Origin of the sequence: Aliivibrio fischeri, assembly GCA_038993745.2 — a bacterium.
GTDB lineage: Bacteria > Pseudomonadota > Gammaproteobacteria > Enterobacterales > Vibrionaceae > Aliivibrio > Aliivibrio fischeri_B.
The window spans coordinates 173,015-228,208 of the sequence record CP160629.1; the positions used below are offsets into that span (position 1 = coordinate 173,015).

Genomic DNA, 55,194 nt, shown 5'->3' on the forward strand with positions numbered 1-55,194 from the left:
ATCTTTGAATAAGAGTATTTCGAAATATAATAAGCCATCTATAGCTGTTTCTAATAGTATTAATATCGATGATTTTCCCACAATAAAAGTACCGAATGAAAACAAAAAGGGTATCTTTTTTATTGGTACACCAAATCAACCATGGCATGGCGTGGACTTTATAGATGAATTAGCATCGAATTTAACACAGTATGACTTTCATATAGTTGGTATTGAGGGTGAATCAAGACACAATTTATATTATCATGGATATTTAGGAAGAAAAGAATATCAAATTATCATGAAGGAATGTTGTATTTGTATCGGTTCTTTAGCTATGTATCGAAATGATATGTATGAGTCAAATTCTCTTAAGGTCAGGGAATATATTGCAGGTGGTTTTCCTGTTATATTGGGTTGTAAAGACTCTGCGTATATTGATGAAGAACAACCCCATTGGATGAAGGTTGTCGATACTCGGCATGGTCTTGATATTGAAAATATAGAGAGATTTATAGATAATTATAAAAAATTTATTATTCCTGATGAACAGAAATTGTTGATATCTTCACGATATAATGAAAGTAAAAGATTGCAATTTATAGAAAATGTAATTCATCATGATTAGTAATGATTACTATTTCTTAGTTTATTATTCAGTATTAAGCCTCTTTCTGTTTATTTCATTATTAGCGATTAATTTCTATGCTCAAGACTCTAGTAATAAATGGGGCGGGGGACTTGCGGTTATAATACTATATTGCCTTTTCTTTTCTTTTCGTACAGCGGATGTTGGAAGTGATGCTGGGAATTATATTTTATTAATTGATAACCCTGCTGGATTATCGCAAGATATGTCACCTATGATTAAAATAATCGCATCTGTTGTGGGTTTTTTAGGGGGAGGGGAAACGCTTTTCTTTTTGGCTATTTCGATGTTAGTGTGCATTACTCTTCTATACGCTTTTTATAAATTTGAAAGGAAAGACTTCTTAGTTGTATTTGCAATCTTTAGTGTAAGTTTCTTGTTTGTAAATATTAATGTTAATCTATTTAGGCAGGGTATTGCCATTGCATTTGGGACTTTAGCCCTGAGCTATCTTATAGAAAGGTGTTATATAAAGTATCTGTTGTTTGTCATTCTAGCTACGTTTACTCACAGCAGTGCAGTTATTCTTTTATTATCTTTTATGTTGGTGTTTTTTATACGTAGCAGATGTTATATATTAATATATATAGTATGTTGCATCGCTTTCTATACATTTGATTTGAGTTTGGAACAGATTGTATTTCATTTTAAGGAAAGCCATTGGTCGTTTGCTCGCTTATATTGGTATTTAACTTGGAATAAGAGTGATTTATTTACTTTGAAGCATATTTATTATTTATATTTGTTTATTATTATCATTTTCTTATTCGTTTTTGAACGATTGAATGATAAGCAAGTTCGATTATTTTTGGTATTTTTGACTATTCCTAGCATAATGACAATATTTAGAGTTGATGATTTTTTGGTCGATCGTTTTACGTTTTATTTTATTCCTGTATCTGCTTTGTTAACCTTCCAATTATTTAAAATTTTTAACCTAAGAACTAATGTTTATGTACAAGCTCTTTTTGTTATTTCTTTATGTTTTTGGTTGGGTAAGAGTATATTACAATTTAATGCCTGGTGGGTGGAGAAAGTATGACAGTAGAAGTGTTACTATCAACATATAATGGTGAAGCCTATCTTAAAGAGCTGCTCGAATCTTTAGTTTCACAAAGCTGTAATGATTTTTTTGTTACCATTCGTGATGATGGTTCTAGTGATACAACTATATCGATTATTGAAGAATATATTTTCCGATATCCGGATCTATTTTTTTTGTCTACAGTGGATAAAGGTAATCTGAAAGCTGCAGGTAGTTTTATGGCTTTGATTAGATCTAGTACGGCAGAATACGTTATGCTGTGTGATCAAGATGATATTTGGGACCCTGAAAAGATAGAGGTTTCTCTAAGGAAAATAAAGCAATTAGAGCAAGAAGATGATTCAATACCAATCTTAGTCTTTTCTGATCTTAGGTTGATGGATAACTCTGGAAATATATTTTGTGAATCTTTTTGGGAGTTTCAAAGTTTGGATAGCCAAGTTGCAAAGGACTGGCGTAAGTTGTTAGCTCTTAATGTTGTAACTGGCTGCACTGTTATTATAAATAGAATGGCTATTAGTGTATCTTTACCATTTGCTATATCGGATATGCTACATGACCATTGGATTGCTGTAAATGTTTCGAGGTATGGTAAGATAGGCTATATCCCTTCAGCAACTATATCGTATCGACAGCATTCTTCAAATGTTGAAGGGGCCCACAAGTTTTCAATACGTTATGTTTTACGGAAGTCTCAAGATTCATGGCGAATATTGAATTTATTGTATAAAAAAAGCTGTTATTTTAATCAAGTCAGCTTTTTAAGACTTTGTTTTTATAAAGTAATTCTTAATTTTAAAAGGTTTTTTTAACCACTATGAACGAAAAACTTACCTGTCTAATATGCGACTCTTCTGATTGGCATATGTACTGTGAAATTGATAATGGCAATCATGATGTATTGATATGCAAGCAATGTTCTTTTTGCCAACTTTCTCCAATTCCGACAAAGAAAGAGTTGGATTTATTCTATGCTAGTAAATATAGAGATCAATATTCAAATCAAAATACAGTAGATAAAAATGTTATTAGTTATGAACAACAAAGGGCCGATAGAATACTCAAGGTTCTACGTCCTTACTTTAGTAAAGACTCTAGGAATATATTAGATATTGGATGCAGCAGCGGAACGTTATTAAAGAACGTCGCTACTCTTTGTGATGATGCTCCGATTATCCATGGTATAGAAATGAATGATAATTACAGGAAGTATATTATAAAAGAAGGTATTGCTTCGGAAGATAACATTTCTAACCAAGATATAGGTACATATTACCTTGGAAAAGAAGGAAAGTTTGATTTTATTTCTATAGTCCATGTATTAGAGCATCTGCAAAGTCCTGGTGATGCACTTTACTCTATTCGTAATTTATTGTCAGATAAAGGGAAATTATATATTGAAGTTCCTAATATGAAAACACCTTATGCTAAATTGGTAGGTGAGTATTTTATTTTATACCATCTTTACTATTTTACAGGTTATACATTAGAGAAACTGTTGAATAAATATGGTTTCAATATTATCAAGTCACAAAAAATTGCGAATACTAGTGTTTGTTTTATTTGCGAAAAAGGCGCAATCACAGAGATAGATAAGTCAGAATCAAAACAAGAATTTCAAAAAGTATTATCACGTTTAATGTATTATAAAATTACTTTCCCAATCCGGAAATTGCGCCCACGTGTTGTACGAACTTTGAATTTTCTAGGTGTTAAAGAGTTAGCAAAATCTCTTTTAAAACGAGATCAATAAGCTAACAAGGGAAATTAGAAATGAAAATATTAGTTACGGGCGGAGCAGGCTTTATCGGTTCTGCAGTTGTTCGTCACATTATCAGTAATACACAAGACAGTGTCATTAACTTAGATAAACTGACTTATGCGGGTAATTTAGAATCACTGTCTGATGTTGATTCTAATGAGCGCTATGTATTTGAACAAGTTGATATTTGTGACCGAGCTGAGTTAGAACGAGTATTTTTAGATCACAAACCAGATGCAGTAATGCATTTGGCGGCAGAGTCTCATGTTGACCGCTCTATTGATGGTCCTGCTGCTTTTATTGAAACGAATATTGTGGGTACGTATACCTTACTTGAAGCGACGCGCTCTTATTGGAATACCTTATCTGATGATAAAAAACAGGCATTTCGTTTTCACCACATCTCAACCGATGAAGTATATGGTGATTTAGAAGGTACTGATGATTTATTCACTGAAACAACATCGTATGAGCCATCTTCACCATATTCAGCATCAAAAGCCTCTTCTGACCACCTAGTTCGAGCGTGGTTACGTACTTACGGCTTACCGACAATAGTAACGAACTGCTCAAATAATTATGGTCCGTATCACTTTCCTGAAAAACTCATTCCACTAATGATTTTGAATACACTCGATGGTAAACCATTACCGGTTTACGGTGATGGTATGCAAATTCGTGATTGGTTATTTGTGGAAGACCACGCACGTGCTTTGTATAAAGTTGTTACTGAAGGTGTTGTAGGTGAAACCTACAACATTGGTGGGCACAATGAAAAAGCGAACATTGACGTTGTAAAGACTATTTGCTCGTTACTTGAAGAGTTAGTACCGAATAAACCGGAAGGCGTTGCTCAATACCTTGACTTAATTACTTATGTTACAGACCGCCCAGGTCACGATGTTCGTTACGCAATTGATGCGTCGAAGATTGAGCGTGAATTAGGTTGGAAACCAGAAGAAACATTCGAATCTGGTATTCGTAAGACGGTTGAATGGTATTTAGATAACAAACAATGGTGGTCACGCGTGCTAGATGGCTCTTATGCTGGTGAGCGTTTAGGTGTGTCTTCAGAGTCTGCAGTAGTTGAAAAGGTGGCTAAATAATGAAAGGTATTGTACTTGCTGGTGGCTCTGGTACGCGTTTATATCCACTGACTCGTGGTGTATCAAAACAGCTTTTGCCTATTTACGATAAGCCAATGGTGTTCTACCCAATCTCGACCTTAATGCTTGCGGGTATTAAAGACATTTTAATTATTACAACGCCTGAAGATAATGCTGGCTTTAAGCGTTTGTTAGGTGATGGATCTGATTTTGGTATTAACCTTGAATATGCCATTCAACCAAGTCCAGATGGTTTAGCACAAGCGTTTATTATTGGTGAAGAATTCATTGGTGATGACAGTGTATGTTTAGTGCTTGGTGATAATATTTTCTATGGTCAGTCTTTTGGTCAACAGTTAACTCGAGCTAGAGAGCTAACCGCTCAAGGTTTAGCGACGGTATTTGGTTATCAAGTAAAAGACCCAGAGCGTTTTGGTGTGGTTGAGTTTGATGCTGAAATGAAAGCTGTCTCGATTGAAGAAAAGCCAGAATCGCCAAAATCAAACTATGCTGTAACGGGTTTGTATTTCTATGATAACCGAGTAGTAGAAATGGCAAAACAAGTTAAGCCTTCACATCGTGGTGAGCTTGAAATTACCACGTTAAATGAAATGTATCTTGACGATGGCTCATTGAATGTGGAGTTATTAGGTCGTGGTTTTGCGTGGTTAGATACAGGTACTCATGAAAGCCTTCATGAAGCTTCGTCATTTGTACAAACCATTGAAAATGTCCAGGGTTTAAAAGTAGCGTGTTTAGAAGAGATTGCTTGGCGTAACGGCTGGTTAAGTGATGAGCAAGTGTTAACACTTGCAAAACCAATGATGAAAAATGAATACGGTCACTATTTGACTCGCTTAGTTAATGAAAACCAGAAGAAGGTGGCAAGCTAATGCGAGTATTGATTACAGGGTGTTATGGTCAAGTTGGTCATTGTTTGACTGAGCAATTAGCCGATGAAGAAAGCACCATTGTGCTTTCTTTGGACCGAGATCAACTGGATATCACCAATCAAGATGCAGTAAATGCGATTGTCGATGATTTCCAACCAACCATCATCATAAATGCAGCGGCACATACTGCGGTTGATAAAGCGGAAGAGGAAGTTGACCTCTCTTATGCAATTAATCGTGATGGCCCTAGTTATTTAGCGCAAGCAGCGCAATGTGTTGGTGCGGCAATGCTGCATATTTCAACAGATTACGTTTTTGAAGGCAATAAAGTGGGTGAGTATCAAGAAACCGATACGACAAATCCACAGGGTGTTTATGGTGAGAGTAAATTAGCAGGTGAAATTGCAGTTGCTAATGCGTGTGATAAACACATCATTCTTCGTACTGCTTGGGTGTTTGGTGAAAATGGCAATAACTTTGTCAAAACCATGTTGTGTTTAGGGGCGACACGTAATGAACTTAGTATCGTAGGAGACCAGTTTGGTGGCCCGACATATGCGGGTGATATAGCTCATGCATTAATCCAAATAGCGAAGCGAATTACACAAGGTGATGAGGTTGAGTATGGTGTTTATCATTACTCAGGCTTACCTCATGTGAGTTGGTTTGAATTTGCAGACGCTATTTTTGATACTGCGGTTGAGCAAAAGGTTATCTCAAATAAACCAAGTTTAACAAGCATTACAACTGACCAATACCCAACCCCAGCAAAACGTCCAAGTAATTCTCGATTAAGTACCGATAAAATCACAAATAACTTTGGGATTAAAGCGAGTGATTGGACGGCAGCATTAAACAATATCCAAGCATATAAAGGTTAAGATAATGAAAGTAATCGATACCCGAATCCCTGATGTAAAAATTATAGAGCCAAGTGTGTTTGGTGATGAGCGAGGTTTCTTTATGGAAACCTGGAATCAAAAGCAGTTTGAAGAGTTGGTAACAGGTAAGCCCACCCAGTTTGTGCAAGATAACCATTCCAAATCTAAGAAAGGAATTTTACGTGGATTGCATTACCAAACAGAAAACACCCAAGGAAAATTAGTTCGAGTGGTGTCAGGTGAAGTGTTTGATGTTGCAGTGGATATTCGAAAAGGCTCACCGACGTTTGGTCAATGGGTAGGTGAATATTTATCGGCCGAAAACAAGCGTCAACTTTGGGTGCCGGAAGGTTTTGCGCATGGTTTTTATGTTACGAGTGAAGAGGCGGAATTTGTTTATAAGTGTACCGATTATTATAATCCAGAAGCTGAAATATCAATCGCTTGGAATGATGATGATCTTGGTATTGAGTGGCCGATGAGTGTCCATCATGATGTGCCATCGTTATCTCATAAGGACATGGTAGCATCTTCATTAAATGGAGTTATGAATCTGCTATGAAACGAGTGATAGTTATTGGTACAGTTGGGATTCCTGCCTGTTATGGTGGTTTTGAATCTCTTGTTGAAAACTTGACCACAAATAGATGTGGCGAAATTCAGTATTCAGTTTTTTGTTCATCAAAGAATTATACGGATAAATTAAATGAGTACAATCAGGCCAAATTATATTATTTGCCGTTAAAGGCTAATGGAGCTCAAAGTATACCCTATGATATTGTATCTTTGATAAAAACGTGGAAACTAAAACCTGATGTAGTTTTAATTTTAGGTGTGTCTGGTTGTATTTTTCTTCCTATTTTTAGATTTTTCTCAAAAGCAAAAGTTGTTACTAATATTGATGGTTTAGAGTGGAAACGAGAAAAATGGGGGAAGTGTGCAAAACGATTTCTTAAGTTATCAGAATTGATGGCTGTAAAATATTCAGATGTTGTAGTTACAGATAATCAAGCTATTACTGATTATGTAAAAGAAGAATATGGGGTGGAGTCAAAAACAATTGCTTATGGTGGTGATCATGCCGTGATAGGGTTTCAGGATTTATCATTAGAAGATCAAGAAGCCTATGCTTTAGGATTGTGCCGTATAGAACCCGAAAATAATATTCACATGATTCTTGAATCTTACTCAAAAACGGAATATAAAATTAAATTTGTGGGTAATTGGAGTGCAAGTGAATTTGGCTGTAGGATGAAAAGTATATACTCTAAATTTTCAAATATCGAGTTGTTAGATCCCATCTACGATCTTGAAACGCTCTATAAGCTTCGTCGTGGTTGTTCTGTGTATATCCATGGTCACTCAGCTGGTGGTACAAACCCTTCATTAGTGGAGATGATGCATTTTGGTATTCCCATTATTGCATTTGACTGCAGTTTTAATCGTTATAGTACTGAAGATAAAGCAATATATTTTAAAGATTGTAATGATTTAGTGGAAATTTTAAATAAAAATAGTGATGTGGTTGAATTAAAGAATAAGGGAAAAGTTATGCAAGATATAGCTCAAAAACGTTATACGTGGGCAAAAATTTCACAACAATATGAGAACTCATATTTATAATAGTACACTCTAGTAAGTAGTATTTTAAGCTTACTTTTTTAAGAAATTGAAGCATAAATTTCAGGTTTGTTCTTTTATATAAAAGAAGTTTATTATATTTTATTTAGGTGAAATTATATAGTTTAAGTATCTATATTAGATTGTTGGTGACACTAAATAGAATTTATTTTTTCTAGGACTTTCATGCCTCATTCATTAATCGAACTCGGCTTTACTTTCTTTATCTCACTTTCTATTCTTTTTATGATGAGAAAGGTTGCCCAAAGAATTAATCTTGTTGATAAACCGAACGAACGTAAACATCATACAGGTGCTATTCCTCTTGTGGGAGGGATTTCTATTTGCATTGTGTTTATGCATTTTTTACTTTCACATACTGATTTATTACCTAATTATAAGTTGTATTTAGTCTCTATTTTTACCCTGACGTTAGTGGGCGCTATTGATGATAAGATTGATCTCAGTTTTAAAATTCGATTATTCATTCAAGCTGGTTTGTCTGTAGGTATGATGCTTATTGCGGATATTCAATTAAAGCAATTAGGTAATATGTTTGGGTTTGGTCAAATGAACTTATCTGGTATTGGGTTAGGGTATGTTATTACCGTGTTGGCAGTAATTGGTGCGATTAATGCGTTTAATATGGTGGATGGTATTGATGGCTTGCTAGGGGGCTTATCTATTGTTACTTTTGCAGGACTTGGCAGTGTACTATATCTGGATGAACAGTTGAATTTGGCATATCTATGCTTGGTGTTAATTGTGATTATCTTGCCTTATGTACTGCTTAACCTTGGAGTGTTTACTCGTCGCTATAAAGTGTTCATGGGTGATGCCGGTAGCATGTTGATTGGCTTTACCGTAATTTGGTTTTTGTTACTTGCGAGTCAAAATGGAACAAAAGCCCCGCTTCGCCCTGTAACCGCGCTATGGTTAATAGCTGTACCATTAATGGATATGGCAGCTATTATGATTCGCCGTATCCGTCGTGGAGATTCTCCATTTAAGCCTGATAGAGAACATTTACATCATATATTTCAGCGTCTTGGGTTTAGTTCATTTCAAACGTTAATGATTATTTGTAGTATTGCTGCAGCCTATGCAAGTTTTGGTATTTATGGTGAAATGATGAATATTCCTGAGTACGTGATGTTCTATTTATTTATTGGTTGCTTCTTTATTTATACTTATTTTTTAAGTAATGTATGGAAAATTAGTGCAAAAATTCGTGAATGGCGAGGTATCTCTTAACACGAATTGAGATTATTGTTTTTTTACAGAAAAGGTGGATATGACGGTTTGGTTATATCCGCTTTTTTAGTTTTGCTATTTACTACCTTTAGAGTGAAGCACCCTCGATTCTCGCATCTCATTTCTTTCTCCCTTATAATCAAATTAGTTAAAATTCCCTACAAGGATCATAAGAATGAAAATAGCCATTGCTGGTACAGGCTATGTTGGCCTATCAAATGCAGTGTTGTTAGCACAACATAATGAAGTAATTGCAGTTGATATTATGGCTGAAAAGGTTGAGTTGATTAATAATAAAAAATCACCTATTTCAGATGTGGAGATTGAAGACTTTCTGGCTAACAAGGAACTGAATCTTACAGCAACACTAGATAAAGAATTCGCCTATAAAGAGGCTGAATATGTAGTGATTGCAACGCCAACTGATTATGATCCTGTGACGAATTATTTTAATACGGGCTCTGTTGAAGCTGTAATTAAAGAAGTTATGGTTATCAACCCAAAAGCAGTAATGGTTATCAAATCGACGGTTCCGGTTGGTTATACTGAGCGTATTAAACAAGAATTAGACTGTGAGAATATTATTTTCTCTCCTGAGTTTTTACGTGAAGGTCGTGCTCTTTTTGATAATTTACACCCATCTCGTATTATTGTGGGTGAGCAATCTGAGCGAGCTCAGGTATTCGCTGATTTATTGGTTGAAGGGGCGATAAAAGAGAACATTGAAGTATTACTGACGAATTCAACTGAAGCTGAGGCTGTTAAGTTGTTCTCGAATACTTACCTCGCGATGCGTGTTGCTTACTTTAATGAGTTGGATTCTTATGCTGAGGCACATGGTTTAGACGCTCGTCAGATTATTGAAGGCGTTGGTTTAGATCCTCGTATTGGTAATCACTACAATAACCCATCATTTGGTTACGGTGGTTACTGTCTACCAAAGGACACTAAGCAGCTATTAGCGAATTACCAAGAAGTGCCGAATAATATTATTGGTGCAATTGTGGATGCTAATCGTACTCGTAAAGATTTTGTCGCTGAATCTATCATGAAACGTAATCCAAAAGTTGTGGGTATTTATCGTTTAATCATGAAAGCGGGTTCTGATAACTTCCGAGCTTCTTCAATTCAAGGCATTATGAAGCGCTTGAAAGCCAAAGGTATTGAAGTTGTCGTTTATGAGCCAGTATTAAAAGAAGCGGATTTCTTTAATTCTCGTGTGATTGAAGATTTGGCTGAGTTTAAGCAAGTGTCTGACGTGATTGTTTCAAACCGTATGATGGAAGAGTTATCAGACGTTGAGAGTAAGGTTTACACTCGCGATTTGTTTGGTAGTGACTAAAATCAAGGTGCTTCGCTGCGAGAGGCGAGGACGGACTTCGTCCTATAGGGGCGAGTAAAGACTTAAAAGCAAGAGCGGACATGACTAATTTGTTGTGTCCGCTTTTTTATTTTTGATTTTATAGGATTGAAGTAGTCTAGTCTTTAGTTGGCGAAGCGTATAGTTTTTAGTCATGCTATATTATTTCAAAATAAACAATAGAATGGATTGATACATGAACTACGACATCTTCAATGGTGATGCCGATGGCATTATTGCACTTCTTCAACTTCGATTAGCTTATCCTCAAGAATCTGTATTGGTTACAGGTGTTAAACGTGACATTAATTTAGTAAAGAAAATCGATGTAAAGTCTGAAGATAGTTTAACTATTTTAGATATCTCTATGGAAAAGAACATAGCAGCTTTAGAGCTTGCCTTGGAGTCTGGCGCAGAAGTGTTTTATGCGGATCATCATAGATGTGGTGATATTCCTGAGAATGAAAATTTATCTGCTCATATCGATTTAGATGCAAATACGTGTACAGCATTAATCATTGATAAATTATTGAATGGTCAGTTTCATGAGTGGGCAATTACGGCGGCGTATGGCGATAATTTAATTGCTAAAGCCGACGAGTTAGCTGATACCGCTGGTTTATCTTCTGAGCAAAAATTTCAATTAAAAGAGCTTGGAACATTAATAAACTATAATGGATATGGGGCAAAAATTGACGATTTGCACTTTGACCCTGCTGAGTTATATCAAGCATTAAGACAATATTTGTCACCATTTGATGTTATTGAAGATAAAGCATCGCCTTTCTATCAATTACAAAGTGCTTATCAATCAGATATGAATCATGCATTATCGATAGAGGCTCTGCACAAAAGTGAGAAACTGGCTTTGTTTGAGTTACCAAATACTGCGTGGGCTCGTCGAATTAGTGGTGTTTATGGTAATCTTTTGGCTAATAAAACACCAAATTCATCGCATGCGGTGATAACGTTGAACGATGATGATACTTATACTGTCTCTTTACGAGCACCGTTAAATAATAAGCAAGGTGCAGGAGAGATCTGTAGCTCGTTTGCAACCGGTGGTGGTCGAGAGGCTGCTGCTGGAATTAATGCATTGCCAAAAGAGAAGATCGCTGAGTTTATTCAAGTTGTTGAAGGGAAGTATTAGAGCAGGGCGCTGCGCTTCGAGATGCGAGGATGCTTTGTTCGAGGGGCGAGTAACAGCAAAATCGAGTACCCCTGAAGCCTGCAAGCGAAGCGTCCTGAAACCTAGTTTTTAGCTATTATCAAATAATTTAAAATAGAGAAATATAATGAATATTTTAGTCACTGGCGGAATGGGTTACATCGGTAGCCACACATGTGTACAAATGATTGAGGCGGGCTTAACGCCGATCATTTTGGACAACTTATACAACAGTAAAGAAGTCGTACTTGATCGTATTGAAGCTTTGGTTGGTGTAAAACCTAAATTTTATCAAGGTGATATTCGCGATCCAAAAATCTTAGAAACCATCTTTGCTGAAAATCAAATTGATAGCGTGATTCACTTTGCTGGATTGAAAGCCGTTGGTGAGTCTGTTGAAAAACCAATTATGTATTACGATAACAATGTATCGGGTACGTTGGTTTTAGTTGAAGCGATGCGTAAAGCGGGCGTGAACAGTATTGTATTTAGTTCATCTGCAACGGTTTATGGTGATCCTGCATCAACACCAATTCGTGAAGATTTCCCAACATCAGCAACGAACCCTTATGGCCGCAGTAAGCTGATGGTAGAAGAGTGTTTAACGGATATCCAAAAAGCACATCCTGAAATGAGTGTAACGCTATTACGCTACTTTAACCCTGTTGGTTCTCATAAATCAGGTACTATGGGTGAAGACCCTCAAGGTATTCCAAATAACTTGATGCCATTTATTTCTCAAGTGGCTGTTGGTCGTCGTGAATTCTTATCTGTATTTGGTAATGATTACCCAACGGTTGATGGTACTGGCGTTCGTGATTATATCCATGTGGTTGATTTGGCTGATGGTCATTTAGCAGCACTAAAATACAAAGGCCAAGAAGCGGGTTTACATATCTATAACCTAGGTACGGGTAATGGTAATAGTGTTCTTCAGATGGTAACGGCATTTGAGAAAGCTTCTGGTGCGAAAGTTCCATATAAGATTGTCGATCGTCGTCCTGGTGATATTGCAGAATGTTGGGCTGATCCAGCAAAAGCTCGTGAAGAGCTGAAGTGGGAAGCGAAACTGTCTCTTGATGATATGACTGCGGATACATGGCGTTGGCAGTCGAATAACCCTGAAGGGTATTAGGAGCAGGGCGCTTTGCTTCGAGAGGCGAGGACGGACTTCGTCCTCGAGGGACGAGTAAGAACGGAAAAGTAAAAGCGAGGTTTCAGGATTCAGATCGGTTGCAGGGTTTAGAGGGGAGCGTTTTTTATCTTCCTGAAACCTGAAACCTGAAACCTGAAACCTGAAACCTGAAACCTAAGATCAAAAAAGCCCACAGGCTATAAACCTGTGGGCTTTTTTATTTTATCGACGATTTAAAGCTTTTCCTCGCTCCTTGAGCGAAGCGTCCTCGCCTCTAGTCCCTGCTCTTTTCTTATTTAAAAAGAACTTCACCAGACATTTCAGCAGGAATCGCTGTATCTGTTAGTGCTAGCATCGTTGGAGCTAGGTCAGACAGTTTACCGCCTTCTTTAAACTCAACCGCTTTGCTACCTACGTAGATTAGAGGTACTGGAAGGTTAGTGTGAGCTGTGTGAACGCCGCCTGTTTCAGGGTCGATCATCATTTCAGCGTTACCGTGGTCAGCAGTGATAAGTAGTTGGCCATCAACTTCTTTGATTGCTTCAACAACTTTACCGATACACTCATCTAGAGATTCAACGGCTTTAACTGCTGCATCGTATACGCCAGTGTGGCCAACCATGTCACAGTTAGGGAAGTTACAAACGATAGCGTCGTATTTACCAGACTTGATAGCTGCAACTAATTTTTCAGTTAGCTCAGGTGCGCTCATTTCAGGTTGTAGATCGTAAGTCGCTACTTTTGGAGAAGCAACTAGTTGACGTTCTTCACCTTCAAACTCATCTTCGATGCCGCCATTGAAGAAGAAAGTAACGTGTGCGTATTTTTCAGTTTCAGAAATACGTAGTTGAGTTTTACCTTCTTTAGATAACCACTCACCGTATGTGTTTTCTAGAGACGCAGGAGCGAATGCACATAGTAGTGGAATATCAGCAGCGTATTGAGTCAACATTACGAAGTCGATTGCTGGGAATACGTTACGAGTGAAGCCATCAAAAGACGGTACGAAAGTACGAGTGATTTGACGAGCACGGTCAGCACGGTAGTTCATGAAGATAACTGCATCGCCATCAACGATAGCTGCTGATTCTTCGCCTTCCGCTTTGATTTCTGTTGCTTGAACAAATTCATCGTTCTCTTCACGAGCGTAAGCCGCTTCAAGACCTTCAACTGCTGTTGCAAAAGTGAATTCTGCTTTTGCTTCAGTCATTAGGTCGTAAGCTTTTTGAACACGTTCCCAGTTGTTGTCACGGTCCATTGCGTAGTAACGACCAACTAGAGAGGCAATACGGCCTTTACCTAGTTTAGCGAATAGCTCTTGGAAGTTTTTCAGTGAGTTCTCAGCTGAACGTGGTGGTGTATCACGGCCGTCTAGGAAACAGTGTAGGTAGATTTTCTCTGCGCCACGTGCTGCTGCCATTTCTACTGCTGCGTAGATGTGGTCTTCATGAGAGTGAACGCCACCTGGAGACATAAGACCCATGATGTGAACAGCTTTGCCTGCTTTAACTGCTTTGTCGATAGCGTTTACAAGTGTTTCGTTTTGTTGGAACTCACCATCAGAGATAGCTTTAGTGATACGAGTGAGGTCTTGATATACAACACGACCAGCGCCGATGTTAGTGTGACCTACTTCAGAGTTACCCATTTGACCATCAGGTAGACCAACGTCCATACCAGATGCAGAAATTAGCGTGTTTGGTTGATTAGCCATTAGGCCATCAAGAACTGGAGTGTTTGCGTTTGTAATTGCGTTATCTGCTTGAGTTTCACGGTGACCGTAACCATCAAGAATAACTAGAGCCATAGGCTTCTTAGCTGACATAAAGGTGTTCCTCGTCAATAACTTAATAAATTCGAATAAATAACTTTGTGTAATTTTACTACAAAGTTTGAAAATGGGCTAGGGGAAGAGCAGGAGGCTTCGCTTCGAGTGGCGGGGACGGACTTCGTCCTCAAGGGGCGAGGAAGAGCAAAAATCGAAGTTTCAGGAAAAGTAGAACAGAGTTAAGATCGCTTCGCTTGCAGAATTCAGAGGTGATCGTGGTGGCTACAGTGATCGCAATACAGTTCCTCTCCTTGATAGATGTCTTGTTGAGATTGGCAATGTTGATATATAGGGGAGGTTAGGAGGGGGTGTTGGTGATGAGCTAGGTTTCAGGGGGACTCGCTTTTGATCTTCCTAACTCTTAGCTTTTCCTCGCTCCTCGAGCGCAGCGTCCTCAAACCTGATTCTTGTTCTCGCATACCAAAACGCACTAATACCACCCATCACATTTCCCATTGCAATCCCGATAAATAATCCTTCCATTCCATAAATTTGGCTGCCAATCCATGCGGTTGGTAATGTAAAAACAAACAACCTCATAAAACTCCAACTGAAAGAATATAACGGTTTTTTCATTGCATTTAAGCTACTTACTAGCACCATAACGATGCCTTGAAAGCCGTAGCTAAATGGAACGCAAATAAGGTACATCCACAAACCGTGTTGAACCGCATCGTCTTGGCTAAATAAATGAGAGATCGGAATGCTAAGTGGAACAATCAGAATATAAAGAAAGAGCTGAAAGGCGACAGAGAACTTAATGGCTAGAAATATTGCTTCTTTGACACGTTCAGGTTGTTTTGCACCTAAGTTCTGAGCCACTAATGGGCTAAGTGATGACGTTAATGCCATGATAACCAACAGCATTAATGATTCGACTCGTTGTGCTGCACCATAAGAGGCGACAGCAACAGTCCCTTGGCTCGCAAGCATCATCATTAAAATCGCCCCCGATATTGGGTTTAGAGCGTTAGATAATGCGGCAGGGGAACCGATGGTTAAGATCTGTTTCCAATCAGAAATAAGTGTATTTTTATTTGGTAGAGCAAGCAGTTTTACTTTATGAGTGAGTACATAGAATGAAGCGATAAGAGCACCAAGCCAACTAATCGCACTTGCAATCGCAGCACCTTGAATTCCAAGCTCAGGGAAGGGGCCATAACCAAAAATAAGCAGTGGATCGAGAATGCCGTTAATTAGCCCTGCTAGCATCATAATTTTTGCTGGGGTTTTGGTGTCACCTGTGGCTCTAATTGCGCTATTGCTCGACATCGGAATAACGAGCAAAGGTATGGTTAGATACCAAATAGACATGTATTCATCGATAAGAGGAAGTAATTTGTCTTCAGCACCGAGAAGAGTAAAGAGTGGGTCGATGGTGAAGAACCCGAGAGCACAAGCAATCAGAATTAAACTGATGGCTAAGATTATCCCATGAGTCGTTAATTCTGCAGCATGTTTGCTATGGCCTTCACCAAGTAAATGACCTATGGATGCTGATAAGCCAACACCAATCCCCATGGTGATGCAGTTTACTGCAAAGGTGACGGGGAAAGTAAAACTCACTGCAGCTAAAGCATCGGTACCGAGCAAAGAGATAAAAAAGGTATCCACCAAGTTGAATAGCAGAATGGCAACCATACCAAAAACCATAGGCGTCGTGAGTTTACGAAGCACGTCGCTGATAGGTTGAGTTAGTAAACCGTGTTTATCTAGCATGGTTTTCTCGTGTGGTGGTGGGATGGTTAGTGTATAGGAAATAGGGGTGAGATTCGAGGGATTAGGGACGAGGAAGAGCAAAAGCGAGGTTTCAGGATTCAGGGCGCTGCGCTTATAGGTTTCAGGGGTACTCGCTTTTGAGCTTCCTGAAACCTGAACCCTCGTTTCTTCTTCAAAAAATTAGCGCTAGAGCCCTTGCAATCAATCCCCTACATCCCCATTAATAAATCAAAGCCAAATTATGGCACCTTATTCTTAAATGGAAAATTATCAGGAGAGACGTCCCATGAATATCCGTCCTTTACATGACCGTGTAATCGTTGAACGCCAAGAAGTTGAATCAAAATCTGCTGGTGGCATTGTACTAACTGGTTCTGCTGCTGAAAAATCAACTCGCGGTACGGTTTTAGCTGTTGGCAAAGGTCGTATTTTAGAAAACGGTACGGTTCAGCCTTTAGACGTAAAAGTAGGTGATTCAGTTATTTTTGCTGAAGGTTACGGTACTAAATCTGAAAAGATTGATGGTAAAGAAGTTCTGATCATGTCTGAAAATGACATCATGGCTATTGTTGAATAATAAGCACTCGTTGAGTAATTCGTTTTTCGAATTTTATTAACTAAATAAATTAAAAGATTTTTAAAAGGAAAATAAAGATGGCTGCTAAAGACGTTAAATTTGGTAACGACGCACGAATCAAAATGCTAGAAGGTGTAAACGTTCTGGCTGATGCAGTAAAAGTAACATTAGGCCCTAAAGGTCGTAACGTTGTTTTAGATAAATCATTTGGCGCACCAACTATCACTAAAGATGGTGTTTCTGTTGCTCGTGAAATCGAACTTGAAGACAAGTTCCAAAACATGGGTGCACAAATGGTTAAAGAAGTGGCATCTCAAGCAAACGATGCAGCTGGTGACGGTACAACAACAGCAACAGTTCTTGCTCAAGCTATCATTACTGAAGGCTTAAAAGCGGTTGCTGCTGGTATGAACCCAATGGATCTTAAACGTGGTATCGACAAAGCGGTTGTAGCTGCTGTTGAAGAGCTAAAAGCACTTTCTGTTCCATGTGCAGATACTAAAGCGATTGCACAAGTAGGTACTATCTCTGCAAACTCTGACTCAACAGTGGGTAACCTAATTGCAGAAGCGATGGATAAAGTAGGCCGTGATGGTGTTATCACAGTTGAAGAAGGCCAAGCGCTACAAGACGAGTTAGACGTTGTTGAAGGTATGCAGTTTGACCGCGGTTACCTATCTCCATATTTCGTAAACAACCAAGAAGCGGGTTCTGTAGATTTAGAAAGCCCATTCATCTTGCTTGTTGATAAAAAAGTATCAAACATCCGTGAACTACTTCCAACACTAGAAGCAGTAGCAAAAGCATCACGTCCTCTTCTTATCATCGCTGAAGATGTAGAAGGTGAAGCACTTGCAACTCTAGTTGTGAACAACATGCGTGGTATCGTTAAAGTTGCTGCTGTTAAGGCGCCTGGTTTTGGTGACCGTCGTAAAGCAATGCTACAAGATATCGCTGTTCTGACTGCAGGTTCTGTAATTTCTGAAGAGATTGGTCTAGAGCTTGAAAAAGTTGTTCTTGAAGATCTTGGTCAAGCTAAGCGTGTAACTATCACAAAAGAAACAACAACAATCATCGATGGTTCTGGTGAAGAGACAATCATCCAAGGCCGTGTTTCTCAAATTCGTCAACAAATCGAAGACGCAACATCTGATTACGATAAAGAAAAACTTCAAGAGCGTGTAGCTAAGCTAGCTGGCGGTGTTGCAGTAATCAAAGTTGGTGCTGCTACTGAAGTTGAGATGAAAGAGAAGAAAGACCGTGTTGAAGATGCACTTCACGCAACTCGCGCAGCGGTTGAAGAAGGCGTTGTAGCTGGTGGTGGTGTTGCACTTATCCGTGTTGCATCTAAAGTAGCTGGTCTTGTTGGTGATAACGAAGAACAAAACGTAGGTATCCGTGTAGCACTTCGTGCAATGGAAGCTCCTATTCGTCAAATCACTAAGAATGCTGGTGAAGAAGATTCAGTTGTTGCTAATAACGTTAAAGCGGGTGAAGGTAGCTACGGTTACAACGCTGCAACTGGCGAATACGGCGACATGATTGAGATGGGTATTCTTGACCCAACTAAAGTAACTCGTTCTGCACTTCAGTTTGCTGCATCTGTTGCGGGTCTTATGATCACAACTGAAGCGATGGTAACTGATAAGCCACAAGACTCAGGTTCTGCAATGCCAGATATGGGTGGCATGGGCGGAATGGGTGGTATGGGCGGCATGATGTAATTCATCCCCATAAACAGCGTAATGTGTTTGAAGAGCCGAGGCAGAGATGTCTCGGTTTTTTTATGCGAGGGAAAGAGCAGGACGCTTCGCTTATAGGATTCAGGTTTCAGGAAGAGCCGGTTTTAGAGATGATCGCTGTGATAACAGCGAGCACCTCTGAACCCTGCAAGGGAGCTTGAGACCGATCTGAAACCTGCTCTTAAAACAAAAAACCGCAGATGCTTTCACATCCACGGTTTCAAATTATTCACAGAACCAAGTTTTCCTCGCCCCTAGAGCGAAGTGTCCTTGTTCCTAGCATTTATAATTAAGCTTTTGCTTCAGCTGCTGCTTTAGCGATAGCTGCAAAGCTTTTCGCATCAAGAGCTGCACCGCCAACTAGAGCACCATCGATGTCTGGTTGTGCGAAGTAAGCTGCAGCGTTTTCAGGCTTAACAGAACCGCCGTATTGGATAACAACGTTCTTAGCAACTTCTTCAGATTTCTCAGCAATGTGAGCACGGATTTGAGCGTGGATGCGTTGTGCATCTTCAGCTGTAGCTGCTTTACCAGTACCGATAGCCCAGATTGGTTCGTAAGCGATGATTGCGCCGTTTAGAGCGTCAACACCTTGAGTGTTGATAACTGCGTCGATTTGACGTGCACATACTGCAACAGTTTCACCAGCTTCGTTTTGAGCTTCAGATTCACCGATACAAAGAACAGGAGTAAGACCGTTTTCTTTTAGGAAAGCGAATTTCTTAGCAACGAACTCGTCTGATTCGTTGTGGTATTCACGACGCTCAGAGTGACCGATGATGATGTGAGTTGCACCGAACTCTTTAAGCATAGCTGGAGACATGTCGCCAGTGAATGCACCGCTGTTGTTTAGATCAGTGTTTTGAGCACCTAGGATGATTGCGCTACCAGCTTCAGTAAGCGTACGCTCAGCAAGGTCTACAAATAGTGCAGGTGGAGCAACTGCTACGTCTACGCCTGTAACGCCTTCAAGTTCAGCGTTAAGACCGTTTAGTAGTTCAACAACCATTTCTTTGCTGCCGTTTAGTTTCCAGTTACCCATAACTACAGGATGACGCATAGGATTCTCTCCAATTCAAATTAATGTAAAAAACTTGCGTAAAAATATAACAGATTTTGCGACAGATTTAGTGTCTAAAATCATTTTTATACCTCATTTTAGTGCTTTTATTTCGGAATGCGAAAAATTATGAGCTGTAATGTAGAAATAAATGGCCGATTTTAAGTGTGATTACTTAGGCACTTTTCTATTGAGGAGATTGTAACTAATTCACTTTCACTGAATGATGGAAAAGTAATCACTTTGGGTACATTAAAAGGACGTTGTTATGCCGCACTTAGTTATGGAATATTCAAATTCAGCAGAAGATAGGCTTAATATGCAGGGCTTGTTAGAAGACTTGCATCAAGTGGCTATTGCCTCAGGATTGTTTTCAGCAAAAGATGTGAAATCAAGAGCGGTAAGAGTGCATTCTTGGCTTGTTGGAGAGCAGGGAAATAGCGTCGACTTCATTCATATTACGTTAGAGCTATTAGAAGGAAGAAGCCCTGAGCAGAAGAGGGAGTTAAGTCGTGCATTAATGGATGTACTTGCTGAACAAGCCAGTCACATTGATAGCTTAACTATCAACGTGCGTGACATGGAACATGAGAGTTTTCAAAAAATAGGTTAGAGCTTTCGTCTTACCTAATGCTTCGTATTATTTGAGGGGCGAGAAGTGGCATTAGGAAATTGAATAATATCTGCAGCTTGATGCTCATCAATGGGCTTGTTGAGTGAATCAGCAAAGCGAACGAATTGCTTTCCAAGCTCTCGCCCTAGAAGAATATTTACATGATTTGGGTTGTTGCCTCGCTCAATAATTCGTTCAATATGACTTTGCTGTGCAAGCAGGGGGCCTTGATGTTCTTCTGGAACACTTTCAATAAACTCCATACTTAGTTGATGACGTAATGCTTCCAGTTGTTCTGGATCTTTTTCTGCTAATGCTTTTAGCTCATCAAATGAAGGAATGGATAGGTTGCGATGTGATTGCGGCATAAACTGATTCCTTGTTTTTGCTTTTATAGATTCAGCTTAGTTGAAGTTTTCAGGTTTTGAGAAAGTAGAGTTGGGGGGATTGAATCGGAGTCTCGCTTTTGAGATGGATAACAGGGCGCTTTGCTTCTAGGGGCGAGAACGGACTTCGTCCTGCGAGAAGCGAGTGAAGGCAAGAGCAAGGTTTTAGGACGCTGCGCAGGCTTCAGGTTCGAAACCAAATCCTCACTTTTGCTCTTATAGAAGCGAAGCGTATAGTCTCTAGCCTTACAGCGATCACATCTGAACCCTGCAAGGGAGCCTGCGACCGATCTGAAACCTGAACTCTTTAAAATAAAAAACCGCAGATGCTTTCACACCCACGGTTTCAAATTTATCGCAGACCTCGGCTCTTTCTCGCTCCTTAAGCGAAGCGTCCTCGCCTCTAGTCCCTGCTCTTAAAGAATAATATCTCTAACTTCAGCGTCTTTACGCTCTAAGTAGTGAATCGACTTAATACGACGAATCGTACGACAACGACCACGGATAAGTAGCGTTTCAGTTGTCGCAATATTACCTTGGCGAGTAATACCTTCTAGTAGGTCACCTTTAGTGATACCAGTTGCTGCAAATACAACATCATCACTGCGTGCCATGTCTGTCATCTTTAAGATAACGTTCGCTTTTACGCCCATTTCTTCGCAGCGTTTTAGTTCAGCTTCACCGTGGATACGGTTTTCTTCTGTATCGCCTTTAACTTCATGACGAGGAAGAAGGCGTGCTTGCATGTCGCCATCTAGTGCACGGATAACTGCAGCAGAAACTACACCTTCAGGTGCTCCACCGATACAGTACATAACGTCCACTTCGCTATCAGGCATACAAGTTAGAATAGAAGCTGCAACATCACCATCTGGCACAGCAAATACACGAACGCCCATCTTCTGCATGTTTGTAATTACTTCATCATGACGAGGTTTAGCCAGTGTTGTCACAACAAGCGTTTCTAATGGTTTACCTAATGCTTTTGCAATATTTACTAGGTTTTCTTCTAGAGAAAGACTTAAATCAATTGCGCCTTTTGCTCCAGGACCAACGACCAATTTTTCCATGTACATATCTGGTGCTTTTAAGAAGCTACCTTTTTCACCTGCAGCTAATACTGCAAGTGCGTTTGATTGACCCATCGCTGTCATGCGAGTGCCTTCGATTGGATCAACCGCGATATCAACAGCATCGCCACCTGTACCTACGTTTTCACCGATGTATAGCATAGGTGCATCATCGATCTCACCTTCACCAATAACAATCTCACCACTGATATCAGTTTTGTTCAGAAGAGTACGCATTACTTCAACAGCAGCACCGTCAGCAGCGTTTTTATCGCCACGGCCAAGCCATTTGTAACCTGCCAGTGCGGCACCTTCAGTAACTCGAGAAAAAGCCATTGCTAAATCGCGTTTCATAATTGCTCCGAATAAATCGATGAATAAGTAAAAATCGAAGGGATTTTAGCATAACAAAAAGGGAAACGTTTGCTTTTTCCCGCGAGAATGAAATTTTTTCAGCGAAGAATAAAAATATCAAGGAGCTAAAGGTGTGGTTTAATTCAAATAACGAAGGTAAATACCTAGTTTTGGTATGTAGTTCGTTTTAATCTTAAGAAAGTACGTCAGATGTTGGTAAAAACTGCTGCTTTTTTGTTCATATGATGCAATTTAATGAATAACACTATGGCAGAATTACAATTGCTGAGTAGAATAGAAAACAAGTTTGTAGTGAGTAATAAATTCGCTACATATTCAATGAAGAATATAGTTAAGGTGGCAGGAATGTCTTTAGAAATATTAGAACAACTAGAAGCTAAAGTTCAGATGGCAGTAGATACAATCGCACTGCTACAAATGGAAGTTGAAGAATTAAAAGAAACGAACGCAGCGCTAACTCAAGATCTTGAGCAAGCAAACAACGGTCGTTCAGAAGTAGAACAAGAAGCTCAACGTGCACGTGATGAACAAGCTCAATTTGAAGCTCGCATCCGTGGTCTACTTGGTAAAATGGACGAAGTAGAGTAATAGAACAGGAACGAGAGGCGAGGACACTTCGCTCTAGGAGCGAGGAAGAGCTAAGTTCTGTGAATTATTTTGAAACCGTAGGTGTGGAAGCATCTGCGGTTTTTTTGTGATGAAGAAAGAGCAGAGTGCTTTGGCTTTAGCTCCTCCCCCTTAGTAAGGGGAGGGAACTGTGTTTTTATCGCTACAGGTACAGCGATCATTTCTGAAACCTGCAAGCGCAGCGCCCTGAAACCTAGATTTCACTACACCAACTATACTCGCTCTTATAGTTTCTAGTTAGCGAAGCGTATAGCCTCTAGTTCTTAAATCTCTTCCTCACTCATCTCTTCTAGCGGCTCTTGAGAGATAATCACTCCAGTCGAATCCGCATAAAGATGATCTTCAGGTAAGAAAGTCACACTACCAAAGTTAACTGCAACATCCACTTCACCAATGTTTTGTCTTGCTGCACCAACAGGAATAGAAGCGAGAGCTTGAATGCCAATCTCAATCTCTTCTAGGTAATCTACTTCACGGACGCAACCATAGATAACTAAGCCTTCCCAGCCATTGTGGGCTGCTTTTGCTGCTAGGTCAGCATCCACTAAAGCACGACGTAAAGAACCGCCGCCATCAACTAATAAAACACGACCTTCGCCTTTCTCTTCTAATAGTTGATGAATCAGACCATTATCTTCAAAACATTTAATTGTTGTGATTTGACCTGAAAATGATGTCTTAGCGCCAAAGTGGCTGAACATCGGTTCAACAACATCAACTTGATCTAAATAGATGTCACAAAGTGCTGAAGTATTGTATTCCATAGTGAAACTTACCTTTTATTGGTGTTTGTAACTGTTCAATATACGTGCTTTTTTAGGCAATACTATGACAAACCGCAAATTTATCCTGATTTACTTAGGTCAGTGAGATAAGCCGCTTTCGTTTTTAAACGGATAAGTACAAGCCAACAGCAAATAGTACATTGGTAAATAGTGCGCATTGCACAACAGTGCCCATCATAGGTCTGATTGCTTCACCATTTGGTGCTCGCATTACTGACACAACATGATTGAAGACGAAAGGTGCAATTGCTAAAAATAACCAACCAGTTAGTGAATGAATTTGAGTCGCACTAAAAACAGCAAGACAGATAAAACTCACGGCCATCAATACAGCATGATATTTTCGACCCCAGTTTGCGCCCATGCGAACGACCAATGTCATTTTTCCACACGCTTCGTCATTTTCTATATCACGTAGGTTATTAATATTTAATACTGCGACAGCTAATAAACCACAGGCAGTCGCTGGTAAGAATAGAGCTGATGATAAGTGACCGGTATGAAGGTAATACGTACCGGCAACCCCTAATAAACCAAAAAAGATAAAAACGGAGATATCTCCTAAGCCACGGTAACCATAAGGCTTATCACCCATGGTATAAGCAATAGCAGCGCCAATAGCTAATAACCCAAGAGCGATGAATCCAATAATATCCATGGTTTGGTGTAACGAGCTAAATACCAAAATTAAGCCACTAATGATCGTCAGAACAATATTAATGCCAATGGCTTTTTTCATTGTTTCTTGCGTTACAAGGCCGGTTTGCATTGCTCGTTGTGGACCGAGGCGATCTTCGTTATCTGTGCCTTTCACTGCATCGCCATAGTCATTTGCTAGATTCGACAATATTTGCAATAACGTTGCGGTGATAAATGCCATTAACGTGATAGTAAAAGAGGCATGGTTATTCCAATATGCCAACACAGAGCCTGTCATGATTGAGGCTAGGGCAAGAGGGAGTGTTTTTGGACGAGCGGCGCTGAGCCAAATGGAAAAAGGAGAAGTTTTCATAGCATCGCAAAAATAGTGAATAGAGTCTCTATTATTCACTATTTTTGGAAGAACCCCAAATTTGGCGCAGAAGATAGCGAAATTAATTTATTTTCCCAGTATCAATTAACTGTTGAAGTAGTGGTCTAATAATTAATTCCATAGCAAAGCTCATTTTTCCTCCGGGAACAACTAGCGTGTTATGACGAGACATAAATGAACCATCAATCATTGCTAATAAGTAAGGAAAGTCGACTTTACTTAACCCTCTAAAACGGATGACAACAAAGCTTTCATCTAAACTCGGAATGCCTTTTGCGTTGAGTGGGTTAGAGGTATCTACAGTAGGTACTCGTTGGAAGTTAATATGAGTTCGAGAAAATTGTGGCGTAATGTAATTTAAATAGTCGTCCATTGAACGAACAATTGAGTCCATTACGGCTTCACGAGAATGCCCACGATCACGGGTATCACGAACAAATTTCTGTATCCATTCTAAGTTTACAATTGGCACCATGCCGATAAGTAAATCCACATGTTGAGATACGTTAATATCACCATCAACAACGCCACCGTGTAGACCTTCATAAAAAAGGACATCGGTATCATCTGGTAGGTCTTGCCATGGAGTGAATGTGCCAGGCATTTGATTGAAAGGAACCGCTTCATCGAAAGTATGTAAATAGCGACGATATTGACCCGTTCCATCTTCTCCGTATTGACGGAAAAACTGTTCTAGTGCCGGAAAGTCATTTGCTTGAGGACCAAAGTAACTGATGTGCTTACCTTGTTCTTTTGCCTTACGGATCTCCACATCCATTTCAGGACGAGTGAAACGATGGAAACTGTCCCCTTCAAGCCAAGATGCCTTTATGTCCATCATATTGAACATTTTACGAAATGCTTCAGATGTGGTGGTAGTGCCTGCTCCGGATGATCCCGTTACGGCAATAATTGGATGTTTTGCTGACATGACAAACCCTGTCTAATTTCCTTATTCTCGTCGGATGTTATAACAGGGTTGGTAAAAATGATACTGTTCGGTTTGAAAATTGTGAGTATCTTGGTGAGTCTATTAGTCGTAATTATGGTTAGTTAAATTAGGATTAAAGCGAGCTTTGGTTTGAATATCAACGGTTTCATGAAGCTCGGAAAAGACCACCATTGCTTCACCATTTTTCAATAGAATTTTTATTTGATCTACTTTTTCTTGATGGCTGATTTCAACTTCACCGTAATCTGTCCCTTCACGTAATACAAATTCAGAAATTAAGTTTTCTAGTGTGTCAGGAGCGATGTCTTGCCAAGGAATGATCATACTACTTATCTCATCCATTAAATGAATTGCCAATAGGCGCTAAAGTTAGAGAATTTTTTGGAACCAGTGGTTAACGGTACTTTCTAACCAAAAATTGGGCTTAGTGATAGATCCGTTAATAAAACCCACATGACCACCGTGTTCTGTTAGTTGATAGTGTACACAGTTAGGCAGTGGATGAGTAGGTATCACCGCGTTTGTCATAAATGGATCGTCTTTAGAATGAATAATTCGAGTTGGTATGTCGATACGATCTAAAAACTGTAAACCACTGCATTGTTGATAATAGTCTTGTGCGTGAGCGTAACCATGCATTGGCGCTGTAATGAGATTATCAAAGGTGATTAGATCAGGTATGGCTTTGATCATCTCTTTATTTAAACCAACAATCTCTTTACGAGAGGCATTGAGTTTTTTAATGCTGTTGTTTTTTAATGAGCCTAATAAATAGCCCTGATACAAACGAGAAAAACCTTGTTGAATACGTTCAGAACAGGCGCCTAAATCCAGAGGTGCGGAGATAACTGTTGCGGCGTTCAGTAGGGTATCGTTTTGATATTTGGCGAGGTAGTTTACTAGCATATTACCGCCAAGAGAGATCCCGGTAGCGACCTTTTCTTGATTAGGGAAGCGAGCATCCAACATCTCAATAAAAAAACGTGCGTCTTCGGTTTCACCTGAGTGGTACGCTCTTGCTAAACGGTTAGGCACATCACTGCAACCACGGAAGTGCATCATCACACCAAGCCAACCTTGCTCTTTTGCTGCAGCTAATAATCCATTGGCATAAGGGCTGTCGAAACTGCCTTCTAAACCATGAAAAAGAATAAAAAGCGGTTTTTCTCCTGCTTTATTTGGGTTTTCACTCCAAGCTAGATCAACGAAATCACTGTCTGGTAACTCAAGGCGTTGCCAATACGCATTAAACAATGGATTACGACGCAGAAAGCGAGGAAGCAGTGTCTGAATATGAGCGTTAGATAAACCGGTAGCCGGTGTAAAGTTATCCATCATCTTAGTTACTCTGTGTTGTTATGTTGATTACTTTCTAGAGCGGGAAGTAAGGTGTCTGCCTGCAAAGAGCGGCAATAATCCGTTAATAAACTTATCTGATTATTATCGGTTTTTATTACTAAAGGAATACGTATTAAAGCAGTGATTAGATCGCTTTGTTGTTGCTTTTCTATTTGTAGCTCAAACTGTAAAGCTTCTTGATAAAGAGCTTTATTTTGTGTCGATTTGATCTGTTTTCTTAACTTGCGATAAGAGTGAAGTAGAGTGTCGCTTTTGTGTAGAGCTGCTTCAAGAAGCGGTAAGTCAGATACCGAGAATGAGAGGTTTAGACTATTAAGCCAGATAAGTAATAATGCTAAATTCACATTACCAAAGTAGGTGTCTTGTAGTGCCAGTGCTGCTTGTTTTACCCCATCTTTCTTATAATGGGATAATGAGAAACACCAAAAGGCTTCTTGGGTAATAGAAGCCAATTGGTGCTCATTCAAAGGAATGTTACTGCTTGGCAGCATTCTCTTTTTCTTCAATTTGTTCTTGAAGATCCATCCATTCCATTTCAACTTCTTCGAGTTCAGATTTTGCTGATGCTTGAATGGCAAGAACTTCCGTTAAACGCTTTTTGTTTTCTGCTTCATATAATGAAACGTCACCAAGCTCTTCTTCTGCTTGGCTTAATGCTTCATTAAGCTTATCCATTCGAGTTTCAAGTTTAGTCACTTCTTTTCGTAATGGGGCAATTAGCTTTCTGAATTCGGCTTCTTTGCGTTTTTGTTCTTTTTTCTCTGCTGCACTTAAACTGGTTGATGTGCTTGGATTATCTTGCTTGTCTTGTTGCTGTTGTTCTTTACGCTCGCTCTTATTCTGCTCGGTTAGCCATTTGTAATAATCCGTTAAATCACCATCAAAAGGAACTACTTGGCGGTCATGAACTAAGTATAAGTCATCGGTTGTCGCACGAAGTAAATATCTGTCGTGGCTGACAATAACCATTGCACCTTCAAAGGTTTGTAGTGCCATTGTTAGGGCTTGACGCATATCTAAATCAAGGTGGTTAGTCGGTTCATCAAGCAATAGCATGTTTGGTTTTTGCCATACTACGAGTGCCAGTACTAAACGGGCTTTTTCACCACCAGAGAAAGGACCAATTTTTTCTAACGCTTTATCACCTTGGAAACCAAAACTGCCTAAATAATCACGCAGTTGTTGCTCTGTATGATTAGGGGCAATTTGCATTAGGTGCTGAAGAGGGGTTTCTTCTACGTGTAAGGTTTCCAGTTGGTGCTGTGCGAAGTAACCAATTTTAACTCCTTGAGAGTAAGTAAATACGCCACTCTGCGGAGCTAACTCACCTGAAAGTAATTTGATTAGCGTTGATTTACCTGCGCCGTTTCGGCCTAAAAGACCAATACGACTTCCCGGAACTAGGTTTAGGCGAATTTGTTCTAAAATCGTATTGTTTTCATAACCTGCACTGACTTCATCCATCATTAAGATTGGGTTTGGTAGAGCATCAGGTTCTCTAAAATTAAAGCTGAATGGGTTATCTAACTGTGCTGGTAGCACTTTTTCCATTTTCTCTAACGCTTTAATTCGGCTTTGTGCTTGGCGTGCTTTTGATGCTTTGTAACGGAAGCGGTCAATGTATGACTGCATGTGCGCCATGTTTTTCTGCTGTTTCTGGTATTGTGCTTGCTGCAGGATCAGTTTTTCAGAGCGTTGAACTTCAAATGATGAGTAGTTACCTGTGTACTCATTCAATTTTTGGTTTTCAACATGAATAATACGGTTTACTACTGGATCTAAGAAATCACGGTCGTGCGAAATGAGTAATAGAGTTCCTGGATAGTTTTGTAACCAACGCTCAAGCCACATTACGGCATCTAAGTCTAAGTGGTTGGTTGGTTCATCAAGTAATAATAAATCAGAGCGACAAATCAATGCTTGTGCTAAGTTTAAACGCATACGCCAACCACCAGAGAATTGGGTTAAGTTCCATTCCATCTGTTGTTGTGAAAAGCCTAAACCATTAAGTAATTCTGCAGCACGAGAATTAATGGTGTAACCACCTACGGTTTCAAGTTTACCGTGTAATTCAGCAACCAGAGTTCCGTTATCGGCTTCTTCTGCTTTTGCTAATTGCGCTTCTAAACCACGAAATTCACGGTCACCATCAATAACATAGTCAATGGCTTTGCGTTCTAATGCAGGTGTTTCTTGAGCCACCCAAGCCATTTCCCAGTTATGTGGAACACGGTTTGAACCTGCATCAACACTCAATTCACCTTTGATTAAGGCAAAAAGTGTGGATTTACCACAGCCATTTTTTCCGACTAAACCGACTTTGTCACCAGGGTGAATAGTGGCAGAGGCTTGCTCTAGTAATGGCTTTCCGCCACGAAGTAATTGAATGTCTGAAAAGGTAATCATGCTGTGGTTTGCTTCTCTTAATCTGACTGAATCTTGAAGTTATTTGAATACGATGAGCATAGTAGGCGTAAGAGGGTGATTGTCGACATTGAAATTGTCTGTATGATAGATAATACCAACCGCGGTAGCCTTTTTCTTTTGCTATCTCTCAGCACTTAGTTACTGTGAATGGTATTAAGAGAAAAATAAAACAATAAAGTCAGAAAAGGGAAGACATGACTCAGTTGCCTAAAATATTAGTAATTCTTGCTCATCCAGATCCTGAGCAGTCTATCGCCAATAAAGCCATTTTATCGGCTTATTCTCATTTAGAGCATGTAACTGTGCATGATCTTTATGCTCATTATCCTGATTTTTTTATTGATGTTGTGTTTGAGCATGAACTGCTAGCACAACACGATATTATTATTTTTCAACATCCACTTTATCTTTATTCTTGTCCGGCACTATTAAAAGAGTGGATGGATTGCGTTTTAGGTAAAGGGTTTGCTTATGGTAATGGTGATGCTTTAAAAGGTAAGCAGTGGCGAAGTGTGATCACTGCTGGTGGTATTGAAGAAGCCTTTTCAAAAACGGGATATAACCAACATTCAATGGATGACATTTTGGTTCCATTTAAAATTACCGCCGCATTGTGTCAGATGGAATGGTTACCGCCCTCTATCCAATACTGGGCACGTAAAATTACGGTAGAAAAACGACAGCAATATATTGATGAATATAAAGCTTGGTTGCTAAACCCGAAAGGAGGCATCTAATGGCTGGTGATTGGTTACATACAAGTTCAATATTTTTAGCCGCAGCTGTGGTAACCGTACCTTTGGCACAGCGTTTTGGTCTTGGTGCGGTACTAGGCTATTTATTAGCAGGAATCGCAATTGGTCCATGGGGGTTAAAATTAATTTCAGATGTGGATGCGATTCTTCATTTCTCCGAATTTGGCGTGGTATTGCTACTCTTTTTAATCGGTTTAGAGTTGAACCCCAGTAAATTATGGAAAATGCGAAAACCGATAATCGGGTTGGGAGGAAGCCAGGTTGTAGTGTCATCTGTAGTGATTACTGCTGCGATGATGTTTTTTGGTTTAGCATGGCAAGTCAGTTTGGTTATCGGCATGGGGTTGGCTTTGTCATCGACCGCTATTGCCTTAAGAGTGATAGAAGAACGTAAACTGTCTGATTCTGAAAGTGGGCAATCTGGTTTCGCGGTTTTGCTGTTTCAGGATATTGCGGTTATTCCTATGTTAGCGATATTGCCTGTTTTAGCCGGTGGTGCCAGTGGTAATTGGCTCGACGGATTATGGGTTCTTGCTGGTGTTATTTCTATTTTTACTCTTGCCCATTTTCTATTACGCCCACTTTTTAGCTATGTAGTGAAAAGTGGAGCGAGAGAGTTATTTACTGTTGCCGCATTACTACTGGTGATTGGTGTATCTGCTGCGATGAAACAGTTAGGACTATCTATGGCTCTTGGGGCATTTTTAGCAGGGGTATTGCTGGCTGAAAGTGAGTTTCGTCATGAGTTAGAAGTGGCTATTGAACCTTTTAAAGGGTTATTGCTTGGTTTGTTTTTTATTGCAGTAGGAATGTCGGTTAATTTAGGGCTATTACTACAGTATCCATTTGAGATCTTAGCTGCTGTATTGTCACTTGTAGTGGTGAAAGGGTTGCTGATTTATGGGTTAGCAAGAGCTTTTGGTACTCGAGCGAAAGCACGTAGTCAAATGGCGATGATATTAAGCCAAGGTGGCGAGTTTGCTTTTGTTTTGTTTACGGCTGCCCAAATGGAAGGCTTATTAAGCCGAGAATTAACGGCATTTTTGTTGGTGGTTGTCAGTATCTCTATGATGACAACACCGCTGTTTTTAATCGCTCAAGATAAATGGTTTGCGAGAACGTTAAACAGCGAAGAAGAGATGCCTTTATCTGACTTTACACACGCAACTCAACCAGAAGTTATTATTGCTGGCTTTGGGCGATTTGGTCAGATTGTTGGACGATTACTTTTCGCGAATAAGATAAAGCTGACTATTTTAGAGGCAGACCCAAGTCAAATTCGTCTGCTGCGTAAATTCGATTATAAAGTGTATTACGGTGATGCAACGCAAGTCGAACTCTTACGAGCGGCGGGAGCCGAAAAAGCCAAAGCCATTGTTGTGTGTAAAAAAGATCCACAAAAAGTGATGGAAGTCGTGGCGTTATGCCAAAGGCATTTTCCTCATTTAAAAATATTAGCACGTGCGCGCAGTCGAGTAGAGGCTTATGAGTTATTGAGTGAAGGCGTTGATAACTTTTCACGAGAAACTTTCTATGGTGCCCTTGATTTAGGGCGACAAACCCTCACATCTTTAGGTATGCATCCTTATCAAGCTAAGCGAGCAGAATCTCATTTTAAAAAGTTAGATGTTGCTATGCTAAAAGAATTGTTACCATTACATTCAGATGATAAATCTCTAGCTTCAAAAGCGAAGGCTGCTCGAATCGAGTTAGAAGAGATTTTTAGCTTAGAAATGGAAAACGAACGCTCAAGCCAGAACCATTGGGACTGATGTTATAAAGAGTTAATAGCACAAGGATAATAACCGTGAAAAAACGATTTATTGCAGGTGCAGTTTGTCCATCATGTAGCAAAGAAGATACGCTACGCTGGTGGCAAGAAAGTAATATCGAGTATGTTGAATGTGTTGATTGTGGTCATACAGACCGTCGAACGCCTAAATCACTCGAAAAAACCAAACATGCGCAAGATGATGTTATTGGTGTTTTTAAGCCTGAATAGTATTATGTTGCCATACTGAATACCATCCACTAATGCTAAGTGCATCCGGAGTTAAAATGAAAATTGAAAAGAACGTTGTTGTAAGTCTAGCTTACCAAGTGAAAACAGAAGAAGGCGTAGTTGTAGACCAATCAACAGTTGACGCTCCTCTTGATTACCTACACGGTCACAACAACCTAATCGTTGGTCTTGAAAAAGCACTTGAAGGTAAAGTTGAAGGCGACAAATTCAGCATCACTGTAACTCCTGAAGAAGCGTACGGCGAGCACATGGATGAGATGGTTCAACGTGTTCCTGCAAACGTATTCCAAGGCGTTGACCAAATTGAAGTTGGTATGCGTTTCCTTGCTGATACAGACCAAGGTCCAATCCCTGTAGAAGTAACTGAAGTTGATGGCGATGAAGTTGTTGTTGATGGCAACCACATGCTTGCTGGTCAAACTCTAGATTTTGATGTTGAAGTAGTAGCACTACGTGCAGCAACAGAAGAAGAAGCTGCTCACGGTCATATTCACCAAGAAGGTGGCTGTGGTGGTCACGGTCACGACCATGATCACGAAGGTGGTTGTTGTGGTGGCGAAGGCCATTCTCACGATCACGAAGAAGAGCACGTATGCTGTGGTAACGGCAACTGTTCTAAGTAATCTTAAGAGTAGGGACGAGGACGCTTTGCTCGAGAGTTTAGGGGCGAGGAAGATCTTCGCACTGTAGAAATTAAAAAACCGTAGGTGCTGATGCATTTACGGTTTTTTTGTTTTTAGGCTTCTGAGTGCTCGCTTTGCTCTTCCTCGCTCCTAGAGCGTAGCGTTCTCGATTCTCGCTCCTGCACTTAGTAATGCGGTGGTGGCGTCTCTTCCGATGCATCCGCCATATTCGACGAATCCATGGTTTTCATCTTACCTACCATAAACTTCATCTGAACTTGCATATTAGTGATTAATAGCTGTTGCTGAGATAGGGCGTCGTTTAGTTCATCAATGGTTTGCTCTTGAAACGCCATTTGACACTCTAAATCACTGATCTTTTGTTCTAATTGTTCAATTGTTGTTGTCATTATTCTATTAACCACGCTTGGGCGATTCCTGCTGATGTCGCTGAAACCACTCGTTGTTGTTTATCAATGGCGACATCATACACTACTGCTGTTGGTGGACGTGCATCTTTTAATGGTTCTGAACGCCATTGTTCGAGCTTTTTACCTGATGTGGTATTCCATACATTTACGGTTCCAGAGGGAGAACCTGTAACCAGAAGTTGGCCATCATCACTAAAGCGAGCGGTAGAATATACTTGTTGGCGAGCTAACGTACTAAGTTCCGTTATTTTTTCACCGGTTTTTAAATCCCAAATAAAACCTTCATTACCACCATCGGCAGTAAAAGCATATTTACCATCGCGTTGAAGTGCTGTTCGACTTACTCGTTTTTCATGTTCAAAGGTTCTAAGTATTTGCCCTGTTTCGGTATCCCACAAATAAGCAAAGTAATCATTACCACCAGATAGGGCAAATTTACCATTTGAAGAAAGAGCGACAGAATTGACTTTTTCTCTGTGAGCTAAAAATTCTAAGCGGCGGCCGGTCGCCAGATTGATATAAATGGCTTTACCATTTGAAAGTCCAAGTAGAACTTGTTGTCCATTACTTGCAATAGATACATCCCTAATAATACCGTCAGAGATAGACCATAACCCTTCAGATATTCCCATTCCCAAATCCCAAACAGCAAAGTTAGTTTGAGTTGCGGTTATTGCAAATCGAGAGTTATCAGAGATTCTGATATAGGACACCGTTGATTTATCTTGATCTTGGTCACCGAAAAAAGTCAGTTCTTTATTTTCTACAAGATCCCAAAAATGAAGACCAGATTTTACTTGTGATTCATTTTTTTCAGGAATAGAGTCATTCTTAACAAAGAAAAGAGCAAAACGAGCATCACGACTTAACGCAAAACTTGTTGTTCCCTGGGGAGCTAATTCCCAGCGTTGGTCGTCTGAATTTTGGAAAAAACAGCCCGATAATGTCAGCGTAATGACAAAAATAGCGATGTATTGAGATATAGCGCGCATCAAATTGAACTACTCGTTTGTAATGTGTCTATAAGTACTAGTATATTGTGATGAACAGTATTTCGCATCTATATACCAATCTAAATAAGTATTCGATCACTATTGCTGGTGAAAATCGATGATAACTAGCAATAATTTTATCAACTACTTATCCAGATTGGTATGATCTAAAAAATTGAATAAGAAAATTGAGGCAGGACCTCAAATAATCTGGAGTTTTGAAATGAAATCTATCTTTAAAGTGTCGTTACTTGCTGCAACTGTTGCATTTGTTGTTGGTTGTCAAAAAGAAGAAGCACCAAAAACAGAAGCAACAACATTACCTGCAAAAATCGAAGCATCTACTGAGTCTGCTACAGCAGCAACATTTGCATCAGAAGATGAAAAAGCAGGTTACGCAATCGGTGCATCTTTAGCTAAATACCTAAACTCAAACCTAGAGAAGCAAACAGAGCTAGGTCTTGACCTGAAGAAAGCGGATGTACTTGCTGGTGTAACTGATGTATTTAATGGTAAAGAGCGTCTAACTGATGAAGAGATCCAAGTTGCTCTTCAAAACCTAGATCAACGTGTTGCTGAAATTGCACAAAAGAAAATGGCAGCAGAATCTGAAGCTAACGCAAAAGCGGGTGCTGACTTCCGTGCTAAATTTGAAAAAGAAGATGGCGTGAAGAAAACAGAATCAGGCCTTCTATACAAAGTAATCACACCTGCTGACGGTCCTAAGCCAAAAGACACTGATACAGTAGTTGTTCATTACTCTGGTACATTAATTGATGGTACTAAGTTTGATAGCTCTTACGATCGTAACCAACCAGCGACTTTCCCACTAAACGCAGTAATTCCTGGCTGGACTGAAGGTGTTCAATTAATGAACGTTGGTTCTAAGTACAAGTTCGTTATCCCTGCTGAGTTAGGCTACGGCGCACAAGGCAACCAAGCGATTCCTGCAAATTCAACTCTAGTATTTGATGTTGAGTTGCTAGAAATCAAAGATGCAGCAAAACCTGCAAAATAATCTGATTGAAGATTAAATAATCTAAACTTTGTTTTAGATCACTGAATTAGCCCCGGCACTTGCTGGGGTTTTTTATTTTCATGCAAATATTCTGATAAACTTGATGTAATTATTTTAAGCCTTAAGTCTTAGCATGAGTGTTAAGCAAGCAAATATTAAGTTGGTAGATTATGAATATTGAGAATACTGCGGAAGAAAGTTTTTCTGAAGTAGTGCCATTTACAGAGTTTGACCATCACATTTTGCGCTCTTATGAAGCTGTGGTGGATGGAATTGCCAGTTTAATCGGTAACTATTGTGAAATCGTTTTACACTCATTAGAAGATATCAATAAATCAGCGATTCGAATTGCTAATGGCGAGAATACAGGACGTAAAGTTGGCTCTCCAATCACCGATTTAGCGCTGCAAATGCTAAAAGATATTGAACGTTCTAAACGTAATTTTTCTCGCTCTTATTTCACCCGAGCAAAGGGTGGGGTGCTGATGAAGTCAATCACTGTTGCTATTCGTAACGGGGATGAAAGAATCATTGGTTTACTGTGTATTAATATCAATTTGGATGCGCCTTTTTCACAGGTATTGCAATCATTTATGCCAAGTGAAGAAGCGAATGAAGCAGCATCAAGTGTTAACTTTGCAAGTGATGTAGATGAGCTTGTTGACCAAACTGTAAAACGCACTATTGATGAGATTAATGCAGATAAAGAAGTCGGCAATAATGCAAAGAACAAACAAATCGTAATGGATTTATACGATAAAGGCATTTTTGATATTAAAGACGCGATTAACCGTGTTGCTGACCAATTGAATATTTCTAAACACACTGTTTATCTTTATATCCGTCAAAGAAAAACAGAGGATGGTGAAAAGTGAGTTTGGTGTATGGACTTGTTGTTAATGGGCCAGCCTATGGTTCACAAGCATCAAGAAAAGCTTTTCAATTTGCAGAAGCTGTATTAGCTCAAGGACACAGTATTAAAAAGGTGTTCTTTTATCAGGAAGGGGTGTTAAATGCGTCTTCTTTGATTTTACCTGCTAATGATGAAGTTGATATCACTAAGCAATGGCAAGAGCTAGCACTGCGCCATGATATTGAATTGGAAACTTGTGTTGCTGCAGCACTACGACGTGGTGTTATTGGTGAGGAAGAAGCAAGTCAGCATCAATTAAAACAACATAATTTAGCTGTTGGTTTTCAGCAAGCAGGGTTAGGTGGTTTAGCAACGGCGTTATTGAAGTTCGACCGTGTTGTTCAGTTTTAACCGTGTTGTTCAGTTTAAATAAAGCGGAAATATTATGAATCGACTTGGATTTGTATTTCAATCGGCACCACACTCAACATCAAAAGGTAGAGAAGGGCTAGATGCAATATTAGCAGCCTCTGCTTACAGTGAAGATATTCAAATCTTCTTTATTGGAGATGGTGTGTTACAGCTACTTAAGAACCAAGAACCAGAAAAGATTTTATCTAGAGATTATATTTCAGGGTTTAAAATGCTTGAACTTTATGATCTTGAAGAGATATTTGTTTGTCAGAATGCAATGAGTAACCGTGGCATAAAAGAAGAATATCTTTTGATTGATGTTGATAGCATTTCAAATAAAGACATAAATGAAAAGCTGTCTCAATGTGATCAAATTATGGTGTTTTAAATGATGCTACATATACTAACAAGTACCGATAATCTTCAATCACTTCATAATAAAGAATTACCTGTCAATAATGAGAATGACGTCATCATTTTTACGCAAGACAGTGTATATGCAGCAATTAAAGATCATAAAGATCATTCGTTGATCTTATCATTTAAGCACTGCTATTTTTTACAAGAAGACATCGAAGCAAGAGGGTTAACTAAACTTATTGATAATAAAATTCAACGAGTTAATTACAGCGCTTTTGTTTCTTTAACCCAAGATCATTTTCCTATAGTGACTTGGTAAGCGTGATCTATGGTTAAGAAAGGCAAATTATTTTTAAATTGTTTATTAATAGTGCTGTATATTTCTTGACACATATCACGTTCAGCCTTAGAATTTCGCGTCCCTATTTCTGTAGGGCTAGATTTTTCAAAAGTTTTCGAACCTCTAATCAGGAGCTATTTTAATGGCAACTATTAACCAGTTGGTACGTAAGCCTCGTGCAAAGCAAGTTGTTAAAAGCAACGTGCCTGCGCTAGAAGCGTGTCCACAAAAACGTGGTGTATGTACTCGTGTTTACACTACTACACCAAAAAAACCGAACTCAGCTTTACGTAAAGTATGTCGTGTTCGTCTAACTAACGGCTTTGAAGTTACTTCATACATCGGCGGTGAAGGTCACAACCTTCAAGAGCACTCAGTTGTTCTTATCCGTGGTGGTCGTGTTAAAGATTTACCAGGTGTGCGTTACCACACTGTTCGCGGTGCACTTGACTGTGCAGGCGTAAATGACCGTAAGAAAGGTCGTTCTAAGTACGGTGTGAAACGTCCTAAGTCTTAATGGATTCCGTTAAGTAAGGCCAAACACTAAATATTTGTAATTTGAAGAAACTGAAAAGTTTTGGATAACCTGAAGACAACAACGGAGATATTCCATGCCACGTCGTCGCGTAATTGGTCAGCGTAAGATCCTTCCAGATCCTAAGTTCAAATCTGAGCTGCTGGCAAAATTTGTAAACATCGTAATGGTTGACGGTAAGAAATCAACTGCTGAAAAAATCGTTTACGGTGCACTAGATCTTATGGCTGAGAAGTCTGGTAAAGACCACTTAGCTGTATTTGAAGAAGCTCTTGAAAATGTTCGTCCTGCGGTAGAAGTTAAATCTCGCCGTGTGGGTGGTTCAACTTACCAAGTGCCTGTAGAAGTACGTCCGGTTCGCCGTAACGCACTTGCTATGCGTTGGATGGTTGAAGCTGCGCGTAAGCGTGGTGAAAAATCTATGGCTCAACGTCTTGCTAACGAAATGTTAGACGCGTCTGAGAACAAAGGTACTGCGGTTAAGAAACGTGAAGACGTTCACCGTATGGCTGATGCTAACAAAGCATTCGCTCATTACCGCTGGTAATACCGAAGGTGCAGCAGTCCTTGCTGCACCTTACTTTTTCCCCTATTTAGTAAAACACTTAGTCATTATCGCTATTTCAATGCATAAGCGTTGGGTAATAGCAATAATCCCTAAGATAAGAGGATACAACCGTGGCTCGAAATACACCTATTGAGCGCTACCGTAATATCGGTATCTGTGCTCACGTAGATGCAGGTAAAACTACTACTACTGAGCGTATTCTGTTCTATACTGCCTTTCTCACAAAATCGGCGAAGTTCACGATGGTGCAGCAACCATGGACTGGATGGAGCAAGAGCAAGAGCGTGGTATCACAATTACCTCAGCGGCAACTACCACATTCTGGCGTGGTATGGATGCGCAATTCCAAGATCACCGTATTAATATCATCGATACTCCTGGACACGTTGACTTCACAATCGAAGTAGAACGTTCTCTGCGTGTACTTGATGGTGCAGTTGTTGTGTTCTGTGGCTCGTCTGGTGTTGAACCTCAATCTGAAACTGTATGGCGTCAAGCTGATAAATACGGTGTTCCACGTATCGTGTTCGTTAACAAAATGGACCGTGCTGGTGCAGATTTCTTACGTGTTGTAGATCAAATTAAAAATCGTCTTGGTGCTACTCCTGTTCCAATCCAATTAAACATTGGTGCTGAAGAGGACTTTAGTGGTGTTGTTGACCTTATCAAGATGAAACGAATCAACTGGAATGAAGCCGACCAAGGCATGACCTTCACATACGAAGAAATTCCAGCTGATATGCAAGAGCTTGCTGAAGAATGGCGTCAAAACCTAGTTGAAGCAGCAGCAGAAGCGTCTGAAGACCTGATGGACAAATACCTTGAAGGTGAAGAACTGTCTGAAGCAGAAATCAAAGAAGCCCTACGTACTCGTACATTAAATAACGAAATCGTACTGGCTACTTGTGGTTCAGCGTTTAAAAACAAAGGTGTTCAAGCTGTACTTGATGCCGTTATCGAATTCTTACCTGCACCAGTTGACGTTCCTGCGATCAAAGGTGTGGATGAAAATGATAACGAAGTTGAGCGTCATGCAGACGACAACGAACCGTTTGCTGCACTTGCATTTAAAATTGCAACAGACCCATTTGTTGGTTCATTGACCTTTATGCGTGTTTACTCTGGTGTGGTTAACACCGGTGACGCAGTATATAACTCAGTGAAACAAAAGCGTGAACGTTTTGGACGTATCGTTCAACTTCATGCTAACAAGCGTGAAGAAGTGAAAGAAGTACGTGCTGGTGATATTGCTGCGGCAATCGGCCTTAAAGACGTAACAACAGGTGATACTCTGTGTGACCAAAACGCAAAAGTAATTCTTGAGCGTATGGAATTCCCAGAACCTGTTATTCAGATCGCTGTAGAACCAAGAACACAAGCTGACCAAGAGAAAATGGGTATCGCACTAGGTAAACTAGCGGCAGAAGATCCATCTTTCCGTGTAGAAACTGATGAAGAATCAGGTCAAACACTGATTTCTGGCATGGGTGAGCTACACTTAGATATTATCGTTGATCGTATGAAGCGTGAGTTCAGTGTTGAATGTAACGTTGGTAAGCCTCAAGTGGCATACCGTGAAACTATCCGTGGTACTACGGAAGTTGAAGGTAAATTCGTACGTCAATCTGGTGGTCGCGGTCAATACGGTCACGTATGGCTAAAAATCGAACCATCAGAACCAGATGCTGGTTTCGTTTTTGTTGACGAAATTGTAGGTGGTGCTGTTCCTCGTGAATACATCAGCTCAGTAGCTAAAGGTATCGAAGAGCAAATGCATAACGGCGTGTTGGCAGGTTATCCTGTACTTGACGTTAAAGCTACGCTATTTGATGGCTCATACCACGATGTTGACTCCAGTGAAATGGCGTTCAAGATCGCGGGTTCAATGGCATTCAAGAAAGGTGCACTAGAAGCGCAACCTGTTATTCTTGAACCAATGATGAAAGTTGAAGTAACCACTCCAGAAGACTGGATGGGTGATGTTGTTGGTGACTTAAACCGTCGTCGCGGCATGATTGAAGGTATGGACGATGGTGTTGCTGGATTGAAAATTATCCGTGCACAAGTTCCGCTTTCAGAAATGTTTGGTTATGCAACATCTTTGCGTTCTGCGACTCAAGGTCGTGCGTCTTATTCTATGGAATTCGCCGAATATGGTGAAGTTTCTAAGAATATTGCCGACAGAATCATCGCTGAGCGTGGATAATATACTCAATACCCTTGCGTCAAGAGCAATTGACGCATAAAATAGCAAATTCTGGCGCGCCTTATCACTGTTCGATAAGGCGAATCATAACTAGGAAGGAACACGATCGTGTCTAAAGAAAAATTTGAACGTACGAAACCGCACGTAAACGTTGGTACTATCGGCCACGTTGACCACGGTAAAACAACTCTAACAGCTGCTATCTGTACTACACTTGCAAAAATCTACGGCGGTGTAGCTAAAGATTTCGCATCAATCGATAACGCTCCTGAAGAGCGCGAGCGTGGTATCACAATCTCAACTTCTCACGTTGAGTACGATACTCCTGCACGTCACTACGCACACGTTGACTGTCCTGGACACGCCGATTATGTTAAAAACATGATCACTGGTGCTGCTCAAATGGATGGTGGTATCCTAGTTGTTGCTGCAACAGATGGTCCAATGCCACAAACTCGTGAGCACATCCTACTTGGTCGTCAAGTTGGTATCCCTTACATCATCGTATTCATGAACAAATGTGACATGGTTGATGATGAAGAGCTTCTAGAACTAGTTGAAATGGAAGTTCGTGAACTTCTTTCTGAGTACGACTTCCCAGGTGATGATCTACCAGTAATTCAAGGTTCAGCTCTTGGCGCTCTAAACGGCGAAAAAGAGTGGGAAGACAAGATCGTTGAGCTTGCAGAAGCACTAGATTCTTACATCCCAGAACCAGAGCGTGCTGTTGACCAACCGTTCCTACTACCAATTGAAGATGTATTCTCAATCCAAGGTCGTGGTACAGTTGTAACTGGTCGTATCGAGCGTGGTATCCTACGTGTAGGTGACGAAGTAGAAATCGTTGGTATCAAAGAAACAACAATGACTACTTGTACAGGTGTTGAAATGTTCCGTAAACTGCTTGACGAAGGTCGTGCAGGTGAGAACGTTGGTGCACTACTACGTGGTACTAAGCGTGATGACGTTGAACGTGGCCAAGTACTTGCTGCTAAAGGTTCAATCAACCCACACACTAAATTTGAATCAGAAGTGTACGTTCTTTCTAAAGATGAAGGCGGCCGTCACACTCCTTTCTTCAAAGGTTACCGTCCACAGTTCTACTTCCGTACAACTGACGTAACAGGCGACATCACTCTACCAGAAGGTGTAGAAATGGTAATGCCAGGTGATAACGTTCAAATGACGGTTGAGCTAATCGCTCCAATCGCAATGGACGAAGGTCTACGCTTCGCGATCCGTGAAGGTGGCCGTACAGTTGGTGCTGGTGTTGTTGCTAAAATCTTCGCTTAATAGCTAAAGATTTTGCGATATACCGCATGACTAAAAAAGGAAGCTTCGGCTTCCTTTTTTGTTGCTTGTAAAAAAATATAATTTTTTTCGTTTGTTTTTCAAACAATGCTTGCAACTAAAAGTGTGATCTGTATAATGCATCGCACTGGTTAAGCCAGTTGTGAACCAATGAGCAGCGAGGAAAGTGCTTATTCCTACAGAGTAGGGTAAGTTACTTAGAATGTATACTCAGCTTATGTTCGCGGTTAATATTATTAGAACTTAAACTTTTAGATTAATTTCTAATATAAGTTAACTGACAATGTGTCCTAATTTTGGACCTATGGTTTCACATAAATCAATCGGCATTCTCTCGTTTTTACGGGATTGAGTGGCGATATTGTTTGTGTATTTATTATTGGAGCTCTGTCTCATGCAGAACCAACGTATTCGTATCCGCCTAAAGGCATTCGATTATAAACTAATCGATCAGTCTACAGCGGAGATCGTTGAAACAGCTAAGCGCACTGGCGCTCAGGTTCGTGGTCCTATTCCACTACCTACTCGTAAAGAGCGTTTTACTGTTCTTACTTCTCCTCACGTTAACAAAGACGCACGTGACCAGTACGAAATCCGTACTCACAAGCGTTTAATCGACATTGTTGAGCCAACAGATAAAACTGTTGACGCACTAATGCGTTTAGACCTTGCTGCTGGCGTTGATGTTCAAATTAGCCTAGGTTAAGGGGAGATTATTATGATTGGTCTAGTCGGTCGTAAAGTGGGCATGACCCGCATCTTTACCGAAGAAGGCGTTTCTATCCCAGTAACTGTTGTTGAAGTTGAAGCTAACCGTGTTTCTCAAGTGAAAACTGTTGAAACTGATGGCTACAATGCAATCCAAGTTACTTGTGGTTCTAAGAAAGCTAACCGCGTATCTAAACCTGAAGCTGGTCACTTTGCGAAAGCAGGTGTTGAAGCAGGTCGTGGTCTTTGGGAATTCCGTTTAGAAAACGGTGAAGAATTCGCAGTAGGCGCTGAGCTAACTGTTGAAGTTTTCAACGAAATCAAAAAAGTAGACGTTACTGGTACATCTAAAGGTAAGGGTTTCCAAGGCGCTGTTAAGCGTTGGAACTTCCGTACTCAAGATATGACTCACGGTAACTCTTTGTCTCACCGTGCACCGGGTTCAATTGGCCAATGTCAAACTCCAGGTCGCGTATTCAAAGGCAAAAAAATGGCAGGTCACATGGGTGCTGAGCGTGTTACGACTCAAAACCTAGAGATCGTACGTGTTGACGCTGAGCGCAATCTGCTTCTTATTAAAGGTGCAGTACCAGGCTCAACAGGTGGCAACGTGATCGTTAAACCAGCTGTTAAAGCATAACGTCTTAGGAGTAAGTAATGGAATTAATGGTTAAAGGTGCTGATGCACTAACTGTTTCCGAAACTACTTTCGGACGTGAGTTTAACGAAGCTCTTGTACACCAAGTAGTTGTTGCATATGCAGCAGGTGCTCGTCAAGGCACTCGTGCTCAAAAAACACGTTCAGAAGTATCTGGCGGTGGCGCTAAGCCATGGCGTCAAAAAGGTACAGGCCGAGCTCGTGCGGGTACTATTCGTAGCCCAATCTGGCGTACAGGTGGTGTTACTTTTGCTGCGAAACCACAAGATCACAGCCAAAAAGTAAACAAAAAAATGTACCGTGGTGCTCTTAAGAGCATTCTTTCTGAGTTAGTTCGTCAAGATCGTCTGATCGTTGTAGACAACTTCTCAGTTGAAGCACCAAAAACTAAAGAGCTAGTTGCTAAGCTTAAAGAGCTTGAGCTTAACGATGTTCTTATCGTAACTGGCGAAGTAGACGAGAATCTATTCTTAGCTGCTCGTAACCTATACAAAGTTGACGCACGTGACGTTGCTGGTATTGACCCAGTATCTCTAGTTGCATTCGACAAGGTTCTAATGACTGCAGCTGCAGTTAAGCAAGTTGAGGAGATGCTGGCATGATCAATGAAGAGCGTCTACTAAAAGTTCTACGTGGCCCACTAATCTCTGAAAAAGCAACAATGGCTGCTGAAGGCAATAACACTATTGTTTTCAAAGTAGCAATTAATGCAACTAAAAAAGAGATTAAAGCAGCTGTAGAAAAGTTGTTTGAAGTTGAAGTTAAGTCTGTAAATACTCTTATCACTAAGGGTAAAACTAAACGTCAAGGTTTACGCCAAGGCCGTCGTTCTGACGTGAAAAAAGCGTACGTAATCTTGAAAGAAGGTCAAGACTTAGACTTCGTTGGCGGCGCGGAATAACAGGAGTAGTTAAAAATGGCTATTGTTAAATGTAAGCCGACTTCCCCTGGTCGTCGTCACGTTGTTAAAATCGTTAACGCTGACCTACACAAGGGTAAACCATACGCACCACTTCTAGAGAAAAACTCTAAGAACGGTGGTCGTAACAATAACGGTCGTATCACAGTACGTCACGTTGGTGGTGGTCACAAGCAACACTACCGTCTAATTGACTTTAAACGTACAAAAGATGGCATTCCAGCTGTTGTTGAACGTTTAGAATACGATCCAAACCGTAGTGCAAACATTGCACTAGTTCTGTTCGCAGACGGTGAGCGTCGTTACATTATCGCACCAAAAGGCATTCAAGCTGGCGATACAGTACAATCAGGTGTTGATGCGCCAATCAAAGCAGGTAACTGCCTACCATTGCGTAACATCCCAGTAGGTTCTACTGTTCACTGTGTTGAATTAAAACCTGGTAAGGGCGCGCAAATTGCTCGTTCTGCTGGTGCTTATGCACAGATCATTGCACGTGATGGCGCTTACGTTACATTACGTCTACGTTCTGGTGAGATGCGTAAAGTTCTTTCTGAAGGTCGTGCGACTATCGGTGAAGTTGGTAACTCTGAACACATGCTACGTGAGCTAGGTAAAGCTGGTGCTACACGCTGGCGCGGTGTTCGTCCAACAGTTCGCGGTGTTGCAATGAACCCAGTTGATCACCCACACGGTGGTGGTGAAGGTCGTACATCAGGCGGTCGTCACCCAGTATCACCATGGGGTATGCCAACTAAAGGCTTCAAGACTCGTAAGAACAAATCTACTGACAAGTACATTGTACGTCGTCGTAACAAATAATCTATAAAGAGGAATCGCCATGCCACGTTCTCTCAAGAAAGGTCCTTTTATTGACCTACACTTGCTGAAGAAGGTAGAGAAAGCGGTGGAAAGCGGAGACAAAAAGCCTGTTAAGACTTGGTCCCGTCGTTCAATGATCATTCCAACAATGATCAACTTGACCATCGCTGTCCATAATGGTCGCCAACATGTACCAGTTTTCGTAACAGAAGACATGATCGGTCACAAGTTGGGCGAATTTGCACCTACACGTACTTATCGCGGCCACGCTGCTGATAAGAAAGCGAAAAAGCGTTAAGAGGTAGAATATGGAAGCTATTGCTAAACATCGTTTTGCCGGTATTTCACCACAGAAAGCTCGCCTAGTTGCGGACCAAGTACGTGGTAAATCTGTAGACCAAGCTCTAGAAATCCTAACTTTCAGCAACAAAAAAGCTGCTGTATTAGTGAAGAAAGTTCTTGAGTCTGCAATCGCAAACGCTGAACACAACGAAGGTGCAGATATCGACGATCTAAATGTCGCTAAAATCTTCGTAGATGAAGGCCCTATCATGAAGCGTATTATGCCTCGTGCTAAAGGTCGTGCAGATCGCATCTTGAAGCGTTCAAGCCACATCACTATCGTTGTAGCTGATCGTTAAAGACTAGGAGATTAAGCAAATGGGTCAAAAAGTACATCCTAATGGTATTCGTCTTGGCATCGTTAAGCCTTGGAATACTACATGGTTTGCTAGTAGCCAAGAGTTCGCTGACAACCTAGACGGCGACTTCAAGGTACGTCAGTATCTTACTAAAGAACTGAAAAAAGCATCTCTATCACGCATCGTTATCGAGCGTCCTGCTAAGAGCATCCGTGTGACTATTCACACTGCTCGTCCAGGCGTTGTAATCGGTAAGAAAGGTGAAGACGTAGAGAAACTACGCGCAGGCGTAGCAAAAATCGCAGGTGTTCCAGCGCAAATTAACATTGCTGAAGTACGTAAACCTGAGCTTGACGGTCAGCTAGTTGCTGATAGCATCGCGTCTCAACTTGAGCGTCGTGTTATGTTCCGTCGTGCTATGAAGCGTGCTGTACAAAATGCAATGCGTCTTGGCGCTAAAGGCATCAAAGTGGAAGTAAGCGGTCGTCTAGGCGGCGCTGAAATTGCACGTTCTGAGTGGTACCGTGAAGGTCGTGTGCCTCTACATACTCTACGTGCTGACATTGATTACGCAACTTCTTCGGCTCACACTCAATACGGTGTGATCGGCGTTAAAGTTTGGATCTTCAAAGGTGAAGTTCTAGGCGGTATGCCAGCTGCTAATGCAGTAGAGCCTAAGGCTGACAAGCCTAAGAAGCAGCGCAGAAGCCGTAAGTAAGGAGCCGACTGATGCTACAACCAAAACGTACTAAGTTCCGTAAGGTTATGACTGGTCGTAACCGTGGTCTTGCTAAAGGTACTGAAGTAAGCTTCGGCGACTTCGGTCTTAAAGCTGTAGGCCGTGGTCGTCTAACTGCTCGTCAGATTGAAGCGGCTCGTCGTGCTATGACGCGTCACATTAAGCGTCAAGGTCAAATCTGGATCCGTGTGTTCCCAGACAAACCTATCACAGAAAAACCGCTTGAAGTTCGTCAAGGTAAGGGTAAAGGTAACGTTGAGTACTGGGTAGCCCAAATCCAACCTGGAAAGGTTATGTACGAAATGAACGGCGTACCTGAAGAGTTGGCACGTGAAGCGTTCCGCCTAGCGGCACGTAAACTGCCTATCAAAACTACTTTTGTAACTAAGCAGGTGATGTGATGAAAGCACAAGATCTACGCGAGAAAAACGTTGAAGAGCTAAATGAAGAGCTTCTGAATTTGCTACGTGAACAGTTCAACTTGCGCATGCAAGCTGCGACTGGTCAACTACAGCAAACTCACACTCTGAAAGCTGTACGTCGTGATATCGCACGTGTTAAAACTTTACTGAATGAGAAGGCTGGCGCATAATGAGCGAGAAAATTCGTACTATGCAAGGTCGTGTAATTAGCGACAAAATGGACAAGTCTATTGTTGTTGCTATTGAACGCATGGTGAAACACCCGATCTACGGTAAATACATCAAGCGCACGACTAAGCTTCACGCACATGATGAAAACAACGAATGTGGCCTAGGCGACACAGTTGAGATTCGTGAATGTCGTCCACTATCTAAGACTAAGTCTTGGACATTGGTAAACATTGTAGAAAAAGCAAAAGCTTAATTTGTTGATTCTATAGCGACTTTAAGCGGCTCCGAATTTTTTTTGGGGCCGTTTATTTTTTGACTACCTTTATTTAAAAAATGGTGATACAATCCCCATCCCTTTTAAAGAGGCAGCCCGACCCGTGATGGGTCTAGTTTTAAATATTTAGCGGAGCACTAACAATGATCCAAATGCAAAGTACACTTGACGCTGCAGATAACTCTGGTGCGCGCAAGGTAATGTGTATTAAGGTTCTGGGTGGCTCTCACCGCCGTTATGCACATATCGGAGATATCATCAAAGTTACTGTTAAGGAAGCAATTCCTCGCGGTAAAGTTAAAAAAGGTGATGTTCTGAAGGCGGTAGTAGTGCGCACCCGTAAAGGCGTTCGTCGCCCAGACGGTTCTATCATTCGCTTCGACCGTAATGCTTGCGTATTGTTGAATGACACTACTGAGCAACCAGTCGGTACACGTATCTTTGGTCCAGTGACTCGTGAACTTCGTAACGCGAAATTCATGAAAATCGTTTCACTAGCACCAGAAGTTCTGTAAGGAGCGGCACAAAATGGCAGCTAAAATCCGTCGTAATGACGAAGTAATCGTTCTTGTCGGTAAAGATAAAGGCAAGAAAGGTAAAGTAACTAAGGTTCTTGAAACTGGTAAAGTTATCGTTGAAGGTATCAACCTTGTTAAAAAACACCAAAAGCCTGTTCCGGCTCTTGGTCAACAAGGCGGTATTGTTGAGAAAGAAGCAGCTATTGATGCTTCTAACATCGCAATCTACAACGAAGCAACTGGTAAAGCGGACCGTATCGGTTTCCGTTTTGAAGAAGGCAAAAAAGTGCGTTTCTTCAAATCTAACGGTGAAACAATTAAGTAATTTGGAGTTCTACTATGGCGAAACTGCATGATTACTACAAGTCGTCTGTAGTCGCTGAGCTTACCAAAGAGTTCAGCTACACAAGCGTCATGCAAGTCCCTAGGGTTGAAAAGATCACCCTAAACATGGGTGTTGGTGAAGCAATCAACGATAAGAAACTACTAGAAAACGCTGCTGCCGATATGGCAATTATCTCTGGTCAAAAACCATTGATTACTAAAGCACGTAAATCTGTAGCTGGTTTCAAAATCCGTGAAGGCTACCCAATCGGTTGTAAAGTAACCCTGCGTGGCGAACGTATGTGGGAATTCTTAGAGCGTTTAATCTCTATTGCACTTCCACGAGTACGTGATTTCCGTGGCGTTAGCGCGAAGTCTTTTGACGGTCGCGGTAACTACAGCATGGGCGTTCGCGAGCAAATCATCTTCCCTGAGATCGACTATGATAAAGTTGATCGTGTACGCGGTCTTGATATTACTATCACGACGTCTGCGAATACAGATGCGGAAGGCCGAGCTCTGCTGGCTGCCTTTAACTTCCCATTCCGTAAGTAAGGTGAAGGGTTACTGTTATGGCTAAACAATCAATGAAAGCACGTGAAGCTAAACGTGCGAAACTTGTAGCTAAGTTCGCTGAAAAGCGTGCTGCGCTAAAAGTTCTAATTAGCGATGTTAATGCTTCTGAAGAAGAGCGTTGGGATGCAGTTCTTAAACTGCAATCACTACCTCGTGATTCAAGTGCATCTCGTCAGCGTAATCGTTGTAACCAAACTGGTCGTCCACACGGTTACCTACGTAAGTTCGGTTTAAGCCGTATTAAGGTTCGTGAAGCTTGCATGAAAGGCGAGATTCCGGGTCTTCGTAAGGCTAGCTGGTAATTGCCACTTAATCATTTGGAGTAAATCTTATGAGCATGCAAGATCCGATTTCGGATATGCTGACCCGCGTTCGCAACGGTCAAGCAGCAAACAAAGTTGCTGTTAAAATGCCTTCTTCAAAGCTTAAAGTTGCAATCGCTGCACTGCTAAAAGCTGAAGGCTACATCGCTGATTTCGCTGTTGAAGGCGACATCAAACCTGAGCTAGAAATCACTTTAAAGTATTTCCAAGCTAAACCAGTTATCGAGCAAATCCAACGTGTTTCTCGTCCAGGTCTTCGTGTTTACAAGAAGAACGACGCGTTACCATCTGTAATGGGTGGTCTTGGTATTGCTGTTGTTTCTACATCAAAAGGCCTTATGTCTGACCGCGCTGCGCGTAAAGCTGGTCTTGGTGGCGAAATCATCTGCTACGTAGCTTAATAGGAGTAGGATATGTCTCGTGTTGCTAAAGCACCTGTAGTAATTCCTGCTGGCGTAGAAGTGAAACTGAACGGCCAGGAAATCACTATCAAAGGTGGTAAAGGTGAACTAACTCGCGTTCTTAACGACGCTGTAGTTGTTTCACAAGAAGATAACACTATTGTATTTGGTCCACGCGAAGGCGTTACCAATGCTTGGGCTCAAGCTGGTACAGCTCGTGCACTAGTAAACAATATGGTTATCGGTGTAAATGAAGGCTTTACTAAGAAGCTAATTCTTAAAGGTGTAGGTTACCGTGCTGCTATGAAAGGCAACGCTGTAGGCCTAACTCTTGGCTTCTCACACCCTGTAGAGCACGCTCTACCAGAAGGTATTAAAGCTGAGTGTCCAACTCAAACTGAGATCGTTGTAACTGGTTGTGATAAGCAATTAGTTGGTCAAGTTGCTGCGGACCTTCGTTCATACCGTCAGCCTGAACCTTACAAAGGTAAAGGTGTTCGTTACGCCGATGAAATCGTGCGTACTAAAGAAGCTAAGAAGAAGTAGGGTATCACTATGGATAAGAAAGCATCTCGCATCCGTCGTGCTACACGTGCACGTCGTAAGATCGCTGAACTGTGTGCAACTCGCCTTGTAGTACACCGTACTCCGCGTCATACGTACGCTCAGGTAATCGCACCAAACGGCTCAGAGGTTATCGCTGCCGCTTCTACTGTAGAAAAGGCAATCCGTGAGCAACTTGGAAGCACTAGCAACAAAGCTGCTGCTGAAGCAATTGGTAAACTAATTGCTGAGCGCGCTATCGAAAAAGGCATTACTAATGTTGCTTTCGATCGTTCTGGTTTCCAATACCACGGCCGAGTAGCGGCGCTAGCAGAATCTGCTCGCGAAGCTGGTCTGAAATTCTAAGGTAGGGTTGGAAGATGGCTAAAGAACAACAACAAGCTACAGATTTGAACGAAAAGCTAATTGCTGTTAACCGTGTTTCTAAAACGGTTAAAGGTGGTCGAATCTTTAGTTTTACTGCACTAACAGTTGTTGGTGACGGTAACGGTCGCGTAGGTTTCGGTTACGGCAAAGCTCGTGAAGTACCTGCTGCGATTCAAAAATCAATGGAAAAAGCACGTCGTAACATGTTTACGATTGCACTTAACGAAGGTACTCTTCACCACGCTGTTAAAGGTCGCCACACTGGTTCTAAAGTGTACATGCAACCAGCTGCAGAAGGTACTGGTATCATCGCTGGTGGTGCGATGCGTGCAGTACTAGAAGTTGTGGGTGTCCGCAACGTACTAGCTAAAGCTTACGGCTCTACTAACCCAATCAACGTTGTTCGCGCAACGATTGCTGGTCTAAGTAGCGTTAAGTCACCTGAGATGGTAGCTGCTAAGCGTGGTCTAACTGTTGAATCTATTTCGGAGTAAGAACCATGTCTAAAACTATCAAAGTAACTCAGACTAAAAGCTCAATCGGTCGCCTACCTAAGCACATCTTGTGCCTTAAAGGTCTAGGTCTTCGTCGCATCAACCATACAGTAGAAGTTGAAGATACACCGTGTACTCGCGGTATGATCAACAAAGTTTACTACATGGTTAAAGTTGAGGAGTAATCAGAATGCGTTTGAATACTCTATCACCGGCTGCTGGCTCTAAACCTTCTAAGAAGCGTGTAGGTCGTGGTATCGGTTCTGGCCTAGGTAAAACTGGTGGCCGTGGTCACAAAGGCCAAAAATCACGCTCTGGCGGTAAAGTTCGCGCTGGTTTTGAAGGCGGTCAAATGCCTCTAAAACAACGTCTACCTAAATTTGGCTTTACTTCACGTAAGAGCCTAGTAACTGCAGAAGTTCGTCTAAGCGAACTTGCTAAAGTTGAAGGTAACGTAATCGATCTAAACAGCCTTAAAGCTGCTAACGTAATCACTAAGAACATTGAGTTCGCGAAAGTTGTACTTTCTGGTGAAATCGCTACTGCTGTAACTGTTAAAGGTCTACGCGTAACGAAAGGCGCTAAAGCTGCGATCGAAGCTGCAGGCGGTAAGATCGAGGAATAATCCTCGAAGGATGAGGTACAATGGCAAAGAAACCAGGAAAAGAAGTAAATAGTGCTCAGAGCGGCCTAGCTGAACTGAAATCGCGTCTGTTATTTGTTATAGGTGCGCTTTTAGTGTTCCGAGCAGGCTCATTTGTGCCAATTCCTGGGATTGACGCTGCTGTCCTTGCTGATCTTTTCGAACAGCAGCAGGGTACCATCATTGAACTGTTTAACATGTTCTCTGGTGGTGCACTGTCGCGTGCCTCAATTCTAGCTCTAGGTATTATGCCGTACATTTCGGCATCTATCGTTGTTCAGCTGTTAACAGTTGTTCATCCACCTCTAGCTGAATTGAAAAAAGAAGGTGAGTCTGGTCGTCGTAAGATTAATCAGTACACACGTTATGGCACCTTGGTGCTGGCTACATTCCAAGCAATTGGTATTGCAACCGGTCTACCAAGCATGATTCCAGGGTTAGTTGCTAACCCTGACATGATGTTCTATCTGACAGCTACAGTAAGTTTAGTAACTGGTACCATGTTCTTAATGTGGTTAGGTGAACAAATTACTGAGCGTGGCATCGGTAACGGTATATCTTTGATTATTTTCACAGGTATCGTTGCAGGTTTACCACCAGCTATCGGTGAAACGATCCAGCAGGCGCGTCAAGGTGAACTGCACGTGCTTCTTCTATTACTAATTGCAGTGATCTCATTTGCAGTTATCTACTTTGTAGTGTTCATGGAGCGTGGTCAACGTCGTATCGTCGTTAACTATGCAAAACGTCAGCAAGGCCGTAAGGTATTTGCAGCTCAAAGTACTCACTTGCCACTTAAAATTAATATGGCTGGTGTGATTCCTGCAATTTTTGCATCAAGTATTATACTATTCCCTGGGACATTGGCTCAGTGGTTTGGTGGTAACGGTGAAGGAACATTCGGTTGGTTAACTGATGTTTCAATGGCATTAAGTCCAGGTCAACCGTTATACGTAATGCTTTATGCAGCAGCAATTATCTTCTTCTGTTTCTTCTATACTGCGTTGGTGTTTAACCCGCGTGAAACAGCTGATAACTTGAAGAAGTCTGGTGCATTCGTACCCGGAATCCGCCCAGGTGAACAGACTACGAAATACATCGATAAAGTTATGACACGTCTAACCCTTGCTGGTGCGATGTACATTACCTTTATCTGTCTGATTCCCGAGTTTATGATGATCGCTTGGAACGTACGCTTCTATTTTGGCGGTACTTCCCTACTAATCGTAGTTGTTGTTATCATGGACTTTATGGCACAGGTTCAGACTCATCTGATGTCTCAACAGTATGAGTCCGTGTTGAAGAAGGCTAATCTGAAAGGCTACGGTCGTTAATTTCAGGTTCCAATTTTACGGAGTTTAGCAATGAAAGTTCGTGCTTCCGTTAAAAAAATCTGCCGCAACTGTAAAGTTATTAAGCGCAACGGTGTTGTGCGTGTAATTTGCGTTGAACCAAAGCATAAGCAACGCCAAGGTTAATTAGCAGAAATTTTTACTTGATATATTAAGTTAGGCCGAGTATTATTCTCGGCCTACCTTTTGTGTGCAAAAGAAGTAGTTATAGTCGCAACGTATCCTCAACGGGCTTTGTTGCGGCTCTTCTTAAGAAAAAGTACTAGGAGTGAATAGTGGCCCGTATAGCAGGCATTAACATTCCTGATCATAAACATGCTGTAATCGCTTTAACAGCGATCTACGGTATCGGTAAAACTCGCTCTCAAGCTATCCTAGCTGAAGTGGGTATTGCTGAAGATGTTAAGATCAGTGAACTGAATGATGAGCAGATTGATATTCTGCGTGATGGTGTTGCCAAATACACTGTAGAAGGCGACCTACGTCGTGAAGTATCGATGAACATTAAGCGTCTTATGGACCTTGGTTGTTATCGTGGTCTTCGTCACCGTCGCAGTCTACCGTTACGTGGACAGCGTACTAAAACCAACGCACGTACCCGTAAAGGTCCGCGCAAGCCGATCAAAAAATAATCGGATAAGGTAGAGAGTACAATGGCAAAACAACCTACTCGCGCTCGTAAGCGCGTTCGCAAGCAAGTAGCGGATGGCGTAGCGCACATCCATGCTTCTTTCAACAACACAATCGTAACCATTACTGACCGTCAAGGTAACGCACTAGCTTGGGCTACTGCAGGTGGTTCTGGTTTCCGTGGTTCTCGTAAATCTACTCCGTTCGCTGCACAAGTTGCTGCTGAGCGTTGTGGTGAAATGGCCAAAGAATATGGCGTTAAGAACCTAGAAGTTATGGTTAAGGGCCCAGGTCCTGGTCGTGAGTCAACTATCCGTGCATTAAACGCTGCTGGATACCGCATCACAAACATCGTTGATGCTACTCCGATCCCTCATAACGGTTGTCGTCCACCTAAGAAACGTCGCGTTTAAGTTTCGTTTCTAGGAATATTGGAGAAAGAACATGGCAAGATATTTGGGTCCTAAGCTGAAGCTTAGCCGTCGCGAAGGCACAGATTTATTCCTTAAATCTGGTGTACGTGCGATCGATACCAAGTGTAAAATTGATAACGCTCCAGGTGTACACGGCGCTCGTCGCGGTCGTCTATCTGAATATGGCGTTCAGCTTCGTGAGAAGCAAAAAGTTCGTCGTATGTACGGCGTTCTAGAAAAACAATTCCGTAACTACTATAAAGATGCTGCTCGCCTTAAAGGCAACACAGGTGAAAACCTGCTTCAGCTTCTTGAAGGTCGTCTAGATAACGTAGTTTACCGTATGGGCTTTGGCGCAACTCGTGCTGAATCTCGCCAACTAGTTAGCCATAAGTCTATCCTAGTTAATGGTAAAGTTGTTAACGTTCCTTCTTTCAAAGTTGCGGCTAACGACGTTGTTTCAATCCGTGAAAAAGCTAAACAGCAATCACGTATTAAAGCTGCTCTAGAAGTTGCTGAACAACGCGAAAAACCAACTTGGATTGAAGTAGATGCTGGCAAAATGGAAGGTACGTTTAAGCGTCTTCCAGAACGTTCTGATTTGTCTGCCGACATCAACGAACACTTGATCGTCGAGCTTTACTCTAAGTAAGGCTTAAATAAAGAGAGGACACAATGCAGGGTTCTGTAACAGAATTTCTAAAGCCACGTCTTGTTGACATTGAACAAGTCAGCACGACTCATGCAAAAGTAACTCTTGAGCCGTTAGAGCGTGGTTTCGGCCACACTCTAGGTAACGCTCTACGTCGTATTTTACTATCTTCAATGCCGGGTTGTGCCGTAACTGAAGTGGAAATCGAAGGCGTATTACACGAGTACAGCACCAAAGAAGGTGTTCAGGAAGATATCCTTGAAATCCTTCTGAACCTTAAAGGCCTAGCCGTTAAGGTTGAGGGTAAAGATGAAGTTATCATTACTCTTAACAAGTCTGGTGCAGGCCCTGTTGTTGCAGGTGACATCACCCATGATGGTGATGTTGAGATTGCGAACCCAGAGCACGTAATCTGCCACTTGACTGATGACAATGCTGAAATCAGCATGAGAATCAAGGTAGAGCGTGGTCGCGGCTACGTACCATCAACAGCTCGTATCCATACTGAAGAAGATGAGCGTCCAATTGGTCGTCTGCTTGTCGATGCAACTTACAGCCCAGTAGATAAAATTTCTTACGCGGTTGAAGCGGCACGTGTTGAGCAACGTACTGACTTAGACAAACTTGTTATCGATATGGAAACAAATGGTACGCTTGATCCTGAGGAAGCTATCCGTCGTGCAGCTACAATTTTAGCTGAGCAACTGGATGCATTCGTAGATCTTCGTGATGTACGTGTTCCTGAAGAAA

Annotated in this window: 70 protein-coding genes and 1 pseudogene (2 of these 71 only partly in view); 57 read left to right on the forward strand and 14 right to left on the reverse strand. The window is 41.1% G+C overall.

Annotated features, from left to right (window positions below; all coding sequences use genetic code 11):
* From AAFX60_000790 to galE, 13 genes are all read left to right on the forward strand, one after another.
* Window positions 1-607, forward strand: partial view of a hypothetical protein gene (locus AAFX60_000790; protein ID XDF77804.1) — the 3' portion only. 464 nt of this gene lie to the left of the window's left edge; the window shows 607 of its 1,071 coding nt (coding positions 465-1,071); its start codon lies off the left edge, out of view; its stop codon occupies window positions 605-607.
* A complete protein-coding gene (locus AAFX60_000795) occupies window positions 600-1,670 on the forward strand; it encodes an EpsG family protein (protein XDF77805.1) in 1,071 nt (356 codons plus the stop codon). The genes AAFX60_000790 and AAFX60_000795 overlap by 8 nt, the downstream gene beginning before the upstream one ends.
* Complete coding sequence (locus tag AAFX60_000800; protein XDF77806.1) at window positions 1,667-2,485, forward strand: glycosyltransferase family 2 protein; 819 nt, start codon at window positions 1,667-1,669, stop codon at window positions 2,483-2,485. The genes AAFX60_000795 and AAFX60_000800 overlap by 4 nt, the downstream gene beginning before the upstream one ends.
* Before the next feature lie 5 nt (window positions 2,486-2,490).
* Complete coding sequence (locus AAFX60_000805) at window positions 2,491-3,426, forward strand: class I SAM-dependent methyltransferase (protein XDF77807.1); 936 nt, start codon at window positions 2,491-2,493, stop codon at window positions 3,424-3,426.
* Between the two features lie 20 nt (window positions 3,427-3,446).
* Window positions 3,447-4,541, forward strand: a complete 1,095-nt coding sequence (gene rffG / locus AAFX60_000810) for a dTDP-glucose 4,6-dehydratase (GenBank protein ID XDF77808.1) — start codon at window positions 3,447-3,449, stop codon at window positions 4,539-4,541.
* A complete protein-coding gene (rfbA, locus tag AAFX60_000815; GenBank protein XDF77809.1) occupies window positions 4,541-5,434 on the forward strand; it encodes a glucose-1-phosphate thymidylyltransferase RfbA in 894 nt (297 codons plus the stop codon). The genes rffG and rfbA overlap by 1 nt, the downstream gene beginning before the upstream one ends.
* Window positions 5,434-6,315 (forward strand): dTDP-4-dehydrorhamnose reductase, encoded by an 882-nt coding sequence (gene rfbD, locus AAFX60_000820; protein XDF77810.1) that lies wholly within the window; start codon window positions 5,434-5,436, stop codon window positions 6,313-6,315. The genes rfbA and rfbD overlap by 1 nt, the downstream gene beginning before the upstream one ends.
* 4 nt (window positions 6,316-6,319) lie before the next feature.
* Window positions 6,320-6,877 (forward strand): dTDP-4-dehydrorhamnose 3,5-epimerase, encoded by a 558-nt coding sequence (gene rfbC / locus AAFX60_000825; protein ID XDF77811.1) that lies wholly within the window; start codon window positions 6,320-6,322, stop codon window positions 6,875-6,877.
* The gene (locus tag AAFX60_000830) at window positions 6,874-7,938 is read left to right on the forward strand and encodes a DUF1972 domain-containing protein (protein ID XDF77812.1); all 1,065 of its coding nucleotides are present in this window, start codon (window positions 6,874-6,876) and stop codon (window positions 7,936-7,938) included. Before rfbC ends, AAFX60_000830 begins: the two co-directional genes overlap by 4 nt.
* A gap of 183 nt (window positions 7,939-8,121) precedes the next feature.
* Window positions 8,122-9,189, forward strand: a complete 1,068-nt coding sequence (gene wecA / locus AAFX60_000835; GenBank protein XDF77813.1) for a UDP-N-acetylglucosamine--undecaprenyl-phosphate N-acetylglucosaminephosphotransferase — start codon at window positions 8,122-8,124, stop codon at window positions 9,187-9,189.
* 175 nt (window positions 9,190-9,364) lie between these two features.
* Window positions 9,365-10,531 (forward strand): nucleotide sugar dehydrogenase, encoded by a 1,167-nt coding sequence (locus AAFX60_000840; protein XDF77814.1) that lies wholly within the window; start codon window positions 9,365-9,367, stop codon window positions 10,529-10,531.
* A 214-nt stretch (window positions 10,532-10,745) separates the two neighbouring features.
* Window positions 10,746-11,699 carry a DHH family phosphoesterase gene (locus AAFX60_000845; protein ID XDF77815.1) on the forward strand — a complete coding sequence of 318 codons (954 nt, stop codon included), beginning with the start codon at window positions 10,746-10,748 and terminating at the stop codon, window positions 11,697-11,699.
* 145 nt (window positions 11,700-11,844) lie between these two features.
* Complete coding sequence (gene galE / locus AAFX60_000850; protein XDF77816.1) at window positions 11,845-12,852, forward strand: UDP-glucose 4-epimerase GalE; 1,008 nt, start codon at window positions 11,845-11,847, stop codon at window positions 12,850-12,852.
* 292 nt (window positions 12,853-13,144) lie between these two features.
* On the opposite strand, the gene gpmM is transcribed toward galE, so the two are convergent.
* Together gpmM and AAFX60_000860 are read right to left on the reverse strand one after the other, a co-directional pair.
* Window positions 13,145-14,677, reverse strand: a complete 1,533-nt coding sequence (gene gpmM, locus AAFX60_000855; protein ID XDF77817.1) for a 2,3-bisphosphoglycerate-independent phosphoglycerate mutase — start codon at window positions 14,675-14,677, stop codon at window positions 13,145-13,147.
* Window positions 14,678-15,034: 357 nt separating this feature from the next.
* Complete coding sequence (locus AAFX60_000860; GenBank protein XDF77818.1) at window positions 15,035-16,399, reverse strand: MATE family efflux transporter; 1,365 nt, start codon at window positions 16,397-16,399, stop codon at window positions 15,035-15,037.
* Window positions 16,400-16,685: 286 nt separating this feature from the next.
* Between AAFX60_000860 and AAFX60_000865 the strand changes: the two genes are divergently transcribed.
* Both AAFX60_000865 and groL read left to right on the forward strand, forming a co-directional pair.
* Window positions 16,686-16,976, forward strand: a complete 291-nt coding sequence (locus AAFX60_000865) for a co-chaperone GroES (GenBank protein ID XDF77819.1) — start codon at window positions 16,686-16,688, stop codon at window positions 16,974-16,976.
* 77 nt (window positions 16,977-17,053) lie between these two features.
* Window positions 17,054-18,700: a chaperonin GroEL gene (groL, locus tag AAFX60_000870; protein ID XDF77820.1), complete on the forward strand. Its 1,647-nt coding sequence runs from the start codon at window positions 17,054-17,056 to the stop codon at window positions 18,698-18,700.
* A 307-nt stretch (window positions 18,701-19,007) separates the two neighbouring features.
* Here groL and tpiA read toward each other — a convergent pair whose 3' ends face one another.
* On the reverse strand, window positions 19,008-19,778 hold the full coding sequence (tpiA, locus tag AAFX60_000875) for a triose-phosphate isomerase (GenBank protein XDF77821.1): 771 nt from the start codon (window positions 19,776-19,778) through the stop codon (window positions 19,008-19,010).
* A gap of 268 nt (window positions 19,779-20,046) precedes the next feature.
* Here tpiA and AAFX60_000880 point away from each other — a divergent pair, with 268 nt between their 5' ends.
* On the forward strand, window positions 20,047-20,391 hold the full coding sequence (locus AAFX60_000880) for a 5-carboxymethyl-2-hydroxymuconate Delta-isomerase (protein XDF77822.1): 345 nt from the start codon (window positions 20,047-20,049) through the stop codon (window positions 20,389-20,391).
* 14 nt (window positions 20,392-20,405) lie between these two features.
* Here AAFX60_000880 and AAFX60_000885 read toward each other — a convergent pair whose 3' ends face one another.
* Together AAFX60_000885 and glpX are read right to left on the reverse strand one after the other, a co-directional pair.
* Window positions 20,406-20,759: a DUF3135 domain-containing protein gene (locus tag AAFX60_000885; GenBank protein XDF77823.1), complete on the reverse strand. Its 354-nt coding sequence runs from the start codon at window positions 20,757-20,759 to the stop codon at window positions 20,406-20,408.
* 434 nt (window positions 20,760-21,193) lie between these two features.
* The gene (gene glpX, locus AAFX60_000890; GenBank protein XDF77824.1) at window positions 21,194-22,201 is read right to left on the reverse strand and encodes a class II fructose-bisphosphatase; all 1,008 of its coding nucleotides are present in this window, start codon (window positions 22,199-22,201) and stop codon (window positions 21,194-21,196) included.
* A 366-nt stretch (window positions 22,202-22,567) separates the two neighbouring features.
* Here glpX and zapB point away from each other — a divergent pair, with 366 nt between their 5' ends.
* Window positions 22,568-22,810: a cell division protein ZapB gene (gene zapB, locus AAFX60_000895; protein XDF77825.1), complete on the forward strand. Its 243-nt coding sequence runs from the start codon at window positions 22,568-22,570 to the stop codon at window positions 22,808-22,810.
* 302 nt (window positions 22,811-23,112) lie between these two features.
* Here zapB and rraA read toward each other — a convergent pair whose 3' ends face one another.
* From rraA to AAFX60_000930, 7 genes are all read right to left on the reverse strand, one after another.
* A complete protein-coding gene (rraA, locus tag AAFX60_000900; GenBank protein XDF77826.1) occupies window positions 23,113-23,613 on the reverse strand; it encodes a ribonuclease E activity regulator RraA in 501 nt (166 codons plus the stop codon).
* 124 nt (window positions 23,614-23,737) lie between these two features.
* On the reverse strand, window positions 23,738-24,646 hold the full coding sequence (locus AAFX60_000905) for a 1,4-dihydroxy-2-naphthoate polyprenyltransferase (protein ID XDF77827.1): 909 nt from the start codon (window positions 24,644-24,646) through the stop codon (window positions 23,738-23,740).
* A gap of 82 nt (window positions 24,647-24,728) precedes the next feature.
* Entirely contained in the window at window positions 24,729-25,598 is an 870-nt protein-coding gene (locus AAFX60_000910) for a phosphoribulokinase (GenBank protein ID XDF77828.1), read from the reverse strand.
* Window positions 25,599-25,700: 102 nt separating this feature from the next.
* Window positions 25,701-25,943 carry a YheU family protein gene (locus AAFX60_000915; protein XDF78870.1) on the reverse strand — a complete coding sequence of 81 codons (243 nt, stop codon included), beginning with the start codon at window positions 25,941-25,943 and terminating at the stop codon, window positions 25,701-25,703.
* Window positions 25,944-25,988: 45 nt separating this feature from the next.
* Entirely contained in the window at window positions 25,989-26,957 is a 969-nt protein-coding gene (locus tag AAFX60_000920; protein XDF77829.1) for a hydrolase, read from the reverse strand.
* A 5-nt stretch (window positions 26,958-26,962) separates the two neighbouring features.
* Window positions 26,963-27,469 carry a TIGR02444 family protein gene (locus AAFX60_000925; GenBank protein XDF77830.1) on the reverse strand — a complete coding sequence of 169 codons (507 nt, stop codon included), beginning with the start codon at window positions 27,467-27,469 and terminating at the stop codon, window positions 26,963-26,965.
* The gene (locus AAFX60_000930) at window positions 27,453-29,384 is read right to left on the reverse strand and encodes an ABC transporter ATP-binding protein (protein ID XDF77831.1); all 1,932 of its coding nucleotides are present in this window, start codon (window positions 29,382-29,384) and stop codon (window positions 27,453-27,455) included. Before AAFX60_000930 ends, AAFX60_000925 begins: the two co-directional genes overlap by 17 nt.
* A gap of 215 nt (window positions 29,385-29,599) precedes the next feature.
* On the opposite strand from AAFX60_000930, the gene kefG reads away from it, so the two are divergent.
* From kefG to slyD, 4 genes are read left to right on the forward strand one after another with little or no spacing between them, the layout of a single operon-like run.
* Complete coding sequence (gene kefG / locus AAFX60_000935; protein XDF77832.1) at window positions 29,600-30,142, forward strand: glutathione-regulated potassium-efflux system ancillary protein KefG; 543 nt, start codon at window positions 29,600-29,602, stop codon at window positions 30,140-30,142.
* The gene (gene kefB, locus AAFX60_000940) at window positions 30,142-31,932 is read left to right on the forward strand and encodes a glutathione-regulated potassium-efflux system protein KefB (GenBank protein XDF77833.1); all 1,791 of its coding nucleotides are present in this window, start codon (window positions 30,142-30,144) and stop codon (window positions 31,930-31,932) included. Before kefG ends, kefB begins: the two co-directional genes overlap by 1 nt.
* Window positions 31,933-31,961: 29 nt before the next feature.
* Entirely contained in the window at window positions 31,962-32,162 is a 201-nt protein-coding gene (locus AAFX60_000945; protein ID XDF78871.1) for a YheV family putative zinc ribbon protein, read from the forward strand.
* A 56-nt stretch (window positions 32,163-32,218) separates the two neighbouring features.
* Complete coding sequence (slyD, locus tag AAFX60_000950; GenBank protein ID XDF77834.1) at window positions 32,219-32,806, forward strand: peptidylprolyl isomerase; 588 nt, start codon at window positions 32,219-32,221, stop codon at window positions 32,804-32,806.
* 185 nt (window positions 32,807-32,991) lie between these two features.
* On the opposite strand, the gene AAFX60_000955 is transcribed toward slyD, so the two are convergent.
* Window positions 32,992-33,216 (reverse strand): SlyX family protein, encoded by a 225-nt coding sequence (locus AAFX60_000955; GenBank protein ID XDF77835.1) that lies wholly within the window; start codon window positions 33,214-33,216, stop codon window positions 32,992-32,994.
* The gene (locus tag AAFX60_000960; protein XDF77836.1) at window positions 33,216-34,229 is read right to left on the reverse strand and encodes a PQQ-binding-like beta-propeller repeat protein; all 1,014 of its coding nucleotides are present in this window, start codon (window positions 34,227-34,229) and stop codon (window positions 33,216-33,218) included. The genes AAFX60_000955 and AAFX60_000960 overlap by 1 nt, the downstream gene beginning before the upstream one ends.
* A gap of 223 nt (window positions 34,230-34,452) precedes the next feature.
* Here AAFX60_000960 and fkpA point away from each other — a divergent pair, with 223 nt between their 5' ends.
* From fkpA to rpoA, 36 genes and pseudogenes are all read left to right on the forward strand, one after another.
* Window positions 34,453-35,247 (forward strand): FKBP-type peptidyl-prolyl cis-trans isomerase, encoded by a 795-nt coding sequence (gene fkpA, locus AAFX60_000965; protein ID XDF77837.1) that lies wholly within the window; start codon window positions 34,453-34,455, stop codon window positions 35,245-35,247.
* A 170-nt stretch (window positions 35,248-35,417) separates the two neighbouring features.
* Window positions 35,418-36,122: a transcriptional regulator gene (locus AAFX60_000970; protein ID XDF77838.1), complete on the forward strand. Its 705-nt coding sequence runs from the start codon at window positions 35,418-35,420 to the stop codon at window positions 36,120-36,122.
* Window positions 36,119-36,511 carry a sulfurtransferase complex subunit TusD gene (tusD, locus tag AAFX60_000975; GenBank protein ID XDF77839.1) on the forward strand — a complete coding sequence of 131 codons (393 nt, stop codon included), beginning with the start codon at window positions 36,119-36,121 and terminating at the stop codon, window positions 36,509-36,511. Before AAFX60_000970 ends, tusD begins: the two co-directional genes overlap by 4 nt.
* Window positions 36,512-36,545: 34 nt before the next feature.
* Window positions 36,546-36,902: a sulfurtransferase complex subunit TusC gene (gene tusC / locus AAFX60_000980; protein ID XDF77840.1), complete on the forward strand. Its 357-nt coding sequence runs from the start codon at window positions 36,546-36,548 to the stop codon at window positions 36,900-36,902.
* On the forward strand, window positions 36,903-37,193 hold the full coding sequence (gene tusB / locus AAFX60_000985) for a sulfurtransferase complex subunit TusB (protein XDF77841.1): 291 nt from the start codon (window positions 36,903-36,905) through the stop codon (window positions 37,191-37,193).
* Window positions 37,194-37,356: 163 nt separating this feature from the next.
* Window positions 37,357-37,731, forward strand: coding sequence for a 30S ribosomal protein S12 (rpsL, locus tag AAFX60_000990; GenBank protein ID XDF77842.1), 375 nt, complete (start codon window positions 37,357-37,359; stop codon window positions 37,729-37,731).
* A 94-nt stretch (window positions 37,732-37,825) separates the two neighbouring features.
* Complete coding sequence (rpsG, locus tag AAFX60_000995; GenBank protein ID XDF77843.1) at window positions 37,826-38,296, forward strand: 30S ribosomal protein S7; 471 nt, start codon at window positions 37,826-37,828, stop codon at window positions 38,294-38,296.
* 131 nt (window positions 38,297-38,427) lie between these two features.
* Window positions 38,428-40,523: pseudogene (gene fusA, locus AAFX60_001000) on the forward strand (elongation factor G).
* 108 nt (window positions 40,524-40,631) lie between these two features.
* Entirely contained in the window at window positions 40,632-41,816 is a 1,185-nt protein-coding gene (tuf, locus tag AAFX60_001005; GenBank protein XDF77844.1) for an elongation factor Tu, read from the forward strand.
* A gap of 412 nt (window positions 41,817-42,228) precedes the next feature.
* Window positions 42,229-42,540 (forward strand): 30S ribosomal protein S10, encoded by a 312-nt coding sequence (gene rpsJ, locus AAFX60_001010; protein XDF77845.1) that lies wholly within the window; start codon window positions 42,229-42,231, stop codon window positions 42,538-42,540.
* Between the two features lie 12 nt (window positions 42,541-42,552).
* Window positions 42,553-43,182, forward strand: a complete 630-nt coding sequence (rplC, locus tag AAFX60_001015) for a 50S ribosomal protein L3 (GenBank protein ID XDF77846.1) — start codon at window positions 42,553-42,555, stop codon at window positions 43,180-43,182.
* A 17-nt stretch (window positions 43,183-43,199) separates the two neighbouring features.
* Window positions 43,200-43,802: a 50S ribosomal protein L4 gene (rplD, locus tag AAFX60_001020; protein ID XDF77847.1), complete on the forward strand. Its 603-nt coding sequence runs from the start codon at window positions 43,200-43,202 to the stop codon at window positions 43,800-43,802.
* Window positions 43,799-44,101 (forward strand): 50S ribosomal protein L23, encoded by a 303-nt coding sequence (gene rplW / locus AAFX60_001025; protein XDF77848.1) that lies wholly within the window; start codon window positions 43,799-43,801, stop codon window positions 44,099-44,101. The genes rplD and rplW overlap by 4 nt, the downstream gene beginning before the upstream one ends.
* 15 nt (window positions 44,102-44,116) lie before the next feature.
* Complete coding sequence (rplB, locus tag AAFX60_001030) at window positions 44,117-44,941, forward strand: 50S ribosomal protein L2 (GenBank protein XDF77849.1); 825 nt, start codon at window positions 44,117-44,119, stop codon at window positions 44,939-44,941.
* Window positions 44,942-44,960: 19 nt separating this feature from the next.
* A complete protein-coding gene (gene rpsS, locus AAFX60_001035; GenBank protein XDF77850.1) occupies window positions 44,961-45,239 on the forward strand; it encodes a 30S ribosomal protein S19 in 279 nt (92 codons plus the stop codon).
* Window positions 45,240-45,249: 10 nt separating this feature from the next.
* Window positions 45,250-45,582 (forward strand): 50S ribosomal protein L22, encoded by a 333-nt coding sequence (gene rplV, locus AAFX60_001040; protein ID XDF77851.1) that lies wholly within the window; start codon window positions 45,250-45,252, stop codon window positions 45,580-45,582.
* Between the two features lie 19 nt (window positions 45,583-45,601).
* Window positions 45,602-46,300, forward strand: a complete 699-nt coding sequence (gene rpsC / locus AAFX60_001045) for a 30S ribosomal protein S3 (GenBank protein ID XDF77852.1) — start codon at window positions 45,602-45,604, stop codon at window positions 46,298-46,300.
* A gap of 11 nt (window positions 46,301-46,311) precedes the next feature.
* Window positions 46,312-46,722 (forward strand): 50S ribosomal protein L16, encoded by a 411-nt coding sequence (gene rplP, locus AAFX60_001050; GenBank protein XDF77853.1) that lies wholly within the window; start codon window positions 46,312-46,314, stop codon window positions 46,720-46,722.
* On the forward strand, window positions 46,722-46,913 hold the full coding sequence (rpmC, locus tag AAFX60_001055) for a 50S ribosomal protein L29 (protein ID XDF77854.1): 192 nt from the start codon (window positions 46,722-46,724) through the stop codon (window positions 46,911-46,913). Before rplP ends, rpmC begins: the two co-directional genes overlap by 1 nt.
* Window positions 46,913-47,167, forward strand: a complete 255-nt coding sequence (rpsQ, locus tag AAFX60_001060; protein ID XDF77855.1) for a 30S ribosomal protein S17 — start codon at window positions 46,913-46,915, stop codon at window positions 47,165-47,167. Before rpmC ends, rpsQ begins: the two co-directional genes overlap by 1 nt.
* A 164-nt stretch (window positions 47,168-47,331) precedes the next feature.
* Window positions 47,332-47,703 (forward strand): 50S ribosomal protein L14, encoded by a 372-nt coding sequence (gene rplN / locus AAFX60_001065; GenBank protein ID XDF77856.1) that lies wholly within the window; start codon window positions 47,332-47,334, stop codon window positions 47,701-47,703.
* 13 nt (window positions 47,704-47,716) lie between these two features.
* Window positions 47,717-48,031 carry a 50S ribosomal protein L24 gene (gene rplX / locus AAFX60_001070; protein ID XDF77857.1) on the forward strand — a complete coding sequence of 105 codons (315 nt, stop codon included), beginning with the start codon at window positions 47,717-47,719 and terminating at the stop codon, window positions 48,029-48,031.
* A gap of 14 nt (window positions 48,032-48,045) precedes the next feature.
* On the forward strand, window positions 48,046-48,585 hold the full coding sequence (gene rplE / locus AAFX60_001075; protein ID XDF77858.1) for a 50S ribosomal protein L5: 540 nt from the start codon (window positions 48,046-48,048) through the stop codon (window positions 48,583-48,585).
* 17 nt (window positions 48,586-48,602) lie between these two features.
* Window positions 48,603-48,908, forward strand: coding sequence for a 30S ribosomal protein S14 (gene rpsN, locus AAFX60_001080; protein ID XDF77859.1), 306 nt, complete (start codon window positions 48,603-48,605; stop codon window positions 48,906-48,908).
* Between the two features lie 29 nt (window positions 48,909-48,937).
* Entirely contained in the window at window positions 48,938-49,330 is a 393-nt protein-coding gene (gene rpsH / locus AAFX60_001085) for a 30S ribosomal protein S8 (protein ID XDF77860.1), read from the forward strand.
* Window positions 49,331-49,342: 12 nt separating this feature from the next.
* Entirely contained in the window at window positions 49,343-49,876 is a 534-nt protein-coding gene (gene rplF / locus AAFX60_001090) for a 50S ribosomal protein L6 (GenBank protein XDF77861.1), read from the forward strand.
* Between the two features lie 9 nt (window positions 49,877-49,885).
* Complete coding sequence (rplR, locus tag AAFX60_001095; GenBank protein XDF77862.1) at window positions 49,886-50,239, forward strand: 50S ribosomal protein L18; 354 nt, start codon at window positions 49,886-49,888, stop codon at window positions 50,237-50,239.
* A 14-nt stretch (window positions 50,240-50,253) separates the two neighbouring features.
* Window positions 50,254-50,754 carry a 30S ribosomal protein S5 gene (gene rpsE, locus AAFX60_001100; GenBank protein ID XDF77863.1) on the forward strand — a complete coding sequence of 167 codons (501 nt, stop codon included), beginning with the start codon at window positions 50,254-50,256 and terminating at the stop codon, window positions 50,752-50,754.
* Window positions 50,755-50,759: 5 nt separating this feature from the next.
* A complete protein-coding gene (rpmD, locus tag AAFX60_001105) occupies window positions 50,760-50,939 on the forward strand; it encodes a 50S ribosomal protein L30 (protein ID XDF77864.1) in 180 nt (59 codons plus the stop codon).
* Between the two features lie 5 nt (window positions 50,940-50,944).
* Window positions 50,945-51,379, forward strand: a complete 435-nt coding sequence (rplO, locus tag AAFX60_001110) for a 50S ribosomal protein L15 (protein ID XDF77865.1) — start codon at window positions 50,945-50,947, stop codon at window positions 51,377-51,379.
* Between the two features lie 20 nt (window positions 51,380-51,399).
* Window positions 51,400-52,731 carry a preprotein translocase subunit SecY gene (gene secY, locus AAFX60_001115; protein ID XDF77866.1) on the forward strand — a complete coding sequence of 444 codons (1,332 nt, stop codon included), beginning with the start codon at window positions 51,400-51,402 and terminating at the stop codon, window positions 52,729-52,731.
* Window positions 52,732-52,761: 30 nt separating this feature from the next.
* Window positions 52,762-52,875: a 50S ribosomal protein L36 gene (rpmJ, locus tag AAFX60_001120; GenBank protein ID XDF77867.1), complete on the forward strand. Its 114-nt coding sequence runs from the start codon at window positions 52,762-52,764 to the stop codon at window positions 52,873-52,875.
* A 149-nt stretch (window positions 52,876-53,024) separates the two neighbouring features.
* Complete coding sequence (gene rpsM / locus AAFX60_001125; GenBank protein ID XDF77868.1) at window positions 53,025-53,381, forward strand: 30S ribosomal protein S13; 357 nt, start codon at window positions 53,025-53,027, stop codon at window positions 53,379-53,381.
* Between the two features lie 21 nt (window positions 53,382-53,402).
* The gene (rpsK, locus tag AAFX60_001130; protein ID XDF77869.1) at window positions 53,403-53,792 is read left to right on the forward strand and encodes a 30S ribosomal protein S11; all 390 of its coding nucleotides are present in this window, start codon (window positions 53,403-53,405) and stop codon (window positions 53,790-53,792) included.
* A gap of 31 nt (window positions 53,793-53,823) precedes the next feature.
* The gene (rpsD, locus tag AAFX60_001135) at window positions 53,824-54,444 is read left to right on the forward strand and encodes a 30S ribosomal protein S4 (protein ID XDF77870.1); all 621 of its coding nucleotides are present in this window, start codon (window positions 53,824-53,826) and stop codon (window positions 54,442-54,444) included.
* 23 nt (window positions 54,445-54,467) lie between these two features.
* Window positions 54,468-55,194, forward strand: the 5' portion of a protein-coding gene (gene rpoA, locus AAFX60_001140; protein ID XDF77871.1) for a DNA-directed RNA polymerase subunit alpha. 263 nt of this gene lie beyond the right edge of the window; the window shows 727 of its 990 coding nt (coding positions 1-727); its start codon is at window positions 54,468-54,470; the stop codon falls past the right edge of the window.

Bases quoted from the DNA above. Each gene is read 5' to 3' on its own strand.
- rfbD (XDF77810.1), top strand. From the start codon at position 5,434: ATGCGAGTATTGATTACAGGGTGTTATGGTCAAGTTGGTCATTGTTTG.
- rpsH (XDF77860.1), top strand. From the start codon at position 48,938: ATGAGCATGCAAGATCCGATTTCGGATATGCTGACCCGCGTTCGCAAC.
- rplD (XDF77847.1), top strand. From the start codon at position 43,200: ATGGAATTAATGGTTAAAGGTGCTGATGCACTAACTGTTTCCGAAACT.
- rpsK (XDF77869.1), top strand. From the start codon at position 53,403: ATGGCAAAACAACCTACTCGCGCTCGTAAGCGCGTTCGCAAGCAAGTA.
- gpmM (XDF77817.1), bottom strand. From the start codon at position 14,677: ATGTCAGCTAAGAAGCCTATGGCTCTAGTTATTCTTGATGGTTACGGT.
- rpsE (XDF77863.1), top strand. From the start codon at position 50,254: ATGGCTAAAGAACAACAACAAGCTACAGATTTGAACGAAAAGCTAATT.
- AAFX60_000805 (XDF77807.1), top strand. From the start codon at position 2,491: ATGAACGAAAAACTTACCTGTCTAATATGCGACTCTTCTGATTGGCAT.
- AAFX60_000800 (XDF77806.1), top strand. From the start codon at position 1,667: ATGACAGTAGAAGTGTTACTATCAACATATAATGGTGAAGCCTATCTT.
- rplW (XDF77848.1), top strand. From the start codon at position 43,799: ATGATCAATGAAGAGCGTCTACTAAAAGTTCTACGTGGCCCACTAATC.
- rpsG (XDF77843.1), top strand. From the start codon at position 37,826: ATGCCACGTCGTCGCGTAATTGGTCAGCGTAAGATCCTTCCAGATCCT.
- rpmD (XDF77864.1), top strand. From the start codon at position 50,760: ATGTCTAAAACTATCAAAGTAACTCAGACTAAAAGCTCAATCGGTCGC.
- rplO (XDF77865.1), top strand. From the start codon at position 50,945: ATGCGTTTGAATACTCTATCACCGGCTGCTGGCTCTAAACCTTCTAAG.
- slyD (XDF77834.1), top strand. From the start codon at position 32,219: ATGAAAATTGAAAAGAACGTTGTTGTAAGTCTAGCTTACCAAGTGAAA.
- rpsD (XDF77870.1), top strand. From the start codon at position 53,824: ATGGCAAGATATTTGGGTCCTAAGCTGAAGCTTAGCCGTCGCGAAGGC.
- wecA (XDF77813.1), top strand. From the start codon at position 8,122: ATGCCTCATTCATTAATCGAACTCGGCTTTACTTTCTTTATCTCACTT.
- rpsQ (XDF77855.1), top strand. From the start codon at position 46,913: ATGAGCGAGAAAATTCGTACTATGCAAGGTCGTGTAATTAGCGACAAA.
- tusC (XDF77840.1), top strand. From the start codon at position 36,546: ATGAATCGACTTGGATTTGTATTTCAATCGGCACCACACTCAACATCA.
- kefG (XDF77832.1), top strand. From the start codon at position 29,600: ATGACTCAGTTGCCTAAAATATTAGTAATTCTTGCTCATCCAGATCCT.
- kefB (XDF77833.1), top strand. From the start codon at position 30,142: ATGGCTGGTGATTGGTTACATACAAGTTCAATATTTTTAGCCGCAGCT.
- galE (XDF77816.1), top strand. From the start codon at position 11,845: ATGAATATTTTAGTCACTGGCGGAATGGGTTACATCGGTAGCCACACA.
- rplE (XDF77858.1), top strand. From the start codon at position 48,046: ATGGCGAAACTGCATGATTACTACAAGTCGTCTGTAGTCGCTGAGCTT.
- secY (XDF77866.1), top strand. From the start codon at position 51,400: ATGGCAAAGAAACCAGGAAAAGAAGTAAATAGTGCTCAGAGCGGCCTA.
- AAFX60_000910 (XDF77828.1), bottom strand. From the start codon at position 25,598: ATGTCAGCAAAACATCCAATTATTGCCGTAACGGGATCATCCGGAGCA.
- rplB (XDF77849.1), top strand. From the start codon at position 44,117: ATGGCTATTGTTAAATGTAAGCCGACTTCCCCTGGTCGTCGTCACGTT.
- tpiA (XDF77821.1), bottom strand. From the start codon at position 19,778: ATGCGTCATCCTGTAGTTATGGGTAACTGGAAACTAAACGGCAGCAAA.
- AAFX60_000905 (XDF77827.1), bottom strand. From the start codon at position 24,646: ATGAAAACTTCTCCTTTTTCCATTTGGCTCAGCGCCGCTCGTCCAAAA.
- AAFX60_000960 (XDF77836.1), bottom strand. From the start codon at position 34,229: ATGCGCGCTATATCTCAATACATCGCTATTTTTGTCATTACGCTGACA.
- AAFX60_000885 (XDF77823.1), bottom strand. From the start codon at position 20,759: ATGCCGCAATCACATCGCAACCTATCCATTCCTTCATTTGATGAGCTA.
- AAFX60_000920 (XDF77829.1), bottom strand. From the start codon at position 26,957: ATGATGGATAACTTTACACCGGCTACCGGTTTATCTAACGCTCATATT.
- rplV (XDF77851.1), top strand. From the start codon at position 45,250: ATGGAAGCTATTGCTAAACATCGTTTTGCCGGTATTTCACCACAGAAA.
- rpsN (XDF77859.1), top strand. From the start codon at position 48,603: ATGGCTAAACAATCAATGAAAGCACGTGAAGCTAAACGTGCGAAACTT.
- rfbC (XDF77811.1), top strand. From the start codon at position 6,320: ATGAAAGTAATCGATACCCGAATCCCTGATGTAAAAATTATAGAGCCA.
- rplX (XDF77857.1), top strand. From the start codon at position 47,717: ATGGCAGCTAAAATCCGTCGTAATGACGAAGTAATCGTTCTTGTCGGT.
- rplN (XDF77856.1), top strand. From the start codon at position 47,332: ATGATCCAAATGCAAAGTACACTTGACGCTGCAGATAACTCTGGTGCG.
- AAFX60_000795 (XDF77805.1), top strand. From the start codon at position 600: ATGATTAGTAATGATTACTATTTCTTAGTTTATTATTCAGTATTAAGC.
- rplR (XDF77862.1), top strand. From the start codon at position 49,886: ATGGATAAGAAAGCATCTCGCATCCGTCGTGCTACACGTGCACGTCGT.
- rpsJ (XDF77845.1), top strand. From the start codon at position 42,229: ATGCAGAACCAACGTATTCGTATCCGCCTAAAGGCATTCGATTATAAA.
- zapB (XDF77825.1), top strand. From the start codon at position 22,568: ATGTCTTTAGAAATATTAGAACAACTAGAAGCTAAAGTTCAGATGGCA.
- AAFX60_000830 (XDF77812.1), top strand. From the start codon at position 6,874: ATGAAACGAGTGATAGTTATTGGTACAGTTGGGATTCCTGCCTGTTAT.
- AAFX60_000970 (XDF77838.1), top strand. From the start codon at position 35,418: ATGAATATTGAGAATACTGCGGAAGAAAGTTTTTCTGAAGTAGTGCCA.
- AAFX60_000840 (XDF77814.1), top strand. From the start codon at position 9,365: ATGAAAATAGCCATTGCTGGTACAGGCTATGTTGGCCTATCAAATGCA.
- glpX (XDF77824.1), bottom strand. From the start codon at position 22,201: ATGAAACGCGATTTAGCAATGGCTTTTTCTCGAGTTACTGAAGGTGCC.
- rpsC (XDF77852.1), top strand. From the start codon at position 45,602: ATGGGTCAAAAAGTACATCCTAATGGTATTCGTCTTGGCATCGTTAAG.
- AAFX60_000930 (XDF77831.1), bottom strand. From the start codon at position 29,384: ATGATTACCTTTTCAGACATTCAATTACTTCGTGGCGGAAAGCCATTA.
- AAFX60_000865 (XDF77819.1), top strand. From the start codon at position 16,686: ATGAATATCCGTCCTTTACATGACCGTGTAATCGTTGAACGCCAAGAA.
- AAFX60_000915 (XDF78870.1), bottom strand. From the start codon at position 25,943: ATGATCATTCCTTGGCAAGACATCGCTCCTGACACACTAGAAAACTTA.
- rplC (XDF77846.1), top strand. From the start codon at position 42,553: ATGATTGGTCTAGTCGGTCGTAAAGTGGGCATGACCCGCATCTTTACC.
- rpmC (XDF77854.1), top strand. From the start codon at position 46,722: ATGAAAGCACAAGATCTACGCGAGAAAAACGTTGAAGAGCTAAATGAA.
- fkpA (XDF77837.1), top strand. From the start codon at position 34,453: ATGAAATCTATCTTTAAAGTGTCGTTACTTGCTGCAACTGTTGCATTT.
- AAFX60_000925 (XDF77830.1), bottom strand. From the start codon at position 27,469: ATGCTGCCAAGCAGTAACATTCCTTTGAATGAGCACCAATTGGCTTCT.
- rplF (XDF77861.1), top strand. From the start codon at position 49,343: ATGTCTCGTGTTGCTAAAGCACCTGTAGTAATTCCTGCTGGCGTAGAA.
- AAFX60_000955 (XDF77835.1), bottom strand. From the start codon at position 33,216: ATGACAACAACAATTGAACAATTAGAACAAAAGATCAGTGATTTAGAG.
- groL (XDF77820.1), top strand. From the start codon at position 17,054: ATGGCTGCTAAAGACGTTAAATTTGGTAACGACGCACGAATCAAAATG.
- AAFX60_000860 (XDF77818.1), bottom strand. From the start codon at position 16,399: ATGCTAGATAAACACGGTTTACTAACTCAACCTATCAGCGACGTGCTT.
- rfbA (XDF77809.1), top strand. From the start codon at position 4,541: ATGAAAGGTATTGTACTTGCTGGTGGCTCTGGTACGCGTTTATATCCA.
- rpsL (XDF77842.1), top strand. From the start codon at position 37,357: ATGGCAACTATTAACCAGTTGGTACGTAAGCCTCGTGCAAAGCAAGTT.
- rraA (XDF77826.1), bottom strand. From the start codon at position 23,613: ATGGAATACAATACTTCAGCACTTTGTGACATCTATTTAGATCAAGTT.
- rffG (XDF77808.1), top strand. From the start codon at position 3,447: ATGAAAATATTAGTTACGGGCGGAGCAGGCTTTATCGGTTCTGCAGTT.
- tusB (XDF77841.1), top strand. From the start codon at position 36,903: ATGATGCTACATATACTAACAAGTACCGATAATCTTCAATCACTTCAT.
- rplP (XDF77853.1), top strand. From the start codon at position 46,312: ATGCTACAACCAAAACGTACTAAGTTCCGTAAGGTTATGACTGGTCGT.
- rpsS (XDF77850.1), top strand. From the start codon at position 44,961: ATGCCACGTTCTCTCAAGAAAGGTCCTTTTATTGACCTACACTTGCTG.
- AAFX60_000880 (XDF77822.1), top strand. From the start codon at position 20,047: ATGCCGCACTTAGTTATGGAATATTCAAATTCAGCAGAAGATAGGCTT.
- AAFX60_000845 (XDF77815.1), top strand. From the start codon at position 10,746: ATGAACTACGACATCTTCAATGGTGATGCCGATGGCATTATTGCACTT.
- rpmJ (XDF77867.1), top strand. From the start codon at position 52,762: ATGAAAGTTCGTGCTTCCGTTAAAAAAATCTGCCGCAACTGTAAAGTT.